Here is a 57,671-nt window from a genome sequence, read left to right on the forward strand (position 1 = left end):
TCATCCCGCGGATACGCTCCCCCGGCCCGGTGGACCGGGGGGCCGGGGGGCCGGGGGGGCCGGGGGGGCCGGGGGGCCGCCAGCCCGGTGGCCCGGGGGCGGCTCTCGGGGCCGCCCGACGGAGCCGGTCCGGCAAGGCTCCCGCACGCGCCGGCTCCGCCGGCACGTCAGCGGGCCGCCAGGGCGCTGCCGCTGATCATGTCGCGCCAGGCGAGGAAGTCGTCCAGGGTGCCGTCGCCGTGCAGTCGGCGCTCGGCCGCCACCGTCCAGTCGGCGGCCGTCGCCATGTCGACGCCCGCCAGCCGCAGCACCCCCCGGTGCGTGTGCTCCGGGACGTGCCCGCCGCGGCGCCGGGCCTCGGCGGCGAAGGCCGCGCCCTGGGCCAGCTCGCCGCGGTGGGGGCCGGCGTGCTCGCGCAGCCGCTCCAGTTCGGCGTCGTCGGCCCCGCCCGCGTAGGCGGCGGCCAGGCCCACGCCGCTCCACAGGTGGCCGCGGCGGTCGGCCGGGAAGGTCTCGATCACATCGGCGATCCGCTCCGGATCCGCCGACTCGACGAACCACAGGCTGCGCCCGAGCCCCTGGTGCCGCACGGCCCCCTGCGGCGTCGGCGGGCCGGAGGCCGCGAGGCGGGCCACGGTCCGGCGGCCGCCGAAGTAGCCGCGGGAGAAACCCTCGCCGTCCAGGGTCAGCCACTGCAGCAGCGGGTCGAGGCCCAGTCTGCGGCGGGCCCCGGGCAGCGGCACCCGGGCCAGGGCCCACCCGGCGCCCACGTGCACCAGATGCACGTACGGGCGGCCGGGCCCGGCGAGCAGGCCGGCCAGCCGGCGGCCCCGGGCGAGGCGGAGGCTGTCCAGCAGCGCGCAGGCCATGCCCGCGCCCTCGTAGGCGAAGCCCCGCTCACCGCCGTCCAGGGCGGACAGCCGCTCGTGGACGCGGTCGGTGCCCGTACTCTCGACGGCCGTGTTGAAGCCGGTGAGGAAGGAGCGGGCGTGGCGCTCCAGGACCCTGCGGCTCTCCGGTCTGCCGCAGTGGAAGCCGCGTACGGAGAAGTCGGCCATCTCCTCGGGCAATCGCAGGCGGCGGGCCCATCGCGGGGCGCCGTCGGCGGGATTTCCGGGCATGTGCGACCCCCGTCCTGTCCTCAAGGGTGCTGCGGCGCCGCGGAGTTCGACGGCGCGGGTCGTCGGCCGGACTCGAACACAGTGCGTATTGCTATCAGTTGCCGAAGTGACGGTCAACACACCCGGCGCGCTGTCATTGAAGTTGCTCGGTGGGGCGCAGCAGCACCTCCCCGATCGCCACGTGCCGCGGACGCGTCACCACGTGCACGATCGTCTCCGCCACGTCCTCCGGGCGCAGCGGCTCCCCCGGATCGAAGTCCCCCGCGAGGGCCTGCAGCACCTCGGGCCGGGAATGCGAGGCCAGCTCCGTCGCCACGAAACCGGGCTCGACGACGCACACCCGCACGTGCCGGCGGGCCACCTCCTGGCGCAGGGCCTCGCTGAACCCGTTCACGCCGAACTTGACCGCGTTGTAGACGGCGGTATTCGGCGTGGCGATGCGGCCGCCGACGGACGAGACGGTGACCACGTCCGCGACGCGGCGGGGGCCGTCGGCGGCGGCCCGCAGAAGATGCGGCAGGGCGGCGCGGGTCACGAACGCCGTACCCATCAGCCCCACGCGCACCATGCGGTGCCACTCCTCGGTGGGGGCGCCCTCGACGGGGCCGAGCAGCAGCACACCGGCGCAGTTGACGACGACGTCGAGGCGGCCGGTGGCCCCGACGGCCGCTTCGACGGCGGCCTGCGCGCCGGCCTCGTCACCGAGATCGCCCTCGGCGACCAGGCCGCCGGTCTCCTCGGCCAGCGTGCGCAGGCGGTCACCGCGGCGGGCGGCGAGCACGACGCTCGCCCCGGCGGCGGCCAGGGCCCGGGCGGTGGCCTCGCCGATGCCGCTGGAGGCGCCGGTGACGAGGGTGGTGGTGCCGGTGAGTGTGCTCACACTTGCCCCTTTCGGTGGTTACCGGGGGTGGTGCGGGCCGGTGGGCCGGTTGGTGCCCACCCGTTCCGCCCTGCGGAACGCCTGCCCACCAACAGGTGCGCCCAGCCGGGCGGAGCCCGGTTCGGGGCCTGGGGGCTTGCCCTCAGTTTCGGGAAGGGGCGGGGTGGGGAAGGGCCCGCCGCAGGCGCCCGCGTCACGTACCCACCAGCCCCATGAAGGCCACGCAGCGGCGTACCGCCTCCGGGTCGCCCTCGATGCGCAGGCGGCCCGACAGCAGGGCCTCGAACGGCGTGTGCATCTGCGCACCGATGCTCACGAACGTGTGCGCGTCCGTCGTGACGACCAGCGCCGCGTCCTGCGCGGGCCCGCGCCGCGTGACGGCGCGGCCGTCCGCCACCTCGATGTGGAACGTCTCGCCGTCCACCCGGAACTCGTACGCCTCCGCGACGTCCGGCACGGGTCGGCCGTGGATCATGGCCTGGACGGCCAGGATGCCCCACGACGCCCGTACCGTGCCGCCGGCCGCCTCGGCCTCGCCGAGGAAGCCCATGCCCCAGCGGGCGAGGGACAGCAGCGGCTCGCGGAGCTCCTCGCCGCGTGCCGTGAGCCGGTACTGCTTGCCGCGGCCGTCGCCGGGCACGGCGGCCGACTCGATCACTCCGCGCTCGGTGAGCGCCCGGAGCCGGTCGGAGAGCAGGTTGGGGCCGAGTCCGGGCAGGTTGCCGAGGATCTCGTTGAAGCGGGCGGGGCCGATGAGCAGCTCGCGCACGATGAGCAGCGCCCAGCGCTCGCCGACGACGTCGAGGCCGGCGGCGAGCCCGCAGAACTGTCCGTAATGGCGCTTGCTCTTCATGCCGAACCCTCAACTCCCCGCATGATTGCTTCACTTGATGGTAGCAACGGCTGTGAGCAACCTGGGAGAAGGCCGGTCGCCCGGCCGGTCACTACAGTCGGGCGGCATGGACGGATGCGACAGCACGGCCGCGCAATCGTTCGTCACCCGCTTCATGGCCGACGTCGGCGGCGGCATGGTCGCCGTCCTGTGCGCCCTCGGTGTCCGTCTCGGCCTCTTCCGCGTCCTCGCCGACGCCGGCCCCTTGCGCAGTACGGAACTCGCCGCCCGTACCGGCCTCGACGAGCGGTACGTCCGGGAATGGCTGCACGGCCTCGCGGCGGCGGAATACCTCCGCACGGACGGAACGGGAGAGGTGTTCTCGCTGCCGCCCGAGCACGCGGCGGTGCTCGCGCACGAGGAGTCGCCGTTCTTCATGGGCGGCGCGGCCCGGCTCGTGCCCGCCCTCGGCTCCATGCTCGGGCCCGTCGCCGCCGCCCTCCGCACCGGCGACGGCATCGCGCAGGACCGCTACCCCGGCGAGCTCTTCCACACCATGTGGCAGATGAGCGGCAGCTGGCTGGGCACGCTGCTGCTGCCCCAGTGGGTGCCGGCGGTCGAGGGCCTGGCCGAACGGCTCGCCGCCGGGGCTCCCGTGGCCCACATCAGCAGCGGCGGCGGCCGGGCCCTGGTCCTGCTGGCCGGCGCCTATCCGCGCTCCCGCTTCACCGGCTACGACGAGCTGCCGCTCAACGTCGAGCACGCACGGCAGGAGGCGGTGAGCGCCGGCGTCGCCGACCGCGTGGAGTTCGTCCACGGCCGGGCGGCGGACCTGCTGCCGGGCAAGGGCGACCATGCGCTGGTCCTCGCCCTGGACGTCCTGCACGACGCGCCCGACCCGGCGCAGACGCTGGCCGCGGTGCGCGCGGCCCTCGCGGACGACGGGGTGCTGCTGCTCCTGGAGAGCAACGGCGCCGACACCCCGGCCGGCAACCGCGGCCCGGCCGCGGCCCTGCTGTACGGGGCGAGCGTGCTGTACTCCCTCCCCACGGCACGGGCGGCGGGGGCGGCGGAGCCGGCGGGGATGCTGGGGCTGACGCAGGGGCGGCTGCGGGCGCTGTGCGCGGGGGCGGGGCTGGGCCGGGTACGCCGGCTGCCGGCACCGACACCGCTGAACGCGCTGTACGAGATCCGCCCGTGAGGCGGCGCCTGCGGCGGGCCGCTCCCCGGCCCCGCCCCGGAAGGAGGCTCCCGTGCTCGAACCGCTCACCGTCACCGTCCCCGTCGACCACGCGCGCCCCGACGGCCGCACCCTGGACCTCGCCCTCCTCCGCCACCCCGCCCGCTCCCCCGCGCAGCGGATCGGCACGCTTCTCGTCGCACCCGACGACCCCGGCAATCCCGGCACCGCACTCGTGCCCCAGCTCCTTGCGGCCTTGCCGCCCGAGGTGCTCGACGTCTTCGACCTCGTCGGCTTCGACCACCGATTCAGCGGCGGCAGCGCCCCGCTGACCTGCGGGCTGGCCCCCGACCAGTGGCTGTGGATCTTCCACACGCCCGCCGCGGACGCGGACGCGGAGGCCGCCTACCAACGCGCCGTCGTCGAGCGCTGCTTCGACGCCGCCGGCGACGTCCTGCCGTACCTCACCTCCCGCGACATCGCCCGCGACATCGACGCGATCCGCCTCGCCCTCGGCGAGGAGCGCCTGTCCTTCCTCGGCTACTCCTACGGCAGTTACCTCGGTGCCGTCTGGACGCAGATGTACGGCCGCACCGCCGACCGCGTCGTCCTGGACAGCGTCATCGACCCGGACTCCGTCTGGCGGCGGATGTTCCTGGACTACGCGGACAGCTGCGAGGCCACCCTGCACGACTGGGCGCGCTGGGCCGCCCGCCGGGACGAGCAGCTCGGCCTGGGGCGCACGCCCGGGGCCGTGCGGGCCGCCCTCGACGGGCTCGTGGCGCGCGCCGGCCGGGAGCCGGTGGCCGTGACCGCCGGGCTGCCGCCCGTGGACGGCACGATGCTGCGGCTGCTGACGATGGTGCTGCTCGGCAGCGACGGCGCCTGGGGTTTCCTCGGGGACCTGCTGCGGGCGGCCCTGCACGGCGACGACGCCCGCGAGGAGACCCGGCAGGCGCTCGGCGCGATGTTCGGGCGCGGCAAGGACGAGAGCGGGGCCGTGGCCCAGCTGGGCATCCTCGGCGGGGACGCACCCTGGCCGCGCGACATGAAGACCTACCGCCGCGACATGGCCGAGGCGGCCGCGCGGCGTCCGTTCATCGGCCCGGCGATGGCCGCGCCGAAGGCCGGCGCCTTCTGGCCGGTGGCCCCGCGCGAGCCCGTCACCGTCCTCGGCGCGGACAACCGGGCGGAGAGCGTGCTGCTGGTCCGTACGGAGCGCGGCATGTTCACCCCGCCCCGGGGCGCCGCGCGGCTGCACGCGCTGCTGCCGCACACCTCGCGGCTGATCACCGTGGCCGGTGCCGCGCACCACCGCGTCTTCCCGTTCCTCGGCGACGCCCCGACGAACGAGGCCGTCACCGCCTACCTCCTGAGCGGCAAACTCCCCGACGCGCAGCGGAGCACTCCATGACCCTGGACGACCCGGCCGACCTGGATGCCATTCGCCACTTCCAGTCCCAGTCACCACGCTGGTCCGCGCCCGACGAGGAGGCGCTGGCCGGCCTGGAGTGCGCCGAGGTGACGGTGCCGCTGGACTACCGCGCCCCCGGCGGGCGCACGCTCACCCTCGGCCTGGTCCGCTCGCAGGCCACCGCGCCCGAGCGGCGGCGCGGGGTGCTGCTGGTCGGCCCCGGCGACGACCTGGGCAACCGGGGGACGCTGCTGGGCGCCCAGTTGGTGCGCACCCTGCCGAAGGAGGTGCTCGCCCACTACGACGTGGTGGCCTTCGACCACCGCTTCATGGGCCGCAGCAGCCCGGTGGTATGCGGGCTGGAGCCGGAGGAGCGGTTCTGGGTCTTCCACCAGCCGCGCGACTTCGGCCACGAGGTCCGCTTCCAGGCGGAGGTGGCCGCGAAGGTCGCCGAGCACGCGCGCGACCTGCTGCCGTACGCCAGCTCCCGCACCATCGCCCGGGACATGGAGGTCGTCCGCGGGGCGCTGGGCGAGGAGCGGATCTCCTACCTGGGCTACTCCTACGGCACGTACCTGGGCGCGGTGTGGACGCAGATGTTCGGCGAGCACGCCGACCGCGTCGTACTCGACAGCATCTGCAGCCCCGACTGGGTCTGGCGCGGGCTGTTCACCGACTTCCCGCCCAACGGCGAGCGCTGCCTGGACCGCTGGACGCGCTGGGCCGCGCCCCGCCACGAGGAGCTGGGCCTGGGTGCCGCGCCCGGCGAGGTGCGGGCGGCCTACGACCGGCTGCTGGCGCGGGTCGACGCGGACGAGGAGGTGACCGTGGCGGGCTTCCCGCTGGACCGCACCCTCGCCCGGCTGATCGTCGTCGGCATGCTCAACAGCGAGCACAACTACGCCTTCCTCGGCGACATCCTGCGCTCCGCCGTCCACGGCGCGGCCCTGGAACCCGCGACCATGGCATTCCTCGCGGGGATGTTCGGGCAGCCCAAGGAGGAGAGCGGCACGGTGGCCCAGCTGGCGATCCTGGCCGGCGACTGGGCGTGGCCGCGCCGCCTGGGCCCGTACGAGCGGGACATGGCCCGGGCCGCCCGCGCGTACCCGTTCACCGGCGCCGCACTGTCGGGCATCAAGGCCCCGGCGTTCTGGCCGGTGCCGCCCGCCGAACCGGTGACGGCCCTGGGCGCGGGCAACCGGGCGCCCAGCATCCTGCTGGTGCAGGCCGCCGAGGACATGTCCACCCCGCATGCGGCGGCCGTGCGCATGCACCAGGTGCTGCGGCACAACTCGCGCCTGGTCACCGTAGCCGACACCGCGCACCACCGGGTCTTCCCCTTCTATGGCAACCCGGGCGCCGACGAGGTCGTCACCGCCTACCTGGTCGACGGCACACTGCCGACGGGCGACGTCGTCCTGCCCAACCCCCGGCCGCTGGTGTGAGGAGGCGTGCCGTGCCGCACGAGCTGTACGCGCCGGAGAACCGCACCGACCCCTACCCCCTGTACGCGCGCCTGCGCGCCGAGGCCCCCGTCCACCTGATCCGCGACCCCAACGGCATCGAGCACTACCTGATCACCCGCTACGAGGACGCGCGCGCCGCCCTCGCCGACCCCCGCCTCTCCCGCGACCCCAAGCACGCCTGGGAGGCCCTGCGCCGCTCCGGCCTCTACCCCGAGGGCGGCGAGGGCTCCGAACCGCACATGCTCAACAGCGACCCGCCCGACCACACGCGCCTGCGGCGGCTGGTGGCCAAGGCCTTCACGCCACGGCGGGTGGAGGCCATGCGGCCGCGCATCCAGCAGATCACCGACGAACTCGTCGACGCGTTCGCACCCGCCGGCACCGCCGATCTCATCCCGGCACTCGCCTTCCCCCTCCCCATCACCGTCATCTGCGAACTCCTCGGCGTGCCCGTGGCCGACCGGGCCGACTTCCGCCTGTGGAGCACCGCCGCGGTCACCCCCACCTACGTCAAGGGCTCCGCGATGACACCGCCCGAGGCCAACCGGCGCCTGCGCGCGTACTTCACCGCCCTCGTCGCCGAACGCCGCCGCGCCCTGCGCACCGCGGACGACGACACCGAGGCCCAGCCCGACCTGCTCAGCGCACTCGTCGTCGCCACGACCGAGGAGGGCCGGCTCACCGAAGCGGAACTGATCTCCACCGCCGGGCTGCTGCTCGTCGCCGGCCACGAGACCACCGTCAACCTCATCGGCAACGGCATGCTCGCGCTGCTGCGCAACCGCGACCAACTACGGCTCCTGCAACGGCGGCCGGAGCTGCTGCCACAGGCGGTGGAGGAATTCCTGCGCTACGACGGGCCCGTCGAGCGGGCCATGCTGCGGGTCGCGACGGAGGACGTCGAGATCGGCGGCGTCGTGATACCGGCGGGATCGCTGGTGACCGTGGGAATGGCGGCCGCCCACCGCGACCCCGGGCACTACCCCGACCCCGACCGGCTCGACATCACCCGCGGCGACCGCTCGCACCTCGGGTTCGGGCACGGCATCCACTTCTGCGTGGGGGCGCCCGTGTCGCGGATGGAGGGACGGGCGGCGGTGGGGACGCTGCTGCGGCGCGTGCCGGATGTGGTGCTGGACGAGGCGGTGCCGCTGCGGTGGCGGCCGACGGGGGTGCTGCGGGGGCTGGAGAACCTGCCGGTGCGCTTCAGCCCTGCGGGCGGCTGATCCCCCACCCCGCCCTCTCCCCGTCTCCCGGGGGCTCCGCCCCCGGCCCCCCGGACCGGGCTCCGCCCGGTGTCCTCAATCGCCGGACGGGCTGGAGGGTGGACCTGTCAGCCACGCACGTGCACGCTCAGGACCTCCGCCGGGGCGGTGCCCGTGCTGCCGAACCAGTGGGGCGTGCTCGTGTCGAACTGCGCCGCCTCCCGCTCCCCCAGCAGGACTTCGCGCTCGCCCAGCACCAGCCGCAGCCGCCCGCTGAGCACGTACAGCCACTCGGATCCCGCATGCGACCGCAGGTCGGGTTCGGAGCGCGTCGTCGGGATGAGCATCTTGAACGCCTGCAGGCCGCCGCCCCCTGCGTACGGCGTGAGCGGCACGATCGTCGCCCCCGAGCGCGCGTGCGGTTTGAGGCGTACGCGCGGGTCGCCGACCGGTGGGGCGCCGACGAGGTCGTCGAGGGGGACCTGGTGGGCGCGGGCCAGGGGCAGCAGGAGTTCGAGCGTGGGGCGGCGGTGGCCGGATTCGAGGCGGGAGAGGGTGCTGAGGGATATGCCGGTGGTGGCGGCGAGCGCGGTCAGAGTGATGCCGCGGCGGGTGCGCAGGGCCCGCAGGCGTGGGCCCACGGCGGCCAGGACGGCGGCATCGTCGTTTGCCATAGCGGCAAGACTACTGTTCTCGTCCGCTGCCGGGAATCGACGCTGGGGTCCATGTCAAGAGCTTCTTCGGTCCGGTGGGCGCTCACCGGTCTTTCGTTGTCCATGCTGGTGTCGTCGCTCGGGACGAGCGTCGCCAATGTGGCCCTGCCGACGCTGGCGGACGTCTTCACCGCCCCGTTCCGGGACGTGCAGTGGGTGGTGCTGGCGTACCTGCTGGCCGTGACCACGCTGGTCGTGGGCGCCGGGCGGCTGGGGGATCTGATCGGTCGCCGGCGGTTGCTGCTGGCGGGGATCGGGGTGTTCACGCTGGCGTCGGCGGTGTGCGGGGCGGCGCCGGAGCTGTGGGTGCTGGTCCTCGCCCGGGCGGCCCAGGGCGCGGGTGCGGCGGTGATGATGGCGCTGACGATGGCGTTCGTCGGTGAGACGGTGCCGCGCGAGCGGACGGGCGGCGCGATGGGGCTGCTGGGGACGATGTCGGCGGTGGGTACGGCTGCGGGCCCGTCGCTGGGCGGGTTGCTGATCTCGGGGTTCGGCTGGCGGGCGGTGTTCTGGGCCCAGGTGCCGCTGGGAGTGGCAGCGGTGCTGATCGCGCGGCGTCATCTGCCCGCAGGCGGGGGGAAGTCCGGCGCGGACGGGCGGCGGCCCGGGTTCGACCTTGCGGGCACGCTGCTGCTGGCGGTGACCCTGGGGGCGTACGCGCTCGCCATGACGACGGGGCGCATGGTGCTGCTGATGGTGGCCGGCTGCGGGGCGGTGGTGTTCGTCGTGGTGGAGAGGAGGGCGGCGTCGCCGCTGGTGCGGCCGGCGACGTTCCGTGATCCGGTGCTCGGTGCGGGCCTGGCGACGAGTGTGCTGGTCTCGACGGTGATGATGACGACGCTGGTGGTGGGCCCGTTCCATCTCGCGCGGGGGCTCGGGCTGGATGCGGCGCGGGTGGGGCTGGCGGTGGCGGTCGGACCGCTGGTGGCCGCGCTGACCGGGGTGCCGGCCGGCCGGATCGTGGACCGCCTGGGTGCGCGGCGCGTGACCGCGGCCGGGCTGGCGGCGACGGCGTCGGGGGCGTTCGGGCTGTCGGTGCTGCCCGTGTCGCTGGGGGTCGTGGGCTATCTGGCCCCGTTGGTGGTGATGACGGCCGGCTACGCGCTGTTCCAGACGGCGAACAACACCGCCGTCATGGCGGATGCGGGGCCGGAGCAGCGGGGTGTGGTCTCCGGCGTGCTCAACCTGTCGCGCAATATGGGGCTGGTGACGGGGACGTCGGTGATGGGCGCGGTGTTCGCGCTCGCGTCGTCGGCGTCCGACGTCGCCACGGCCCCGGCCGGGGCGGTGGCGAGGGGGATGCACGTGACCTTCGCGGTCGCTGCGGTCCTGGTCGTGCTGGCGCTGGGCATCGCGCTGGGGGCCGGTGCGTGGGCGCGGCGCGGGGCCCGGGTTCAGGCCGTGGCGGGGGCGCCGCGCGGGTAGCGGCGTACGTAGTGCAGGTAGCGGGCGAGCGTGCGGTCGCTGCGGGTGAGGCGGCCCACCCGGAACCGCATCGTCAGCAGCACGGGGGCGTCGTCCGCGAGCATGCCCGCCATCAGGCCCGCGGCCCGCTCCAGCAGGTCCTCGTCGCCCTTGCGCACGCCGAGGACGAAGTAGGGGCGCGAGACCCCCGGCCGTACGCACCGCAGGGCGGTGAGCCAGCAGAACCAGCGGCCGTCGAGGGTGCCGGTCTGGCGGAAGATGTTGGTGCCGTGGATCTCGACGCGGACCTCCAGGCGGCTGCCGTCGGGGGTGCGGAGGGCGAGCGGGTAGCCCATGGCGTACGGGCCGGTGGTCAGCGCGTCGTTGGGGTCGCCCCGGGCCGGGTCGAGGGCGAAGTCGTGCTGGAGCTGGAAGTGCTGGACGTCCATGGTCTGGGCGGCGATGAGCCAGGGGTCGACGGGGGCCTCGTCGAGGACGGTGTGCCGCAGCACGAGGTCGTCGTCGGCGTGCTCGAGCGTGGGGAGGTCGTAGAGCGGCTTGTCGCCGTGGAAGGCCCACACGATGCCGTGGCGTTCGGCGGACGGGTGGCGCACCAGCCGCGCGCCCGGCGGTACGGGGTCGCCGATGCCCGTCGCCGTGCACCGCCCCGAGCCGTCGTACTGCCAGCGGTGGTAGCGGCAGCGCAGCCGCTCCCCCACCACGTCGCCGACCGACAGGTCCGCGCCGACGTGGGCGCAATAGGCGCTCAGTACCCGGGCCGGTCCGCCCCGGGCGCCGCGGAAGACCACGGCCCGCTCGCCCAGGAGGTCCACGCCCCGCACCGCGCCGGGGCCGACCTCGTCCGACAGGCACAGCGGGTACCAGTTCCGGCTGAAGGTCCCGTCCTGGCCCTCGCCGGGTACGGATCGGCTCATCGTCGCCTCACGTGATGAAGTCGTGCGCGGGGTTGGCCCTGGGGTAGTCGCGGAGGTAGTCGAGGTAGCGCGCCAGGGCCCGGTCGCGGCGGGTGAGCAGGCCGGGGCGGAAGCGGATGGAGCCCAGGATGGGCGTGTCGTCGTGGTAGAGGCCGAGCATGGCCTTGTGGGCGTTGTCGAGGAACGCCCGGGTGCCGGCCGCGTCGCCCTCCCCGCGCCGGACGCCGTAGGCGAAGAAGGCGCGGGAGTGGCCGGGGCGCGGGACGGTCAGGCCGGTGAGCCAGTAGCACCAGCGGCCGTTCACGGTGCCGGTCTGCAGGAAGATGTTGGTGCCGTGGATGTCGACGGCGACGTCGAAGCGTTCGCCGCTGCGCATGGTGGCCTTGAGATGGAAACCCACGCCGTGCGCGTCGATGCGGACGCTGTCGTCGGGGTCGGCGTCCAGGGTGAAGTCGTGGGACTGCGAGAGGTGGTGCAGGTCCATGGTGTGGGCGTTGACCAGCCAGGGCTCGACCGGCATTTCCTCCAGGGACGCGTTCCGCTCGTCCAGTTCGTCGTCGGGGTACGGCAGCCGGGGGAGGTCGAAGAGGGGCTTCTCGCCGTTGAAGGCCCACACGATGCCGTGCCGCTCGGCGGACGGGAAGCGGAACAGCCGCGCGCCGCGCGGCACCGGGTCCCCGATGCCGGTGGCCGCGCAGATCCCCGACCCCTCGTACTCCCAGCGGTGGAACCGGCACCGCAGCCGCTCCCCCACCACGTCGCCGACCGACAGGTCCGCGCCGACGTGGGCGCAGTAGGCGCTCAGCACCCGGGCCGGGCCGCCGCCGGCACCCCGGTAGACGGCCACGCGGCCGCCGAGGAAGTCCACTCCCACGACGGATCCGGGGCCCACGTCGGCCGACAGGCACAGGGGGAACCAGCTCTGGCTGAAGACCCCGTTCTCGCCCTCGCGCAGCATGCCGGGAATTGTTTCCGCGGCCTTTTGCGAGCGTCAACAGCCGGGCGCGTACGGCGTATTGGATGCGCAACCTGGGAGAAGTCGGTCCCCGGCCGCCCACCTAGCCTTTCATCCATGGCCTCAACCGAGCAGGCGAACAAGGAAGTCGTCCGGCAATTGATCGACGCCTGGAACGGCGGCGACCTCGCGGCCATGACCCGCTTCTGGGCGCCGGAGATGGTCCACCACGGCCGCGACGGCGAGCGGCTGCCGGCCACCGACGTGGCCGCCGAGATGGGCCGGTTCATGCAGGCGTTCCCGGACCTCAGGCTCGTCGTGCACAGCCTGGTCGCCGAGGGCGACCTGGTCGCGACGCGGCTGACGGTCGAGGGCACCCACAAGGGCGAGTACCTGGGGCTCGCGCCCACCGGGCGCAGGGTGCGCTGCCCGCTGCTGGGGCAGCTGCGCCTGGCCGGCGGCAGGGTCGTCGAGCACTGGGGCGTGGCCGACGGCCTGTACCTGCTCGAACAGCTCGGGCTGCTGCCGCCGGAACTGCTGCGGGCGACGGCCTGACGCCATGACGGGCGAGCGCCGCAAGGCCGCGTACGAGGAGACGGTCCGCGCGTTCCGCGGCGCCGTGCTGTTCACCCGGGACTTCGCGGTGATCCGGGAGGTCCTCACCCCCGACTTCGTCGACCATTTCGCCCCGCCGTGGGACCCGCCGGGCCGGGACGGCGTGGCGCACCGCTTCGGCCAGGCGGCCGGGGCGCTGACCACGCGCCGGGTGGAGGTGCTCACCTCGGTGTGCGAGGGGGATCTGCTGGCGCAGGCGATCCTGCTGCACTTCGAGCACACCGGGGAGTTCATGGGGCTGCCGCCGACGGGCCGCAGGTTCGCCATCGGCGGCTCGAACACCTTCCGCTTCCGCGCCGGCCGGATCGCCGAGCACTGGGGCGTCTTCGACGTCGCCAAGATCCCGGACCTGCTGGCCGCGGAGCCCGGCGGCACGACGGGCGGCTGGGCGTCGATGTGGGACCAGGGGCCCGGGGACCGGGCGTGAGACGTCTGCGGGTGCTGGTCGTCGGGGCCGGCCCGGCGGGCCTGGCGGTGGCGGCGCTGCTGCGCCGCGCCGGGCTGGAGGTCCGTCTCGTCGAGCGCGACGACGGCGCCCGCTCCCCGGGGTCGGCGCTCACGTTGTGGCCCAACGCGTTCACCGCGCTGGAGGCGATCGGCGCCGCCGCTGCCGTACGGGCGGCCAGCGCGCCCGCCGACGGGCTGGCGATGCGCACCCCGCGCGGGGCGGTGCTGCAGTACGTGTCCGGGGCGGTGCTGCGCTCGCGGTGCGGGGGGACGGGCCGGGCGCTGCTGCGGGCCGATCTGCTGCGCGCGCTGTGGGCGCTGCAGCCGCCGGGTGCGGTGCGCTTCGGCGCCCGCTGCGTGGGGGTGCGGCAGGACGGTGCCGGGGTGGCGGCGGTGCTCGACGGGGGCGGCGAGGAGGAGGGGGACGTCCTGATCGGCGCGGACGGCGTCCGCTCGCGGGTGCGCGGTTCGCTGTTCGGCGGGGACGACCTGCGCCCGTGCGGGTACGCGGTGGCGCGCGGGGTGGCGCGGTGGTCCGATCCGGGGCATCCGGCGCTGCTGACGCTGGGGGCGGGGCGGCAGTTCGGGCTGTTCCCGCTGCCGGAGGGGCGGATGTACTGGTTCGCGGCGTTCGCGGCGGCCGCTTCCGCGGACGGGCGGCCGCCCACCGGGGCGCGGTGCCTGCCCGTGCTGGCGCGGGACTTCGGCCGCTGGCACGCGCCCGTGCCGCAGGTGCTGGCCGCAACCGCCCCCTCGGACGTCTCCGTGACCGCCATCGTCGACCGGCGGCCGCTGCGCCGCTGGGGCGTGGGGGCGGTGACGCTGGCCGGGGACGCGGCCCACCCGAGCGCCCCGGCGCTGGGACAGGGCACCTGCCAGGCGTTCGAGGACGCGGTGGTGCTGGCGCGCTGCCTGGCGTCCGCCACGGGCGCGGCGGGCGTTCCCGCGGCGCTGCGCGCGTACGCGCTGCGCCGCCGGCGGCGGGCGCACGGGGTGAGTGTCCAGTCGCACTGGATGGGCCGGCTCGGCCAGTGGCGCCATCCGGCGCTGTGTGCCGTGCGCGACGGGCTGATCCGGGCGACACCGACCGCGGCACAGGTGGGCGCGTTGCGCACCGCCTTCACCTTCGACGCCTGAGGTTCCTTCGAGGGGGGATTGCCATGGACCGTCTTCCCGCGCACCGGGTCCTCGCGCGCGGCTGCGCGCTGCTGGTGGCCGTGCTCGCGGAGGCGGCGCTGACGCTGCCGGCCTGGGCGGTGGTGCGCCTGACCGGGGGCCGGGCACGGGCCCGGCGCCTGGTGTACCGCAGGGCGACCCGCCGCCTGCAGGCGCTGGGGCCGACGTTCGTGAAGTTCGCGCAGATCGCGGGGTCCCGGCGGGACGTGCTGCCGGGGGCGCTGTGCGACGAGCTGGCGCGGCTGCACGACCGGGTGCGCCCGATCGCGCCGCGGGATGCCGAGCGGGCGTGGCGCACGGCCTACGGCCGGGCGGTGCCGCCGTTCCTGGCCTCGCTCGATCCGGTGCCGGTGGCGGGCGGCAGCATCGCGTGCGTCTACCGCGGGGTGCTGCCGGACGGGCGGGTGGTGGCGCTGAAGCTCAAGCGGCCGGGCATCGACGGCGTGATGCGGGCGGACCTGGCCCTGATCCGGGCCCTGGTGCGCTGCGCCGAGCGGCTGCGGCTGCCGCAGCTGCGCGGGATGCCGATGGCGGATCTGGTGGGGTACGTCGGCGAGGCGATCCTCGGTCAGCTGGACTTCGGCCGGGAGCGGGAGAACATCGCGACCCTGCGGGCGAACCTGGCCGGGATGCCGGACGTGGAGGTGCCCGCTCTGCACCCCGGGCTGTGCCGGCCGACGTGCCTGGTCTTCGACTTCGTGCCCGGGCTGGATGCGGACACGCCGCGGACGCTGCCGGACGGCGAGCGGGCGCGCCTGGCGGCGGCGGTGCTGGCGGCCGCGCACCGGATGCTGTTCGTGGACGGCTTCGTGCACTGCGATCCGCATCCGGGGAACGTGTACCTGCTGCCGCAGGGGCGGGCGGTGATCCTGGACGCGGGCTACAGCGTCCGGCTGCCGGACCGGGTGCGCAAGCTGATCGGCACCTTCTTCGCGGCGCTGGCCGCGGGCGACGGGCGCACCTGCGGCGAGGTGATGCTGGCGAGCACGGCCGGCGCGGGGGCACGCCCGTGCGGGCGGGCGGCGGAGGCGTTCGTCGCGGACGTGGCGGCGCTGGTGGGCCGCTGCGCGGGGCCGGGGAAGGTCTTCGACATGGCTTCCTTCGGCAATGGCGTCTTCGAGGTGCAAAGCGCCCACCGTCTCTACGCCGCCTCGGACTTCGCCTTCCCCATCATGGCGCTGATGATTCTGCAGAGCACGGTGCGGGGGCTGTGGCCGGGTGCGGACTTCCAGCAGGTGGGCGTCGCGGCGGGCATGTGAGCAGGCGGCTGCCGCCGCCCCGGGGGAAGGCGGCGGCAGCGTCCGGTGGTGGTGCTCAGCCGGCGGGCTGGACCAGGTTGAACCCGTTGCCGTCCGGGTCGGTGAAGCTCGCGATGGTGGCGCCGAAGGGCATCTGCTGGGGCTCGGCCGTGAAGTGCACGCCCTTGCGGGCGAGTTCCTCGTGCGTGGCCTTGATGTCCTCGGTGATCAGCTGGATGTCGGTGAACGCGCCGATGCGGCCTTCCTGGTAGACGGGGAAGTCCTTGGTGCACAGCACGATGCGGGTCTGGCCGCCGGCGGGGGCGACCTCCACCCAGCGCACCGGGCCCATGCGGTGGTCCGCGCGCAGCTCGAAGCCGAGGGTGTTGACGTAGAAGTCGATGGCCTTGTCCTGGTCGTTGACGAAGACGTCGACCGTACCGATGTGCGAGATCACGGGGGTTCTCTCCTCTGGTGGTCGTTTCTAGTGGGTGGTGGCGGCCTCGCCGGCGCGGGCCGCGGGGGCGGCTTCGAGCCGGGGGGCCAGCAGGGAGATCAGCGCGCCGGCCACGACGACGGCCAGGCCGGCGAGCATGGCCACGTGGAAGCCGTCCATGAAGGCGGCGTGGCCGGCGCGGGCGGCGGCCTCGGCGAGGGGGCGCGCGGTGCCGTCGGGGACGGGGACGACGCCCTGGGCGACGACCTCGGTGGCCCCGCGCAGCTTCGCCGCGAGGGGGTCGCCGACACCGGCGTCGGCGAGGTGGCCGGCGAGCACGCCGGAGACCTTGGCCGAGATGACGGAGCCGAGGGCGGCGGTGCCGAGGACGCCGCCGAGCATCAGGGCGGTCTGCTGCAGGCCGGAGGCGACGCCGGCGAGGTGGCCGGGGGCGCTGCCGACGATCATCTCGATGGCGGTGGGCGCCACCATGCCCATGCCGACGCCGAGCGGCAGCAGGAACGGCCACAGGGCGTGGTACGAGGAGCCCTCGGTCATCCGGGACAGCCCGAGCAGGGCCACGGCGATCAGGGTCAGGCCCGCGGCGAGCGGCACCCGGGGGCCGAAGCGCTGGTTCAGGGCCGCGCCGGTGGGGGCGCCGACGCCGAAGAGCACGGTGAAGGGCAGCAGTCCGAGGCCGGCCCGCATGGGGCTGAAGCCGTGCACCTGCTGCAGGTACAGCGCGAGGTAGAAGGAGGCGCCGAAGGTGGCGAAGCCGCCGATGAGCAGGGCGGCCGTGCCGGTGGAGACGGCGCGCAGCCGGAAGAGCGACAGGGGCAGCAGCGCCTGGGCCGCCTTGTGCTCGCGCAGGACGAACGCGGCGGCGAGCAGGAGCGCCGCGGCGAAGGACAGCAGCGGGTGGGGGTGCGTCCAGCCGTGGCCGGGCACGTGGATGATGCCCCAGACGAAGGCGAACAGCGCCCCGGTCAGCAGGGCCACGCCGGGGGCGTCGAAGGAGCGGCCGGCGCCCTCGGGGCGTACGCCGCTGATCGCCCAGGCGCCGAGGGCGAGGGCCGCGGCGCACACCACGACGTTGACGAAGAAGACCCAGCGCCAGCCGAGCAGGTCGACGGTGACGCCGCCGATGAAGGGGCCGGCGGCCATGGCGAGGGCGCCGACGCCGCTCCACACGCCGATGGCGACCTTCAGCTTGTCCTTCGGGAAGGCCGTCTTGAGCACGGCGAGCCCGCTGGGGGCGAGCAGGGCGCCGCTGATGCCCTGCAGCACGCGCCAGAAGACGAGCAGGCCGATGCCGTCCGAGAGCCCCGCGAGGACGGAGCTGGTGGCGAAGCCGGCCATGCCGACGAGGAAGGTCTTCTTGTGCCCGTAGCGGTCGCCGAGTTTGCCGGCGGTGATCAGGGCGCTGGCGACGGCGAGCATGTAGCCGTTGGTGACCCACTGCAGGCTGGTGAGCTCGGTGTCGAGGTCGACGGCGATGACGGGGTTGGCCACCGCGACGACCGTGCCGTCGAGGGCCTCCATCATGGTGCCCAGGGCGACGGCGACGAGCACCACCCAGGGGGTGCCCCGGCCGGGCCGGGCCGTGGGGGCGGGGTGCGGATCGTGAGCCATGGCGGAGCGTGCCCCTCTCCTCGGTTCTCCTCGGTTCGCCTCGGATTGCTCGCGTGCCGCGCGGTCAGCCGCGGGCGTCGGTGAGGCTGAACCAGTTGCCGGAGTCGTCGCGGAAGACGGCCTCGGTGCCGTGCGGTCGCTTGACGGGTTCCTGCACGAACGTCACGCCCGCGGCGGCGAGCCGCCGGTGCAGCGCGCGGACGTCGTCGACGTGCAGGACGCCCACCCCGATGACGCCCTTGGCGACGAGGTCGCGCAGCTGGGCGGCGCTCTCCTCGTCGTACTCGGGCGGGCCGACCTTGCGCAGCACCAGCACGACGTCGGGCTGGTCCTTGGGGCCGACGGTGAGCCAGCGCAGGTCGCCCAGCGTCATGTCGTCGCGGACCTCGAAGCCGAGCTTCTCGGTGTAGAAGACCTTCGCGGACTCCTGGTCCAGGACGGGGACGGTGACGTGCGACAGGCGCGTGCTCATGGCGTTCCTTCCGGGGGTGAGCTGTGATCAGACGCTATCGACGGGCTCCCCGCGGTGACATCTCCTGGATTGCGGACCTCGGCCGGGCCGGACGCGGCGCGGCGGCCGCACATGAACAGGTAACAGCCGGGGATCGGCGGGGGGCCGCCGCGGCGCACCATTTGTTCGCGGTAGCGGGTCGGGGCGACGCCCATGAGTTCGGAGAAGCGGGAGCTGAAGGAGCCGACGCTGGAGTAGCCGACGAGGTGGCAGATCTCGGCGACGGTCAGGTTGGTGGCCCGCAGCAGGTCACGGGCGCGTTCGATGCGGCGCTGGGTGAGATAGCGGCCGGGCGTCTCGCCGAAGGCGGCCTGGAAGGAGCGCAGGAAGTGGAAGCGCGAGCAGCCGGCCTCGGCGGCCAGGGTGGCCAGGTCCAGCGGTTCGGCGTACGAGCGGTCGATGAGGTCCTTGGCCCGTAACAGGTACGGCAGCAGGGCCGAGGACAGCGGTTCCCTCTCCGGCATGGGCCCAGTATCGGGCGGGTGCCGGCGGCGGGGGCGCGGCCGGTCAGGCACGGGCGGGCGCCGCCTCGGGGACGACCTCGTCCAGGCGCCGGCCGCGGGTCTCCGGCCCGAACGCGGCGAAGGCGACGGCGGCCAGGGCCAGCGGCACGGCGCCGAGCAGCGCGGTGACGCCGAGCGGGGGCACGGTGACGGCGGCGACGGACAGGGCGAGGATGAGCACGCCGCCGGCCTTGCTGGTGCCCGCGGACCAGCTGGAGCCCAGGGCGCGCAGCGGGGTGGGGTACGCCTCGGAGCTGTAGGCGGCCATGACGGCCGCGGTGGCGCTGATGCCCCACAGCGGCACGAGCAGCAACAGCCGCAGCCCCAGGCCGTGTCCGGCGACGCTGGGGCCGAGGGCGGCGAGCGCCACCAGGGCGCCGGCGGTCAGCGCGGACAGGGCGATGACGGTGCGCCTGCTGCTCCACAGCCCGTACAGCAGGGCGGTCAGCACGTTCAGGGGCAGGCTGATCAGGGCGCTGTCGCGCAGGACGCGGTCGGAGGAGACCTCGGTGATGCCGAGCCGGCCGAGGTTGGTGGGCAGCCACATCTGGAAGCCGTACGCCATCAGGCCGGCGCCCAGGGCGAGGACGGTCAGGGCCAGCGTCGGGCCGCGGAAGGCGGCGGCGAACAGCCGGCGGTAGCCGCGGGCGGCGCCGGGCGCGGCCGCCTCGGGAGCGGCCACCGCTTCTTGGGGGCTCGTCCCCGCCGTGGCGCCGTAGCGGGCCAGGACCTGCCGGGCCTGCTCGGTGCGCCCGGTGGCCAGCAGGTAGCGGGGGGACTCGGGGATCCAGCGGTTGAGGACGATGAGCAGCAGGCCGGTGGGCAGCCCGACCAGCCACAGGATGCGCCAGCTGTAGGTGGGGGTCAGGGTGGCGGCGAGCCAGCTGGTCAGGACGTAGGCGACGGTGACGTTGCCGCCGATGAGGACCATGAGCCAGCCGCGGTGGCGCTGCGGGACGGTCTCGGCGAGGAGGGTGAAGGCGATGGGGATCAGGCCGCCCGCGGCCGTGCCCATCACGAAGCACATGGCGACGTTCCAGGCGAAGCCGGGCATGGCGCCGCACACGGAGGTCGTCGCGAACAGCACCCCGGCCAGCAGGATGGAGCCGCGCCGGCCGATGCGGTCGCCGAGCGGGCCCCACAGGAACGAGCCGGTCATGGTGCCGGTGATGCCGGCCAGCGGCAGCCAGGCGACGGGGACGTCGCCGCCGGGGTGCAGCGGCGAGGCCAGGCCGTACTCGGCGGCCACACCGGGGGCGACGAAGGACAGCGTCATCGGCTTCATCACGTCGATGGTCACCGCCAGGGACAGCACGGCGAGCAGCGCGGCGTGGGCGGGGCGCAGCGGGGCGTCGTCCAGGGCCCGGACGCGGACGGAGACGACGCGGCGGCGCAGGGCGCCGGCCTGCCGGGGCAGCAGCCCGGCGGTGACGGCGGCGAGGCCGGCCGGGATCAGGCCCATGCCGGTGAGCATGGCGGCGTCCATGGGCATGCCGGCCATGCGGTAGCCCATGTGCCGGGCGTGCAGGTACATGGGCAGGTGGAGCAGGGCGCCGGTGGTGCAGGCGGCGGCGCCGGCCCAGAAGAGCACGGGCCGCGGGAAACCGCCGCCCGTGCCGCTGCCGTACGAACGCTCTCCTCGCGCGTCGGCCATGCGTTCTGCCTACCAGCGGTCCAGGACGACGACAAGGGGTGGCGCCCCGTAGGGGCGCGGGGAACTGCGCGACAAGCCACGACGCGCCCGCAGATGTCGGCTGCGGGCCGCCGGTCCGTTCCCCGCGCCCCTACGGGGCGCTCTCGTTGAGGGCGAGGACGTTGCCGTCGGGGTCGGCGAACGTGGCCTGGCGTCCCCAGGGGGTGGCCTTGGGGCCGTCGACCTCGACGCCGCGCTCGCGCAGCCGGGCGCAGTCGGCGTCGATGTCGGTGGTGCGCAGCAGCAGGCCGCGCAGGCTGCCGGGGAGCATGCTCGGGAACCAGTCGACCAGCACCAGGGACGTGTCGGCGCCCTTGGGCGCGACCTGCAGCCAGCGGCCGTGCACGCCCGGCTGGTCGGCCAGCACCTCCAGGCCGACGGTGGAGGTGTAGAAGTCCTTGGCGCGGTCCTGGTCGGCGACGGGGACGGAGAAGAGCTGTACGTGGGTGATCGTCATGGGGCGGGAGGTTAGGAGCCGGGGGCGGTCTCCTCGCGCAGCCACGCCAGATAGTCAGCACTGCCGGTGACGACCTCGATGGCGACGACCTCCGGGACGTCGTAGGAGTGTTCGGCCTTGATGTGTGCTTCCAGTGCCCGGTAGCGGGCGGCGGTGGTCTTGTAGAGCACGCGCCATTCGGTGGCGGTCTCGATCGCGCCCTGCCAGCGGTAGACGCTGGTGAGGGGGCCGTCGATCTGGGCGCAGGCGGCCAGGCGGGCCGCGACGGCGCTCGCGGCCAGGGCCCGGGCCCGCTCGGCGCTGTCGGTGGTGGTGGCGACGAGGAGGCAGGACTCTTCGGACATGGCGCCGACCGTACCGGCCGCCGGGCGCTGTCGGTGGTGCCGCGTAGGCTCGCGGGCATGGGTTACGCAGAGCTGCGCGAATTGCAGAACGCGCTGAGCACCGCCTCGGACATCGCCTTCTCCCTGGGCGCCGAGCCGGCTCCCCATGAGACGGAGCCGCTCATGGAGGCGCTGCGCCGGGCCGTGGCCGCGGCCGGGTCCCTGGGGGGCGGCGCGGGGCTCACGGGCTGCCCGGAGCACCCCCGCGGGCCGGTGGACCCGCTCCACGGGGACAAGGAGGATCCGCTGCCGCCGGGCTGGGGCAAGTGCCTGCTGTGCAACGACCGGCGCCGGCGGGCCGGCGGCCGGCGCCGCGGCGGCAGGCTCTGACCCGCCCGGCGCCGGCGCGGGGGCTTTCAGTGGGCGAGGCCGGCCCAGAACTCCTCGAAGGACAGCACGCCGTCGCCGTTGGCGTCGCGCTTGTTGATCAGCGCCTGGGCGACGGTCTCGGTGACGTTGAAGTCGCCGAGCTCGGCCATGACGTGCTTGTACTCGGCGGCGGTGATGAAGCCGTCGCCGTCCACGTCGAAGCGGTCGAACGCCTTGCGCGCCTCGGCCTTGCGGGTCTCTTCGGTGATGTCGGCCATGTGGAGCCTCCCCTTGGATGTGCGAGTGACCGGCACAGAGTACTCACGCCGCCCGCTCAGCTCCGCACCAGGCGCAGGTAGCGGTCCCAGTCCCAGTGCGGACCGGGGTCGGTGTGGGTGGCGCCGGGCACCTCGCTGTGGCCGATGATGTGCTCGCGGGTCGCGGGGATGCCGTAGCGGGCGCAGACCGCGGCGGTGAGCCGGGCGGAGGCCCGGTAGAGGGCGTCGGTGAAGTACTCGGGGCGGTCGGTCCAGCCTTCGTGCTCGATGCCGATGCTGCGGGTGTTGTAGTCCCAGTTGCCGGCGTGCCAGGCGATGTCCTTCTCGCGCACGAACTGCCCGATGTAGCCGTCGGCGGAGGCGACCATGTAGTGGGCGGAGACCTTGGCGCGGGGGTCGCGGAAGATCCGCATGGCGTCGCCGAAGGTCTCCTCGGTGACGTGGACGACGACGAAGTCGATCGGGTGGGCCGAGGGCCGTGAGGAGACGGTGTAGTTGGCGCTGCTGGCCGGGATCCAGTGGGTCGTGGGGTAGCCGGTCGCCTCGGTGAGGGGGCCCGGGGTCTGGTCCATGGCGATGCCCTTTCGCTGGCTCCTGCATAAACATAAGACCTACCGGTCGTTAATTCATGGAATGCAAGGTCCGTGGCGCACCTCACCTTGGAATGCGGAGGTCTCGCTTTGGTCCCGGCGTATTCCTCATGACATAGTCGACGCCAGCGACCCCCATTGACCCGGGCCAGGTCGTGATCGTCGCCGCGCGGGCACACCCCTATTCCCGTGCGGCACACCGAAGGAGCCCCGTCCCGCTGCGCCGGCGGACGGGGCCCTTTCGTATGCGTACGCTTTTCGGCTTCGCACCGCTCAGCGGTCGGCCACCCGCATCTCGAACCACGTCGTCTTGCCGCGCGCCAGCAGGTCCACGCCCCACCGGTCGGAGAGGGTGTCGACGAGGAAGAGCCCGCGCCCGCTGGTGTCCAGCTCGCGCACCGGCAGCAGGCAGGGCAGCCCCCGGGAGGGGTCGCGCACCTCGATGCGCAGCCAGCCGCGCCGGCGCAGCATCCGCAGCCCGAAGAAGCGCGCCCCGGTGTGCCGTACGGCGTTGCCGACGAGCTCGGAGACGAGCAGCACGGCGTGCTCGGCGGTCCGCTCGGGCAGGCCCCAGTGGCGCTGGACGACCAGCCGGGTCAGCCGGCGGGCGCCGGCGGCGGACCGCGGGCGCGAGGGCAGCCGGATCTCGCCCAGCGCAGGATTGCCGTAGAGCTCGAACATCTTGAGCACCGGTTCGTCCGCGACGATCGGCATCGAGCCCGCGGGGTCGGCCGTGCCGACACCCCGACGTGGCTGTTCCGTTCCCTCCAGGCCCGCCATGCCCCCCATCATGGCCGTCCACGTCGCCCGCGGGAGGGGAACACCGGGATTCGATTCCACGGAGGTGACCCTTCCGGGACCCCTCGGTGACATATGCCAGTGGCCCTGGACCACCCGGCACATCCGCGCTGACCTGCACGCGAAGGCGCCCCGGAAAAGATCCACAGGGCGCCCGGTCACAGTCGTTCACAGGGTGGTGCGCCGTGGACGGAATTCCCCCACAAGTGGCACCTTCCCGGGGGACATCCGGTCCGGGCACACCACCCAACAGTCAGCAGTTCAGCCGAAGTCAGACGAATTTTGCCTTCCCCGGACCGTCCTCGACAAAGCTGCGCATTCCGATCTCCCGATCCTCGGTGGCGAACAGCCCCGCGAACCAGTTGCGCTCGATGGCCAGTCCGGTGTCGATGTCGGTCTCGAGCCCGGAGTCCACCGCCTCCTTGGCCGCGCGCAGCGCGATGGCCGGACCGGCGGCGAGCCGGGCCGCCCAGGCGTGGGCGGCCGCGTGGACCTCCGCCGCGGGCACCACGCGGTCGACGAGGCCGATGGCCAGCGCCTCGTCCGCCTTGACCTGACGGCCGGTGAAGATGAGGTCCTTGGCCTTGGACGGGCCCACCAGGCGCGCCAGCCGCTGGGTGCCGCCCGCCCCGGGGATCAGGCCGAGCAGGATCTCGGGCTGGCCGAGCTTGGCGTCCTCGGCGGCGATCCGGTAGTCGGCGCACAGGGCCAGCTCGCAGCCGCCACCGAGCGCATAGCCGGTGACGGCGGCCACCACGGGCTTGGGGATGCGGGCGACGGCCGTGAAGGAGTCCTGGAGCCCGCGCGACCGCGCCACCATGCCGGCGTGGTCCATGTGCTGCATCTCCTTGATGTCCGCGCCGGCGGCGAAGACCTTCTCGCCGCCCCACAGCACCACGGCCCGCACGTCCTCGCGGCGCGTGACCTCCTCGGCCAGCTCGCGCAACCGGTCCTGGGTGGCGATGTCCAGCGCGTTCATCGGCGGGCGGTCCAGGCGGATGGTGCCGACGCCCTCGGCTACCTCAAGGTGCACAGTCATGACGCAAGGTTAGCCACGGTTAACGCCGAGCGGCCCGGTGCGTTCGGTCACAGCACCGGGCCGCTCGGCGGCGAAGACGATTCGACGGGTCGCGTCAGGCGGCGTCCTTGACCCAGTCCGCCCAGGGCATGTTCCAGCCGTTGAGGCCGTTGTCGGGGTCGATCGTCTTGTCCTTGGAGTTCTTGACGACCACGACGTCACCGATGAGGGAGTTGTTGAAGAACCACGCGGCGGGCGTGGAGGGGTCGCCGCCGCCGCGCTCGTCGTACAGGCCGACGCAGCCGTGGCTGACGTTCTCCGAGCCGAACGTGGACTCGCCCGACCAGTAGTTGCCGTGCAGGAAGGTGCCGGAGTTCGACAGGCGCATCGCGTGCGGCACGTCCGGGATGTCGTACTCGCCGCCGAAGCCGACGGTGCGGCCGTCCATGCGCGTCACTTCGTACTTCTCGCTGATGACCATCTGACCGTTGTAGGTCGAGTGGCCGGGGGCGCCGGCGGATATCGGCACCGTCTTCAGGGGCTTGCCGTCGCGCTCGACCACCATCTGGTGGGCGGCCGCGTCGACCGTGCTGACCTGGGAGCGGCCGATGGTGAAGTGCACCGTCTTGTTCTGGGTGCCGTAGACGCCCTCGCGGCCCTGCACGCCGTTGAGGTTCATCTGCAGCGTGACCTTGGTGCCCGGCTTCCAGTAGTGCTCGGGGCGGAAGTCCAGGCGGTCGTTGCCGAACCAGTGGCCCTTGACCTCCACCGCCGGCTCGGCCGTCACCTTGATGGCGCGCATGACGGCCTTGGGGTCGGTGATGCCGCGGCTGAAAGTGAGCGACACCGGCATGCCGACGCCGACCGTGCTGCCGTCCTCCGGCGTGAAGTAGCCGACGAAGGTGTTCTCGGGGGTGAGGGTCGTGAACGTCGCGTGCTTCGCGGACGTTCGTCCCTTCTTGTCCTTGGCAATCGCGTCCACCGTGTACTTGGTGGAGGCGCCCAGGTGGCTGGTCGGCTCCCACGAGGCGCCGCCGCCGGCGATCTTGCCGTCGACGACGTTGCCCTTGCCGTCGGCGACCTTCACGGACGTCAGGCTGCCCTGCTGGGCCGTCACCTTCAGCGCCCCGCTGGTCGCCACGTCGGTGGCGCCGTCCTTCGGAGCGATGGTCACCACCGCCTGGGACGGGCCGTCGGCGGCCTTGTCGTCCCCGCCCTTGTCGTCGCCGCTGCAGCCGCTGACCAGCGTCAGCACGGCTCCCAGCAGCAGGGCGGGCAGCGCACCCCGGCGCACCCGGCGCCCCGATATGGGCTGCACCTTCATGTACGGATCGTCTCCCCTCGCACGGCCCGCAACTGCGCGGCGCCGGAGCGCGGCACACGCGCTTCATCGATAGATAACCACACGCCACCGACCGCGCTGACCGTGCGATTGTCACCGTTCGGTCCCAATGGGACAGGGTGCTGCGAACCGTGCGTCCGCGGTGAAGGCAGTGACCGAAGTGAAGCGTTAGTTTCCGGCCAGGTCAAACTCGCGTTCGCCCCTGTCGTACCGGGCCTGTCCCGGCGTCAGTCCCCGGCGGCCCGGGGGCCCAGCGCGGATCCGGCCCGCCACTGCTCCCAGGTCAGATTCCAGCCACCGAGGCCGTTGTCCGGCGCGACCACCCGCTCCGGCGAGCCGACGACCTCCACGACGTCCCCGACCAGCGAGGATGCATAGAACCAGCCCGCCGGGGTGTCCGCGCCGCCGCCCTGGACGTCGCGCAGGCCGATGCAGCCGTGGCTGGTGTTGCGGGCGCCGAAGGCGTCGGGCGGGGCCCAGTAGTTGCCGTGCAGGAAGGTGCCCGAGCCGGTCAGCCGCAGGGCGTGCGGTACGTCCGAGATGTCGTACTCGCCGCCGAACCCGACGGTGTCCCCGTTCATCCGCGTCACCGGGAACTTGTCGGTGACGACCATCCGCCCGCTGTACGTGTCGGTGCCCGCGGCGCCCGTCGTGACCGGCACCGTGGCCACCGTCCGGCCGTCGCGCACCACCTGCATCGTGTGCGCGGTCGCATCCACCCGGCTCACCTGCGAGCGCCCGATGGTGAACGCGACGGTCTTGCGCTGGATCCCGTACACCCCACGCGCGGCGCGCACGTCGCGCAGCCGCAGGTCGAGGGTGACCTGCGTGCCGGGCCGCCAGTAGGTGCGCGGACGGAAGTCCAGCCGCGAGGGGCCGAACCAGTGCCCCACCACCTCCACCGGCGGCCGGGAGGTGACGCGGATGGCGCGCTCGACGGCCGCCCGGTCGGTGACGGGCCGGCTGAACCCGAAGGAGACGATCATGCCGGTGCCGACCGTACTGCCCGGCTCGGGCGCGAAGTAGCCGACGAAGCGGTGCTCGGGCACGTAGGTGGTGAAGGTGGTGTGCCGCGCGGTGCGCCGGCCGGTGGCGTCGACGGCCACCGCGTCGACGGTGTAGCGGGCGGCGAGGTCGAGCCGCGGCGCGGCGGGCCGCCAGGTGTGCCCGTCGGCCGACACCGCCCCGGCCACCGGCCGGCTGACGCCGTCGCGCACCTCGGTGACGGTCACCTGCGTCAGCCGGCCGTGCGGCGCCCGCACCTCGAAGGGGTCGGCGGCCAGCACGCCGCGCGCCCGGTCGTGGGGGCTGATGCGCAGGATCTCGCGCGTCGCCGGGCGGGCGTCGTCCATGAGGGCGGTCTTCGGCGTCACGGTGGCGCACCCGGCGAGCGCGGCCAGCAACGCCGGCAGGGCCAGTCGCCGTGCCGCGCGCGTGAGGGCAAGTGTCACACCGGGCCCAACGACGCGCTCCCCCTGGGGAAACGTCCCTGCACTCGCTTGCTGCGGCCGATCACACGTGTGAGCGCATGGGCGGATCCGGGAAGAACAGGGGGAAGGACCCGATCGCCAGACACCCGGCCCAGGGGCCGGCCGGGTGCCCGGCGCGCTATTCGAGAGCCGCCGGAGGCGACAACGTGTCGAGCGCAGCCGAACGAGTGCCGTCCGCCGTCTGGCCGGGCGGCCCCGAGCCGCTGGGCGCCCGCTTCACCACGGGCGCCGAGTCCCCGGGCGGCGTGCCGGGCACCAACTTCGCGCTGTGGGCCGGCGGGGCCGAGGCGGTGGAGCTGTGCCTGTTCGACGACGACGGCCACGAGACGCGGCACCTGCTGACCGAACTGACCCACGAGATCTGGCACGGCTTCGTGCCCGGCGTCCTTCCGGGCACCCGCTACGGCTACCGCGTCCACGGCCGCTGGGACCCGTGGACCGGGGCCCGCTGGAACCCCGCCAAGCTGCTGCTCGACCCCTACGCCCGGGCCGTCGACGGCGAGTTCGCCGGCACCACGGCCGGCGGCAGCCGCGGCGGGCTGCCGGCCGAGGTGTACGGACACGTGCGCGACTGGCCCCAGCAGCACGTCGCCGACACCGTCCGCGACGAGCGGGACTCCGCCCCGTACGTGCCCAAGGGCGTGGTCGTCGGCCCCACCGGGCAGGACCCGGGGGCCTCGCGGCCCGGCACGCCCTGGCCCGACACGGTCATCTACGAACTGCACGTGCGCGGCTTCACCATGCGTCACCCGGGCGTGCCCGAGCCGCTGCGCGGCACCTACGCGGGCCTGGCCCACCCGGCCGCGATCGAGCACCTGACGCGGCTGGGCGTGACGGCCGTCGAGCTGCTGCCGGTGCATCAGTTCGCCAGCGAGGACCACCTGCTGCGCCGCGGCCTGCGCAACTACTGGGGGTACAACTCCATCGGCTACTTCGCCCCGCACGCCGGCTACGCGGCCTGCGGCACCCGGGGCCGGCAGGTCGCCGAGTTCCAGCGGATGGTGCGGGCCCTGCACGAGGCCGGCATCGAGGTCGTCCTCGACGTCGTCTACAACCACACCGCCGAGAGCGGCGAGCGCGGCCCCACCCTCTCGCTGCGCGGCATCGACAACCGCCGCTACTACCGGCTGCAGTCCGACCCCCGCCGCTACGCCGACTACACCGGCTGCGGCAACACCCTGCACGTCGTCCAGCCGGGCGTGCTGCGCCTGATCACCGACTCGCTGCGCTACTGGGTGACGGAGATGGGCGTCGACGGCTTCCGCTTCGACCTGGCCGCGGCCCTGGCCCGGGCCATGCACGACGTCGACATGCTCTCGCCCTTCCTCGCCGTCATCGCCCAGGACCCGGTGCTGCGGCGCGTGAAGCTGATAGCCGAGCCCTGGGACGTGGGCTCCGGCGGCTACCAGGTCGGCGCCTTCCCCCCGCTGTGGGCGGAGTGGAACGACCGCTACCGGGACGCGGTGCGCGACTTCTGGCGCGGCGCCCTGCCGGACGTACGGGATCTGGGCTACCGCCTGTCCGGCTCCTCCGACCTGTACGCCTGGGGCGGGCGGCGGCCGTACGCCTCCGTCAACTTCGTCACCGCGCACGACGGGTTCACCGTGCGCGACCTGGTGAGCTACGAACGCAAGCACAACGAGGCCAACGGCGAGGGCAACCGCGACGGCAGCGGCGACAACCGCTCCTGGAACTGCGGCGCCGAGGGCGAGACGAACGACGGGCGCGTCAAGGCGCTGCGCCGCCGGCAGATACGCAACCTGCTCACCACGCTGCTGCTGTCCACGGGCGTGCCCATGCTGGTGGCGGGCGACGAGATGGGCCGCACCCAGGGCGGCAACAACAACGCCTACTGCCAGGACAACGAGACCGGCTGGATCGACTGGTCCCTTGCCGCCGACCCCGCCTGGCGGGCCGTCACCGACCTGTGCTCCCGGCTGCTGGCCCTGCGCCGCGCCCACCCGGTGCTGCGCAGCCGCTCCTTCTTCTCGGGCCTGCCACGGGACGCGGACGGGCTGCGCGACCTGGCCTGGTTCACGCCGGAGGGCACCGAGATGACGGAGGCCGACTGGTACGCGCCGACCGCCACGCTCGGGATGTACCTCTCCGGACGGGACATCCCCCAGCGCGGCCCGATGGGCGCACCGGTGGTGGACGACAGCTTCCTCGTCGTGCTGCACGCCGGTGCGCGCCCCCTGCGCTTCACCCTGCCGGGGCCGCCCTGGGCGGATGCGTACGAACTGCTCGTCAACACCGCGCTGGAGGACCAGAGCGGCGCTCCGGGCCTGCTCCGGGAGGCGGGCACCCGCCTCTCGCTGCGCCCCCGCTCGGTGCTGCTGTGGCGGGTGGTGCACACAGCGGACGACCGTGCGGAACCGGACGGAAAACAGGAGTCGGAAAACGGGTGAGCGCACCGGTGGTCGGTCGTACTCTCCCCACTGATGACCGCGACCAGTGAACCGACGGGTGCACCATCGCGCAGGCAGGGACATCGCTCCACCGTGCGCTCGCTGCTGCGGCTGTGGCCGTACGTGCGCCCGGTGCGCGGCGCCCTGGCCCTCGCCGCGGGCGTCACGGTCCTCGCCTCGTGCCTGGTGCTGGTCATCCCGCTGACGCTGAAGTGGATCGTGGACGGGCCGGTGGCCGCCCGCGACCCCTCCGGCGTGTGGCTCGGCGGGCTGGCGCTGCTGGTGCTGGGCTTCACCGAGGCCGCCCTGTTCGGCGTGCGCCGGGTGGTGGTGGCCCGGCCGCTGGCCCGGGTGGAGGCGGACATGCGGGCCGCGCTCTACGCCCACCTGCAGCGGCTGCCGGTGGCCTTCCACGACCGCTGGCCCTCGGGGCAGTTGCTCTCCCGGGCCACCACCGACCTGATGCTGCTGCGCATCTTCCTCGCCTTCCCGCTGACCTTCCTGCTGGTCAACAGCGTGACCATCGTGGTGGGCTTCGCGATCCTGCTGCAGCAGGACTTCCGGCTGGGCCTGGTGCTGCTGGCGCCGGTGGCCCCGCTGGTGGTGCTGTGCTCGCTCTTCGAGCACCGCTACTCGCGCGCCGCCCGCTCGGCACAGGACCTGATCGGCGACCTGACGACGCTGGTGGAGGAGAGCATCCTCGGCATCCGCGTGGTCAAGGGCTTCGGCCGGCACCGCAGCAAGCAGCAGGCGTTCACCGCGCTGGCCGAGCGCCTGCGCGGCACCGAACTGCGCAAGGCGGCCCTGCTGGGCGGCCTGTGGGCCGTCATCGTCGTCCTGCCGGAACTGGCCATCGGGGCCACCTTGCTGCTGGGCGTGGTGCGGGTCGGCGAGGGCGACCTGTCGGCCGGCACGCTGGTGGCGTTCCTGTCGACGGCGCTGGCCCTGCGCTGGCCGGTGGAGTCCATCGGCTTCCTGCTGGCCGTCACCAACGACGCGGCCAGCGCCACCGACCGCTACTTCGAGGTGATGGACGCCCCCGTACCGGCCGACGCGCCCGCGCCGGTGCCCGCGGCCCGCCGGGCGCAGCCGCGCCGGCCGGACGGGCTGCGTCTGGAGGGCGTCACCTTCCGCTACCCCGACGCGCCGCCGGCGGCCCCGCCCGTGCTGCGCGGGGTGGACCTGCACGTACGGCCCGGCGAGACCATGGCCCTGGTGGGCGGCACCGGCAGCGGCAAGACCACGCTCACCGCGCTCGTCCCCCGGCTCTACGAGCCCACCGCCGGCCGGATCACGCTCGACGGCCGCGACACCGCGGGCATGCCCCGCGAGCAGCTGCGCGCCCTGGTCGCCGTGGCCTTCGAGGACCCGACGCTGTTCTCCGCCACCGCCGCCGAGAACGTCCTGATGGGCGCCCGCGGCGCCACCGAGGACGACCTGCTGCGCGCCCTGGAGGTGGCCCGGGCCGGCTTCGTCCACGAGCTGCCGCAGGGGCGCCGCACCCAGGTCGGGGAGCAGGGGCTGAGCCTGTCCGGCGGCCAGCGCCAGCGCCTCGCCCTGGCCCGGGCCATCGTCGGCCGGCCCCGCTTCCTGGTCCTCGACGACCCGCTCTCCGCGCTCGACGTGCACACCGAGGCGCTGGTGGAGGCGGCCCTGCGGGAGGTGCTGGCGACGACGACCGCGCTCGTCGTCGCCCACCGGCCCTCGACCGTCCTGCTCGCCGACCGGGTCGCCCTGCTGTCGCGGGGCCGCATCGCGGCCGTGGGCACCCACCAGGAACTGCTGCACACCAACGAGGAGTACGCCCGGCTGATGTCCGGGCCCGCGCCCGGTACCGACGGCTCGGAGGTGCCATGACCGACCCCGCCGAACGGCACCTGCCGCCCGCCCCCGCGGGTGCCTCCCGCGCCCTGCTGCGCTCGCTCCTGGCGCCCCGGCGCGGCCGGGTCCGCCTCGCGGCGGTGCTGCTGCTCGTCCAGCAGGCCGCGGTGCAGGCCGGCCCGCTGCTGGTGGCGTACGCCATCGACCGCGGCGTGCCCGCGGTGCGCCGGGGCGAGCACGGCCCGCTCGTCGCCGTCGCCGCCGGCTACCTGGCCTGCGCGCTGGCGTCGGGGCTGCTGCAACTGGCCTTCGTACGGCTGGTCGCGCGCATCGGCCAGGACGCGCTGCTGGCCCTGCGCGGCCGGCTCTTCCGCCACGGGCAGGCGCTGAGCATCGACTTCCACGAGCACTACACCTCGGGGCGGCTGATCTCGCGCGCCACCACCGACGTCGAGTCGATCCGCGAGCTGCTGGTCGACGGGCTGCAGGAGCTGATCGGCGTCGCCCTGTCGGTGCTGTACGTCTCGGCGATGCTGCTCTACCTGGACGTGCCCACCGGCATCGCGGCCCTGCTGTCCTTCGCCCCGCTGTCCGTGCTCGTGCAGTCCTACCGGCGCCGCTCGATCGTCGTCCACCGGCGCCGTTCCACGGCGATCGCGGCGGTCATCGTGAAGTTCACCGAGACCATGAACGGCATCCGGCCCGTGCAGGCCTTCCGCCGGGAGGCCGTCAACGACGCCCACTTCGAGGAGCTCAACCGCACCCACCAGCGGGCCAACACCGCCACCTCGCTGGCCATGGCCCGCTACGTCGTCTCCTCGCGCCTGGTGGCCAACGCCGCGGTGGCCGCCATCGTCGTATGGGGCGCCCACCGGGTCGCCGGCGGCTCACTGGCCCTGGGCGTCCTGGCCGCCTCCGTGCTCTACCTGCGGCGACTGTACGACCCCATCGACCGACTGGGGATGTTCCTGAACTCCTACCAGTCCGCGGCCGCCTCCCTGGAGAAGATCGCCGGGCTGCTCGCGCAGCGCCCGTCGGTGCCCGAGCCGGCCGCAGCGCTGCCGCTGCCGCCCCGCCCGGCCGGCCGGCCCGGGCGCGAGGTGGTCTTCGAGGGCGTGGCCTTCGGCTACCGCACCGGCGGCGAGGTGCTGCCCCGCTTCGACCTCACCCTGCGGGCCGGGCAGACCGTGGCTCTGGTCGGCGAGACGGGGGCCGGCAAGTCCACGCTGGCCAAGCTCCTCGCCCGGTTCTACGACCCCACGAGCGGCCGCGTGCTGCTGGACGGGGTGCCGCTGGACCGGTTGACGGGCGCCGAGCTGCGGCGCGGGGTGGTGATGGTGACGCAGGAGGCGTTCCTGTTCTCGGGCACGGTCGCCGACAACATCGCCCTGGGCCGGCCGGACGCCGACCGGGCCGAGGTGGAGCGGGCGGCCCGGGCGATCGGCGCCCACGACTTCATCAGCGCGCTGCCCGAGGGCTACGACACCGACGTCCGCAAGCGCGGCGGCCGCATCTCCGCCGGTCAGCGGCAGCTCGTCTCCTTCGCGCGGGCCCTGCTCGCCGATCCGGGGGTGCTCGTCCTGGACGAGGCGACGTCCTCGCTGGACATCCCCGGGGAGCGGGCGGTGCAGCAGGCCATGCACACCGTGCTGCGCGGGCGCACGGCACTGGTCATCGCGCACCGGCTGTCCACCGTGCAGATCGCCGACCGGGTCCTGGTGATGGCCGGCGGCCGGATCGTCGAGGACGGCAATCCGGCCGAACTGGCTGCGGCGGGCGGGCACTTCGCCGGACTGCACCGTGCCTGGCGGGACAGCCTGGTCTGAGCGCCCGCTATACGAACACCGATCTTTCGCCAACGGACATTTTCCGGCCAAGTTCTTGACGCGCTCCTGACATCGGACATGCGGCAGTGGCACTCTTCAGCTCACCTGACGCGGGGTCCCCCACATTCCCCACCTCCCCGCGGCGGACAGCTCTACCCACTTTCCCCTGGTGAATTTCCCCCCTCCTTTGTTCTGCCGTGTTCTGCCCGGCCGGTCCTCGCCGTCCGGTCACCCACCGGCCACGCCCACCGACGTGGCCACCGCAGAAGGAGTCAGAGTGAGACCCACCCCCCATCGCCGCGCCACCGCGACCGGCGCGCTCGTCGCAGCCGCCGCCCTGCTCGCCGTGGGCGTCCAGACCGGCAGCGCCACCGCCGGCACGCCCGCGGCATCCGCCGACACGGGCCGCCAGCTCGTCGCGAAGGCCGACAACGGCGCCCTGCCCGCCAAGCTGACGCCGTCCCAGCGCGCGGAGCTCATACGCCAGGCCAACGGCACCACCGCGCAGACCGCGAAGAAGCTGGGCCTGGGTGCCAAGGAGAAGCTGGTCGTCCGCGACGTCAGCAAGGACGCCAACGGCACCCTGCACACGCGCTACGAGCGCACCTACGACGGGCTGCCCGTCCTCGGCGGCGACCTGGTCGTCGACTCCGCCCCGTCGGGCAACGTCAAGACGGTCGCCAAGGCCAACAAGGCCCGCCTCGCCGTGGCCACCACCGCGCCCTCGTTCGCCGCCGCGGCCGCCGAGAAGGACGCCGTGAAGTCCGCGCAGGCGCAGGGCTCGAAGGAGACCAGGGCCGACCGCGCCCGCAAGGTGATCTGGGCCGCGAACGGCACCCCGGTCCTCGCGTACGAGACCGTCGTCGGCGGCCTGCAGGAGGACGGCACGCCCAACGAGCTGCACGTCATCACCGACGCCAAGAGCGGCAAGAAGCTCTTCGAGTACCAGGGTGTCAAGGAAGGCGTCGGCAACAGCCAGTACAGCGGCCGTGTCACCATCGGCACCTCCGGCTCCAGCGGCAGCTACCAGATGACCGACACCACGCGCGGCGGTCACAAGACGTACAACCTCAACGGCGGCTCCTCCGGCACCGGCACCCTCTTCACCGACGCCGACGACGTCTGGGGCAACGGCACCACCAGCGACAAGGCCACGGCCGGCGTGGACGCCGCCTACGGCGCCCAGCTCACCTGGGACTACTACAAGAACGTGCACGGCCGCTCCGGCATCCGCGGCGACGGCCAGGGCGCGTACAGCCGGGTGCACTACGGCAACGCCTACGTCAACGCCTTCTGGTCCGACGACTGCTTCTGCATGACCTACGGCGACGGGCAGAACAACGCCAAGCCGCTGACCTCCATCGACGTGGCCGCGCACGAGATGACGCACGGCGTCACCTCCGCCACCGCCAACCTCACCTACAGCGGCGAGTCCGGCGGCCTGAACGAGGCCACCTCCGACATCATGGCCGCCGCCGTCGAGTTCTGGGCCAACAACCCCTCCGACCCGGGCGACTACCTGGTCGGCGAGAAGATCGACATCAACGGCAACGGCACCCCGCTGCGCTACATGGACAAGCCCAGCAAGGACGGCCGCTCCAAGGACGCCTGGTACTCCGGCCTCGGCGGCATCGACGTGCACTACTCCTCGGGCCCGGCCAACCACTGGTTCTACCTGGCCTCCGAGGGCAGCGGCCCCAAGGACGTCAATGGCGTGCACTACGACTCGCCGACCTCCGACGGCCAGCCCGTCACCGGCATCGGCCGCGACAACGCCGCGAAGGTCTGGTTCAAGGCGCTGACCCAGCGCATGCAGTCCAACACCAACTACGCGGGCGCCCGCGACGCCACGCTGTGGGCCGCCGGCGAGCTGTTCGGCGTCGGCAGCGAGACGTACAACAACGTCGCCAACGCCTGGGCCGCCATCAACGTCGGCAGCCGCCTGTCGACCGGCGTCTCGGTCACCAGCCCCGGCGACCAGACCTCGATCGTCAACACCGCCGTCTCCCTGCAGATCAAGGCGAGCAGCTCCAGCACCGGCGCCCTGACCTACACGGCCACCGGCCTGCCCGCCGGCCTGTCGATCAACTCCTCGACCGGCCTGATCTCCGGCACCCCGACCACCACCGGCACCTCCAGCGTGACCGTGACGGTCAAGGACTCCGCCGGCAAGACCGGCAGCACCTCCTTCAAGTGGACGGTCAACGCCACCAGCGGCGGCAACGTCTTCGAGAACACCACCCCCGTCGCCATCCCGGACGCCGGCTCGGCCGTCACCTCGCCGATCACCGTCACCCGCAGCGGCAACGGCTCCGCCGCCCTGAAGGTGGACGTCAACATCAGCCACACCTACCGCGGTGACCTGCAGATCGACCTGGTCGCCCCGAACGGCAAGACGTGGCGGCTGAAGAACGCGGACTCCTGGGACTCCGCCGAGGACGTCAAGGAGACCTACACGGTCGACGCCTCCGCCGTCTCCGCCCCCGGCACCTGGAAGCTCCAGGTCCAGGACCTCTACGCCCAGGACGAGGGCACGATCAACAGCTGGAAGCTGACCTTCTGATCCTCTGATCGTCCGGCCTTCCGGCTCCTGTGGTCCGGGCGCCGCCCGGGGTGAGCACCGACTCCCCCGGGCGGCGCCTTCTTCATGCCCCAGGTCACCCGGGCCCCGTGGGGGCGCTTCGTCACCGCATCAGCACACCCGCCGCCTCGCCCGTCGCGTGGGACGGCACCGCCACCAGGCCGAGCTCCGCGCCGGAGGCGAGGAGGCGGTGCGAGGGCAGGATGCGCACCGTGTAGCCGAAGGGGCCGGTGCGGTCCAGGGTCAGCGGGCCCTCGTACAGCCGGCGGCCGTCCAGGCCGGGGGCGCCGGTGGCCTTCAGCGGGAAGGTGACCGTGTGGGCCAGCCTGTCGGCCTCGTCCACCCGGCCCGCGACCGCCTGCACCTCCACGTCGGCCGGGTCCAGCTCGCCGAGGGTGACGCTCACCCGCAGCGAGAGCGTCGCGCCCAGCTCGGCCGTGCCGCCCAGCGGGCCCTCCGAGACGGCTTCGACGTGGTCGACGGCCACCGCCGGCCATGCCGCGCGCACCCGGGCCTTCCAGGCGGCCAGCTCCCGCGAGGCGGCCTCGTCCAGCGCCCGGTGCGCCTCGGCGGCGGGGGCGTAGAGCCGCTCGACGTAGTCGCGCACCATGCGCCCGGCGAGCACCTTGGGGCCGAGGCCCGCGAGGGTGTGCCGGACCATCTCGATCCAGCGGCCGGGCAGCCCGTCGGCGCCGCGGTCGTAGAAGCGCGGCGCCACCCGCTGGGCCAGCAGGTCGTACAGCGCGGTCGCCTCCAGGTCGTCGCGGCGCGCGTCGTCCACGGCGGCGCCGTCGGCGGTGGGGATGGCCCAGCCGAAGTCCGGCTCGTACCACTCGTCCCACCAGCCGTCCAGGACGGAGAGGTTCAGACAGCCGTTGAGGGCGGCCTTCATGCCGGAGGTGCCGCACGCCTCCAGCGGCCGCAGCGGGTTGTTGAGCCATACGTCGCAGCCGGGGTAGAGCTTCTGGGCCATCGCCATGCCGTAGTCGGGCAGGAAGACGATGCGGTGGCGCACCCGGGGGTCGTCGGCGAAGCGGACGAGCTCCTGCACCAGGCGCTTGCCGCTGTCGTCCGCCGGGTGGGCCTTGCCCGCCACGACGATCTGCACCGGGCGCTCGGGGTGCAGCAGCAGCTCGGTCAGGCGTTCGCGGTCGCGCAGCATCAGGGTCAGGCGCTTGTACGACGGGACGCGCCGGGCGAAGCCGATGGTCAGCACATCCGGGTCGAGCACCCCGTCGATCCAGCCAAGCTCGGCGCTGCCGGCGCCGCGCTCGCGCCAGGCGGCGCGCAGCCGCTCCCGCACCTCCTCCACCAGCTGCTCGCGCAGGGTGCGGCGCAGCTCCCAGATGTCGGCGGCGGGGATGTCCGCGACGGTGTCCCAGCGCTGGGAGCCGCCCACGGACAGGGCGTCCTCGGCGCGCCCGGCGCCGATGCACCGGGCGCCGAGGCGGAAGACCTCGGGCGCCACCCAGGTGGGGGCGTGCACGCCGTTGGTGACGGAGGTGATCGGCACCTCCTCGGCGTCGAAGCCCGGCCACAGGCCGGCGAACATCTCCCTGCTGACCTGCCCGTGCAGGACGGAGACGCCGTTGGCGCGCTGGGCGAGCCGCAGGCCCATGACGGCCATGTTGAACAGGGCGGCGTCGCCGCCGGGGTAGTCCTCGCGGCCCAGGGCGAGCACCCGCTCGGCGTCGATGCCCGGCAGCTCGCCGTCCTCGCCGAAGTGCCGGGCCACCAGGTCGGCCTCGAAGCGGTCGATGCCGGCCGGCACGGGGGTGTGGGTGGTGAAGACGGCGCCGGAGCGAACGCGTTCGAGCGCGGCGTCGAAGTCGGCGCCTTGGACGACCAGTTCGCGGATGCGTTCGAGGCCGAGGAAGCCGGCGTGCCCCTCGTTGGTGTGGAAGACCTCGGGTTCGGCGTGCCCGGTCAGCCGGCAGTACGCCCGGACGGCGCGCACACCGCCGATGCCCAGCAGCATCTCCTGCAGCAGGCGGTGCTCGCTGCCGCCGCCGTAGAGCCGGTCGGTGACGTCCCGCTCGCCGGGCCCGTTCTCCTCGGTGTCCGAGTCGAGCAGCAGCAGCGGCACCCGGCCGACCTGCGCCTTCCAGATGTGCGCATGCACCGAGCGGCCCCCGGGCAGCGCGAGGGTGACCCGGGCGGGCGTGCCGTCCGCCTCGCGGAGCATGGTCAGCGGCAGCTCGTTGGGGTCGAGCAGGGGGTAGTGCTCCTGCTGCCAGCCCTCGCGGGAGAGGGACTGGCGGAAGTAGCCGTGCCGGTAGAGCAGGCCGACGCCGACCAGGGGCACGCCCAGGTCGCTGGCCGCCTTCAGGTGGTCGCCGGCCAGGATGCCCAGGCCGCCGCTGTACTGCGGCAGGGCGGCGGTGATGCCGAACTCCGGCGAGAAGTAGGCGACGGCGGCCGGCAGCCCGGGCGGCTGCTCCTGGTACCACCGGCGGCCGGTCAGGTAGTCCTGCAGGTCGTCCGCGGCGGCGGCGAGGCGGCGCAGGAAGCGGCGGTCCTCGGCCAGGGCGGCCAGCCGCTCGGCGGGCACCGACCCCAGCAGCCGCAGCGGGTCGCCAGCGGTGGCCCGCCAGCCCTCGGGATCGACGGACTGGAACAGCTCACGGGTCTCGGGGTGCCAGGACCAGCGCAGGTTGCGCGCGAGGTCGCTGAGCGGTCGGAGGGGCTCGGGAAGGACGGGACGCACGCTGAATCGACGAATGGCCTTCACGGGTCGAAGGTAGCGGTGCGCGCGCCTTTGGCGGTGGACCTTTCCCCAACCCCGCCCTTTCGCCGTTTCCGAGGGGGGTGCGCAACCGGACCGCCGGGCCGCACAATCGGCTTGTGTTGCAGGCGGATTGGCGGCGCCCGTAACTACGCGCGAGTAGTTCACGCCACCGCCGCATGCCCGGCCGGGGGCCGTGGAAGGCTCATCCGGTATACCGAGCCGACCGTCCGTCACCCAGCTGATCGCGTCATATTCCTTTCCTTCCCGCCGCCCGAGTGAACGCGGACAGGAGCCCTCGTGCCCGCACCGTCGCGACCGCCGAGACAGCCGGAACAGCCGATAGAAAGTACCGAACGCGCCAGAGTCGTCCACGGTCCCCTAGTTCCTCCAGGTGATCCCATGATCGGTCGCATTCCCGTCCTCGATCCCGGCCCGCTCGTCGACTGCGGCAGGCGCCCCGTGAAGGCGGTGGTGGGCGAGACCTTCGAAGTGACCGCGACGGTGTTCCGGGAGGGGCACGACGCGGTGGGCGCCAATGTGGTGCTGCGCGGCCCGGCGGGCCGCGGCGGCCCGTGGATGCCGATGCGGGAGCTGGCCCCGGGCACGGACCGCTGGGGGGCGGAGGTGACCCCGGACGCGGCCGGCCGCTGGACGTACACGGTGGAGGCCTGGGCGGACCCGCTGGCCACCTGGCGGGATCACGCGCGCATCAAGATCCCGGCCGGTATCGACACCGAGCTGGTGCTGGAGGAGGGTGCGCGGCTGCTGGAGCGGGCGGCGGCGGGCGTGCCGAAGAACGAGGGCCGGCAGGCGGTGCTGGGCGCCGTCGACGCGCTGCGGGATGCCGCCCGGCCGGCCGCGGCGCGGCTCGCCGCGGCTCTCGCGCCGCAGGTCACCGGGGTTCTCGCCCGGTATCCGCTGCGCGAGCTGGTCAGTGCCTCGCGTCCGGTGCCGGTGCTGGTGGAGCGGGAGCGGGCGCTGTTCGGGTCGTGGTACGAGTTCTTCCCGCGTTCGGAGGGCGCCCAGGTGCGCCCGGACCGGCCGCCGCAGAGCGGTACGTTCCGTACGGCCGCCCGGCGGTTGCCGGAGATCGCGGCGATGGGCTTCGACGTGGTCTACCTGCCGCCGATCCATCCCATCGGCACCACCCACCGCAAGGGCCCCAACAACGCGCTGACCGCGGGGCCTTACGACGTGGGCAGCCCGTGGGCGATCGGCTCCGCGGACGGCGGGCACGACGCCGTCCACCCCGACCTCGGCACCCTGGAGGACTTCGACCGCTTCGTGCGCCGGGCCCGGGAGCTGCGCCTGGAGGTGGCGCTGGACTTCGCGCTGCAGTGCTCGCCGGACCACCCGTGGGTGGACAAGCACCCGGAGTGGTTCCACCACCGCGCGGACGGCAGCATCGCGTACGCGGAGAACCCGCCGAAGAAGTACCAGGACATCTACCCGCTGGCCTTCGACGAGGACTTCGAGGGGCTGCTCGCCGAGAGCCTGCGGGTGCTGCGCTTCTGGATGGCCCGGGGCGTGCGGATCTTCCGGGTGGACAATCCGCACACCAAGCCGGTGGTGTTCTGGGAGAAGGTGCTCGCCGACATCGGCCGCACCGATCCGGACGTGGTGTTCCTGGCGGAGGCCTTCACCCGGCCGGCGATGATGCGCACCCTGGGCGCGATCGGTTTCCAGCAGTCGTACACGTACTTCACCTGGCGCAATGGAAAGCACGAGCTGACGGAGTACCTCACGGAGCTGTCGCGGGAGACGGCCGCGGCGATGCGTCCGAACTTCTTCGTCAACACCCCCGACATCCTGCACGCCTATCTGCAGGAGGGGGGCCGGGCCGCCTTCGAGGTGCGGGCCGTGCTGGCCGCGACGTTGTCGCCGTCCTGGGGGGTATACGCCGGTTATGAGCTGTGCGAGAACACCCCGGTGCGGCCGGGGAGCGAGGAGTACCTGGATTCGGAGAAGTACCAACTGCGGCCGCGCGACTGGGCGTCGGCCGAGCGTGCCGGGCAGAGCCTGGCGCCGCTGATCACGACGCTCAACCGGTTGCGGCGGCGGCACCCGGCCCTGCGCCGACTGCGGAATCTGCGTTTCCACCACGTGGACAACGACGCGGTCATCGCCTATTCCAAGCGCGCCGGTTCCTCGTGCGTGCTCACGGTCGTCAACCTCGACCCCCACCACACCCAGGAGGCGACGGTCTCGTTGGACATGCCGGAGCTCGGCCTGGACTGGCACGACTCCGTGCCGGTGCGCGACGAGCTCACCGGAGAGACCTACCACTGGGGCAGGGACAACTATGTGCGCCTCGTGCCGGGCCGTTCCCCGGCGCCTGCGCACGTGTTCTCGCTGCGACCGTCCTCACAGATCGGAGGGTCACCCACACCATGATCGTCAATGAACCCGTCCCCGACACCTTCGAGGACACGCCCGCCAAGGACCTGGATCCGGACTGGTTCAAGCGGGCCGTGTTCTACGAGGTCCTCGTGCGCTCCTTCCAGGACAGCAACGGCGACGGCATCGGCGACCTCAAGGGCCTCACCGCCAAGCTCGACTATCTGCAGTGGCTGGGCGTCGACTGCCTGTGGCTGCCGCCGTTCTTCCAGTCGCCGCTGCGCGACGGCGGCTACGACGTCTCGGACTACACCTCGGTGCTGCCGGAATTCGGCGACCTCGCCGACTTCGTGGAGTTCGTCGACGCCGCCCACCAGCGCGGCATGCGCGTCATCATCGACTTTGTCATGAACCATACGAGCGACCAGCACGAGTGGTTCCAGCAGTCGCGCACCGACCCCGACGGCCCCTACGGCGACTACTACGTCTGGGCCGACGACGACAAGCAGTACCAGGACGCGCGCATCATCTTCGTCGACACCGAGACCTCGAACTGGACGTTCGACCCGGTGCGCAAGCAGTACTACTGGCACCGCTTCTTCTCCCACCAGCCGGACCTGAACTACGACAACCCGGCCGTGCAGGAGGAGATCCTGGCCGCCCTGCGGTTCTGGCTGGACCTGGGCATCGACGGCTTCCGGCTGGACGCGGTGCCGTACCTGTTCGCCGAGGAGGGCACCAACTGCGAGAACCTCCCGCAGTCGCACGCCTTCCTCAAGCGGGTGCGCGCCGAGATCGACGCCCACTACCCCGACACCGTGCTGCTGGCGGAGGCCAACCAGTGGCCGGAGGACGTCGTCGACTACTTCGGCGACTTCGAGGGCGGCGGGGACGAGTGCCACATGGCCTTCCACTTCCCCGTCATGCCGCGCATCTTCATGGCCGTGCGCCGCGAGTCGCGCTACCCGGTCTCGGAGATCCTCGCCAAGACCCCGGCCATCCCCGCGCGCTGCCAGTGGGGCATCTTCCTGCGCAACCACGACGAGCTGACGCTGGAGATGGTCACCGACGAGGAGCGCGACTACATGTGGGCGGAGTACGCCAAGGACCCCCGCATGCGCGCCAACATCGGCATCCGCCGGCGGCTGGCCCCCCTGCTGGACAACGACCGCAACCAGATCGAGCTGTTCACCGCCCTGCTGCTGTCGCTGCCGGGCTCGCCGATCCTGTACTACGGGGACGAGATCGGCATGGGCGACAACATCTGGCTCGGCGACCGCGACGCGGTGCGCACCCCCATGCAGTGGACGCCGGACCGCAACGCCGGCTTCTCCTCCTGCGACCCGGGCCGGCTGTACCTGCCGACCATCATGGACCCGGTCTACGGCTACCAGGTCACCAACGTGGAGGCGGCGATGAGCTCGCCCGCCTCACTGCTGCAGTGGACCCGCCGGATGATCGAGATCCGTAAGCAGAACCCGGCCTTCGGCCTGGGTTCGTACACCGAACTGCAGTCCAGCAACCCCGCGGTGCTGGCCTTCCTCCGCGAACACGGCGACGACCTCGTCCTGTGCGTGAACAACTTCTCGCGCTTCGCACAGCCGACCGAGCTGGACCTGCGCGCATTCAACGGCCGGCACCCGGTCGAACTCATCGGCGGGGTGCGCTTCCCCGCCATCGGCGAGCTGCCGTACCTGCTCACCCTCGCCGGTCACGGCTTCTACTGGTTCCGGCTCCGGCACACCACGCCCCCCGCCGCCACCCCGTGACCGCCGCCTCGTGCGCGACGGGCCGACGCGTCCGGCGCGCACGGCGGTTTCCGCCCGCCACCCGTGGGCACTCGTACTACTCGTACCGCCGCTCACCGCACCACGTCGCACCGCACCGCCAGAGGGCCGTGGGCGCTGACCGTACGGACGATCCTCGCCCGACACGTCCTCATCCGCACACCGGCAAAACCCGCAATCCGGGACACTTTGCCCCATCCGTCGTGTGCCCCGGGGAAAGGACGCGACGCATGTCGGACGCATCACCCCTGCACCGCCCGGCGCCCGCGCGACCCGCGGGCAGCGGCGCCGGCGAGGCGCGCTCACTGATCGCCTCGCTCGCCCCGCTGCTCGAGGAGTGGCTGCCGCGACAGCGCTGGTTCGCCGGCAAGGGCCGCCCCCTGACCGGCTTCACCCCCGTCGCCGTCACCGAGCTGCTGCCGCCCGGCCGCGCGGACAGCCCCGCCTCGCCGGGCCTGCTCCACCTGCTCGTCCGGGCCCGCCAGGGCGCCCCGGGCCGGCCCGCCGGCCCCGGCGACGACTGCTACCAGCTGCTGCTGGGCGTCCAGGAGGCGCTGCCCCCGCACCTGGCCCCGGCCCGCATCGGCCGCCCCGAGCACGGCCCGCTGCGCGGGCTGACCGTCTACGAGGGCCTGGCCGACCCCCGGCTGGCCGCCCTCCTCCTCGAACGGCTGCGCGTGCCCGGCCGGCTCGGTCCGCTGACCTTCTCCCGCGAGGCGGACGCGGCCGTCCCCACCGGCCTCGCGCCCCGGCTGATCGGCGCCGAGCAGTCCAACTCCTCCGCCGTCTACGGGGAGCGCTTCATCCTCAAGCTCTTCCGCCGCGTCGGCCCCGGCGTCAATCCCGACCTCGAACTGCCCCGCGCCCTGGCCCGGGCGGGCTGCGCCCGCGTCCCGGCACCGGTGGCCTGGTTCGAGGCGACAGTCGGCGAGGAGGGCGCCGACGCCGCCGAGCCGATGACGCTCGGGGTCCTGCAGCCCTACCTGGCCGGCTCCACCGACGGCTGGCGCCTGGCGCTGGACTCCCTCGCCGGCACCGCGCTCGCGGGCCCCGCCGGTTTCGCCGCCGAGTCCCGCGCGCTCGGCGCGGCCGTCGGCGAGGTGCACCTGGCCCTGGCCGAGGCGCTGCCCACGGTCGTGCTGCGCCGCCCCCAGCTGGAGCACCTGGCCGCCGCGATGAGCCAGCGTCTGGACGCCGCCGCGGAGGCCGTCCCCGCCCTGCGCCCGTACCACGCGGTACTGCGCGAGACGTACGAGCTGCTGCCGGACCTCGGCCGGGCCGGGCGCACCTGGCGCGCCCAGCGCATCCACGGCGACCTGCACCTGGGCCAGGTGCTGCGCACGGCCGACGGCCGCTGGTCCCTGATCGACTTCGAGGGCGAGCCCGCCCGGCCGCTGGCCGAGCGGCGCCGGCCGCAGCCGGTGGCGCGGGACGTCGCGGGCATGCTGCGCTCCTTCGACTACGCGGCCGCGGTCGGCGGCGCGGACGGCGGCGACTGGGCGACGCGTGCGCGCACGGCCTTCTGCGAGGGCTATGCCGCCGTCCACCACGACCCCGGCGAGGACGCCGGGCTGCTGCGCGCCCACGAGATCGACAAGGCCGTCTACGAGGTGCTGTACGAGGCCCGGCACCGCCCCGACTGGCTGCCCGTGCCGCTGGCCGCCGTCCGCCGCCTCGCCGCCGGGCCCCGCGTCACGGGCGCGGCACCGGCGTGAGGCGCGATCGTCCGAACCGCATGAGCTCCACGGAACACCGGAGGGACCGCCCGTGACCGCACGACCGTCGTCCAGCACCCCGCCGCCCGGCCGGCGCGACGGGGTACCCGCGACCTTTCTGCCCGCCCCGCAACGCCGGGCCGCCCGGCCCCGGCGGGTGCCGTCCGGCGAGGCCACCGTGCGCCGCCCCGATCCGCTGGACGACGGTACGCGCGAGAAGCTGCTGCAGGGCGCCCACCACGACCCGCACGGCGTGCTGGGCGCCCACCCGGTGCCCGGCGGCGTGCTCTTCCGCGCCCTGCGGCCCTTCGCCCGCTCGGTCTCGGTGGTCGCCAAGGGACTGCGGGCCGAGCTGTTCGACGAGGGGAACGGCCTGTTCGCGGCCGTGCTGCCGCTGATCGCCGTCCCGCAGGACTACCGGCTGCACGTCGTGTACGACGACAACGAGCTGGAGGTGCACGACCCCTACCGCTTCCTGCCCGCCGTCGGCGAGCTGGACCTGCACCTCATCGCGGAGGGGCGGCACGAGCAGCTGTGGCGGGCGCTGGGCGCCGAGCCGATGCGGCACCAGGGCGTGCCCGGCACCCGCTTCACCGTATGGGCGCCCAACGCCCGCGGCGTGCGCGTGGCCGGCGACTTCAACTACTGGGACGGCACCGGCCACCCGATGCGCTCGCTCGGCGGGACGGGCGTGTGGGAGCTGTTCCTGCCCGGCGTCGGCGAGGGGGCGCTGTACAAGTTCGACATCACCCGGCCCGACGGCACGCACACCCTGCGCGCCGACCCGCTGGCCCGCCGCACCGAGGCGCCGCCGGCCACCGCCTCCATCGTGCACGCCTCCCACCACGTGTGGAGCGACGCCGCCTGGATGGAACGGCGGGGCCGGCGGCCGGTGCACCGGGCGCCCTTCTCGGTGTACGAGGTGCACCTGCCGTCCTGGCGGCCCGGGCTGACCTACCGGCAGCTGGCCGAGCAGCTCCCCGCGTACGTCAAGGACCTCGGCTTCACCCACGTGGAGCTGATGCCGGTCGCCGAACACCCCTACGGCGGCTCGTGGGGCTACCAGGTCACCGGCTTCTACGCGCCCACCGCCCGGCTGGGCACGCCCGACGACTTCAAGCACCTCGTGGACGCCCTGCACCGGGCCGGCATCGGGGTGCTCATGGACTGGGTGCCGGCGCACTTCCCGCGCGACGACTGGGCACTGGCCGAGTTCGACGGCCGCCCCCTGTACGAGCACCAGGACCCGCTGCGGGCCGCCCACCCCGACTGGGGCACGCTCGAGTTCGACTACGGGCGCAAGGAGGTGCGCAACTTCCTCGTCGCCAACGCCGTCTACTGGTGCGAGGAGTTCCACATCGACGGCCTGCGCGTCGACGCCGTCGCCTCCATGCTCTACCTCGACTACTCGCGCGAAGCCGGCCAGTGGACGCCCAACGAGCACGGCGGCCGCGAGAACCTCGACGCCGTGGCCTTCCTGCAGGAGATGAACGCCACCGTCTACCGCCGCTGCCCCGGCATCGTCACCGTCGCCGAGGAATCCACCGCCTGGGACGGCGTCACCCGCGCCACCCACCACACCGGCCCCGGCGGCTTCGGCGGCCTCGGCTTCGGCCTGAAGTGGAACATGGGCTGGATGCACGACTCGCTGGAGTACATGACCAAGGAGCCGGTGCACCGCAAGTACCACCACGGCGACATGACCTTCGCCATGGTCTACGCCTACAGCGAGAACTACGTTCTGCCCATCTCCCACGACGAGGTCGTGCACGGCAAACGCTCCCTCGTGTCGAAGATGCCCGGCGACTGGTGGCAGCAGCGCGCCAACCACCGCGCCTACCTCGGCTTCATGTGGGCCCACCCCGGCAAACAGCTGCTCTTCATGGGCCAGGAATTCGCCCAGGGCGCCGAATGGTCCGAGGCCCACGGCCCCGACTGGTGGCTCCTCGACCCCTCCTACTCCGCCGAACCCGACCACCGCGGCGTACGCGACCTCGTCCGCGACCTCAACGCGGGCTACCGCGCCATGCCGGCCCTGTGGGAACAGGACACCGTGCCCGACGGCTTCCAATGGGTGGCGGGCGACGCGGCCGAGGACAACGTCCTGGCGTTCCTGCGCTTCGCGACGGACGGCGCCCCGCTGCTGGCCGTGTGCAACTTCTCCCCGGTCGTCCGGCACGCGTACCGGGTGGGGGTGCCGGTGGAGTACGGGGTGTGGGAGGAGTGCCTCAACACGGATGCGGCGCGGTACGGAGGCAGTGGCGTGACGAACCCGGACCCGCTCAAGGCGGACCGTGCCCCGTCCCACGGCCGCCCGGCAAGCATCGCGCTGACGCTCCCACCCCTGGCAACGGTATGGCTGCGGCCGGCGTAGCCGCCTGCGGCGGGGTGGTCCCCGGCCACCCGTTGGTGGGCAATCGTGCCGCAGGGCGGCACGGGTGGGCACCAACCCGCCCACCGGGCAGTACCACCCCGCGGCAGCGCTACGGCGCGAGCCGTGCCACCAAGGCGGCGGCGTCGGGCGCCGCAACGCCCGCCGCCGTCAGCGCCGTGACGGCGGCGCTGCGCCCGGCCTCGGCCGGGGCGAGCACGCCGTCGTTCACGGCCTGCATCAGCCCGAAGAGCACCTGCTCGCGCACGTACGCGAGCGCCACCGCCGGCAGCGGTGAGGTGAAGAGGCCCTCGTCCAGCCCCCGCTGCAGCATCGCCGCGCATTCGCGCCGCACGGGTTCCAGCCGCCGGTGGATGCCTTCGACGGTGACGCTGCGCTGGGCCAGGGAGATCAGCAGGCGGTAGCCGTCGGCGATCTCCCATGCCGCGAGCATGGAGCGGGCGAGCGCTTCGGCCGGGTCGGCGGCGGCGCGCAGCGCGTCGGCCTGGGCCACCGCGACGGCCTCCGCCGCGTCGTCGACGAGCGCGCCGATGAGCGCCTCGCGGCTGGGGAAGTGCCCGTAGACGGTGCGCCGCACGACGCCGGCCGCGCGTGCGATCTGGTCCATGCTCGCGTCCGCGTCGCGCAGGAGCTCGGCGAGTGCGACGTCCATGATGCGTCGGCGATTGGCGTCCGCCCTGCCGGGCCTGGTCTTCATGCCCCTCATTTTGCACACTGCCGTGCAGTCCCGTAATTTGCACACCAGTGTGTAATTGCACAGCCGTGTGCAAGTTCCGAAAGGGGTGGCCGATGGGCCTCGGGTTGTCGACTCCGGTCGACGAGATGGACGGTCCGTACAAGCGGCGCTGGGCGGCGCTCGGTGTCCTGTGCATCAGCCTGCTGATCATCGTCATGGCGAACACGTCGCTGACGGTGGCGGCCCCGGACATGGTCCAGGACCTGGGTCTGGGCAGTTCCGACCTGCAGTGGGTCATCGACGGCTACACCGTGCCGTACGCGGCCCTGATGCTGATCCTCGGCGCGGTGGGCGACAAGTACAGCCGCCGGGGCGCGCTCGTCCTGGGTCTGCTGGTCTTCGGCGCGGCCTCCGTGGCCGGTTCGCTGGTGGACAGCGGCAACGGCGTCATCGCGGCGCGCGCCGCGATGGGCATCGGCGCGGCGATGATCATGCCGGCCACGCTGTCGCTGCTGGCGGCGACGTTCCCGCGCGCGGAGCGGGCGAAGGCGATCACCATCTGGACGGCGACCGCGGGCCTGGCGATCGCGGTGGGTCCGCTGGTGGCCGGTGCGCTGCTGGAGGACCACGGCTGGGCCTCGACGTTCCTGATCAACGTGCCGATCGCCGCCCTCGGCATCATCGGTGCGCTGCTGCTGGTGCCGCCGTCCCGGGCGGCCGGCGAGAAGAAGATCGACTACGTCGGTGGTCTGCTGTCCGTGCTGTGGGTGGGCTCGCTCATCTACATGATCATCGAGGGTCCGCACTTCGGCTGGGGCGCCAAGGCGATCACCGCCGCGGTCGTGGCCGGCGTGGGCTTCGTCTGCTTCGTGCTGTGGGAGCTGCGTCACCCGAGCCCCGTGCTGGACGTGCGCCGCTTCACCCAGCGGGCCTTCGCCGGGTCGACGTCGGCCGTGGCGCTGTTCTTCCTCGCCGTCTTCGGTGCCTTCTACTACCTGACGCAGCACCTGCAGTTCGTCCTCGGCTACTCGCCGCTGGACACCGGTGTGCGCATGCTGCCGCTGGCGGGCGCGGTGTTCGTCGGCGGTGCGCTGACGGCACTGCTGACGCCGAAGGTGGGCATGAAGGTCACGGTCGCCTGCGGCATGACCGTCGGTACGGTCGCCATCGCCCTGCTGGCCCGGGTCGACGAGCACTCGACGTACAACGACTTCGTGCTGCCGCTGATCATCCTGGGCCTGGCCATCGGCCTGTCCCTGTCGCCCTGCACCAACGCCATCATGGGCTCCTTCCCGGAGGACCAGCTGGGCGTGGGCGGCGCGGTCAACAGCACGTCCATCGAGATGGGCGGTTCGCTGGGCATCGCGATCCTGGGCACCGTGCTGGCCAAGACCTACTCCTCCAACCTCGGTGACGCCGCCGCGAAGGCCGCGGCCGCGGGAGGCCCGAAGCTGCCGGAGAAGGCGCTGTCGGCCGCACAGGACTCGGTGGGCGCGGGCCTGTACGTCGCCAAGGAGGTCGGCAAGCAGGTCGCGACGCAGGCCGCGCCGAAGCTCGGCCCCGAGAAGGCCGCGGCGCTGGGCGCCCAGCAGGCGCACACCGTCGTCGAGGCCGTGCACAAGGCGTTCGCGGACGCGGTGGCGCACACCAGCGTCGTCGGCGCGGTGATCCTGGGCGTCGGCACGGTCGTGGTGGCGCTCCTGCTGCCGGGCCGCAAGGCCGCGGCGGCGGCCGCCGCCACCGCCACCGGCGAGGCGGCGGCGTCCGAGCGCGAGCCGGAGCCGGCCGCCCGCTCCTGACCCGCACGCACCTCCGAACCCGGCGCGCCCCCTGACAAAGCCCCGACCGTCAGGGGGCGCGTCGCATGCCCGGCGCCTGGCCGGCGTGGGCCGTGTCCGACGGCAGCGCCCCGCAAGGAGCGCGGGGCCGTGCCGATGCGGCTGCCGCCGCGTGGGCGCGACACGGCGCCCCGTCTGCGGGCACGCAGTGGCTTGTCGCGCAGTTCCTCGCGCCCCTGCGGGGCACTGCACCAGCCCACGGCGCCCCGTAGGGGCGCGGGGAACTGCGCGATCGGCCACCGACGGCCCGCAGTCGAACGCGCTGCCCCGAGGCCCGGCCGAAGCACGGCACCTCGCCTGCGGGCACGTCGTGGCTTGTCACGCAGTTCCCCGCGCCCCTGCGGCGCACTCGCACAACGGAAAACCCCCACGGCGGGGGCCCGGCGGTGCCTTACCGGGTCCCGAAGGGCCGCCGTGGGGGCGTCGGCCCTCGCCGTGGGGGTGGTCTCGGTGCGCCTCAGTGCGCGTCCGCCCCCAGCGTCGTCTCGTCGAACGGGAGGCGGCCGGACAGCACGTCCTCCACCCGCTTCGCGTCGATCTCCTTCACCCACGTGCCCACGAGCACCGTGGCCACCGCGTTGCCGGCGAAGTTCGTCAGGGCGCGGGCCTCGCTCATGAAGCGGTCGATGCCGACGATGAGGCCGACGCCGTCGACCAGCTCCGGGCGGTGGGACTGCAGGCCGCCGGCGAGGGTGGCGAGGCCGGCGCCGGTGACGCCTGCCGCGCCCTTGGAGGCGACGATCATGAAGAGCAGGAGCGAGACCTGCTGGCCGATCGACAGCGGCTGTCCCATCGCCTCGGCGATGAAGAGCGAGGACATGGTCAGGTAGATGGCGGTGCCGTCGAGGTTGAAGGAGTAGCCCGTGGGCACGGTGATGCCGACGACCGGCTTGCTGACTCCGAGGTGTTCCATCTTGGCGATGAGCCGGGGCAGGGCGGATTCGGACGAGGACGTCGAGAGGATCAGCAGGAATTCCCGGCCCAGGTACTTCAGCAGCGCGAAGATGTTCACGCCGGCCACCACCCGCAGCAGGGTGCCGAGGACGACCACGACGAACAGCAGGCAGGTCGTGTAGAAGCCGATCATGATCACGGCGAGGGACTTGAGTGCATCGACGCCCGTGGCGCCGACCACTGCGGCCATCGCGCCGAACGCACCGACCGGCGCCACCCACATGATCATCGCCAGCACCTTGAACACCAGCCGCTGCAGGTGCCCGATGCCGCGCAGCACGGGTTGCCCGCTCTCGCCCAGGGCCTGCAGGGCGAAGCCGACGAGCAGGGCGACGAGCAGGGTCTGCAGCACCTGGCCGCCGGTCAGGGCGGAGACGAGCGTGGTGGGGATGACGCCGAGCAGGAAGTCGGTGGTCGAGGCGTGGGCGCCCTTGGCCTGGGCCTCGCCGGCGTGGCGGAGGCTGTCGGTCAGGTGGAGCCCGCTGCCGGGTTCGAGGATGTTGCCGACGAGCAGTCCGATCGCCAGGGCGACGGTGGACATCAGGACGAAGTAGCCGAGGGCCAGTCCACCCACGGCACCAACCTTGGCCGCCCGGCGTACGGAACCGATCCCGAGCACGATCGTGCAGAAGATGACCGGCGAGATCATCATCTTGATCAGGTTCACGAAGCCGGTGCCGAGCGGCTTGAGCTCGACCGCGACACCGGGCGCCAGCAGGCCGACGGCGATGCCGGCGAGCACGGCGGCGATCACGGCGAGGTACAGGTAGTGCGTGCGGTCCGGCCGGCGGGTGCCGGCCGCTGTCGCCGGGGGTGACTGCGTTGTCACTTCGGTCTCCGTCCGGTCCGGATGCGGTGGGGGGTCGCGGAGACTATGCACGGCCGTTGTGACGGCGGTCACCGTTGCGTGCATTACGTTCACAAACAGGCCACCCGGCACACTGTCGGCCATGACCCCCCGCATACGCCTCCCCCGCAGCCTGGCCGGCCGGCTCTTCGCCGTGCAGATCGTGCTGGTCACCGCCGTGGTGGCCGGCTGTGCGGGGCTCGCGTACCTCTCGGACCGCGCCGAGGCGAAGGAGACGGCCCGGCGCCAGGTGACGGCGACGGCCACCGCCGTCGCCGCGTCCCCGGCCGTGGGGGCCGCGGCCCTGGCGCCGGATCCCTCCGGCGCCCTGCAGGCGTACGCCGAGCGGGTCCGGCGCGACACCGGCGTGGACTTCGTGACGATCATGTCGCCGGGCGGTGTCCGCTGGACGCACCCGGACCCGGCCCGCATCGGCGAGCGCTTCCTCGGCCACACCGCGCCCGCGCTGGAGGGCCGCACGTTCTCCGAGACGTACACCGGCACGCTCGGCCCCTCGGTACGGGCCGTGGCGCCGGTGCGGGAGGCGGGCAGCGGGCGGGTGGTCGCGCTCGTCAGCGCCGGCATCACGGTGGACGCCATCAGCGCGCAGGTGCGCCGCCAGGTGGTCGTGCTGCTCGCAGTGGCGCTGGCGGTGCTGACGGTGGGCGGCGTGGGCACGTACCTGCTGGGCGCGCGGATGCGCCGGCACACCCACGGGATGAACGCCGCCGAGCTGGGCCGGATGCACGACTACCACGAGGCCGCGCTGCACGCGGTGCGCGAGGGGCTGTTGCTGCTGGACGGGCAGCGCCGGCTGGCGCTCGCCAACGACGCCGGACGGGAGCTGCTCGACCTGCCGGCCGACGCGGTCGGGCGCCACGTGACCGCGCTCGGGCTGCCGGACGGCCTCACCGAGGCCCTGCTGGCCCCCGGCCCGGGCATGGACGAGGTGCATCTGACCGCCGAACGGATCGTGGTCGTCAACACCTCGCCGGTCTCCAGCGGCCAGCAACGCGGCACGGTCGTCACCCTCCGGGACCACACCGAACTCCTGGCGCTCTCCGGCGAGCTGGACTCGGTACGCGGCTTCGCCGAGGCCCTGCGCTCGCAGGCGCACGAGGCCGCCAACCGGCTGCACGCGGTGGTCTCGCTGATCGAACTCGGGCGCGCCGCGGAGGCGGTGGAGTTCGCCACCGCCGAGCTCGAACTCGCCCAGGCCCTCACCGACCGGGTCGTGGCGGCCGTCGCCGAGCCCGTCCTGGCCGCGCTGCTCCTCGGCAAGGCCGCCTGGGCCAACGAGCACGGCGTCGCACTGGAGCTGACCGACGACACCCGCGTCGACGACGGCCTGCTCCCGCCCGGCCTGCCCGCCCGCGACCTGGTCACCGTCCTCGGCAACCTCGTCGACAACGCCGTCGAGGCCGCCACCGGCAGCGGCGCCCACCGGGCCGGGCGCGTCACCGTGACGGTGCGCACGGACGCCGGCGCCGGCGAACTGCTGCTGCGCGTCGGCGACAACGGCCCCGGCATCGCCCCCGAGGCGGTGGCGGAGGTCTTCCGCCGCGGCTGGTCGACGAAGGAGCCGCCGCCCGGGGCGGCACCGGGGCCGTACGGGCGCGGGCTCGGCCTGGCGCTGGTGCGGCAGGCCGCCCGGCGCCACGGCGGGACGGTCGCCGTCGGCAGCTCCCCGTGGGGCGGTGCGGAGTTCACCGTCCGCCTGCCGCTGCGGTCCGCGGCGGGCGTCGTGCGCGAGGAGGTGGGGGCGTGAGCACGATCCGGGTCCTCGTCGTCGAGGACGATCCGGTGGCCGCCGCCGCGCACGCGCTGTACGTGGGGCGGGTGAGCGGCTTCACGGTCGCGGGCACGGCCTATACGCTGGCGGACGCCGCGCAGTTCCTCAAGCGCTCGGCGGTCGACCTGCTGCTGCTCGACCTCTTCCTGCCCGACGGGCACGGCCTGCACCTGCTGCGCTCACTGCGCGCCGCCGGCCACGGCGCGGACGTGATCGCGGTGACCTCCGCCCGCGACCTGGCGGTCGTGCGCGAGGGCGTCTCGCTGGGCGTCGTGCAGTACGTGCTCAAGCCCTTCACCTTCGCGACGCTGCGCGACCGCCTCGTGCGCTACGCGGAGTTCCGGGCGGCGGCCGGCGAGGCCAGCAGCCAGGACGAGGTCGACCGGGCGCTGGCCGCGCTGCGCGCGCCGCAGCCGGCGGCCCTGCCCAAGGGGCTGGCCGGGGACACCCTGCAGTCGGTCATCGCCACGCTGCGCGACGCCGGCGAGGAGGGCGTGACCGCGACGGGCGCGGCCGCCGCCCTGGGCATCTCCCGTATCACCGCCCGCCGTTACCTCGAACACCTCGTGAGCACCGGCTGTGCCGTGCGCGCCCCGCAGTACGGCCAGATAGGCCGCCCCGAGCTGCGCTACCGCCGGCTGCCCGGGCGCTGAGCGCGTGCCGTGCGGCCGCAAGGGGAACGTACGACTCGACGCCCCGTACGTCCCGGGGCCCCGTACGTGCAGGAGGTCGTGCCGTGCGTACCACCGCCCCCGTGCTCCTCGTCGCCCTCGGTGCCCTCGCCGCCGTCACGTCGTGCGGGAGCGGGGGCGCGGGGGGCGACCCGGACACCGTCAAGGTCGCCTACCAGCGCAGTACGGACAACAAGGTCCGGCACATGGACGACTTCCTCGCCACGGTCAAGCAGCAGTTCGAGAAGGAGCATCCGGGCAAGAAGCTGCGGCTGCTGCCGATCCAGGCGTCGGAGAACGACTACGCGGCCAAGATCCAGCAGATGATGCGCTCGCCGCGGACCGCCCCCGACGTGGTGCGCGAGGACACCTTCCGCATCGACTCCGACGCCACCAGCGGCTACTTGAGACCGCTGGACGACAAGCTCGCCGCCTGGCCGACCTGGGCCCGCTTCCTGCCGGCCGCCAAGGACTCCGCCCGCGCCCAGGACGGCAGGACCTACGGGGTGCCGGACGGCACCGACACCCGCGGCCTGTGGTTCGACAAGGCGCTCTTCGCGAAGGCCGGGCTGCCCGCCGACTGGGCCCCGCACACCTGGAAGGACGTCCTCGACGCCGCCCGCACCCTCAAGGCCAAGGTCCCCGGCGTCGTCCCGCTGAACGTCTACACCGGCAAGGCGGCCGGCGAGGCCGCCACCATGCAGGGCTTCGAGATGCTGCTCTACGGCACCGGCCCCGACCCGCTGTACGACCCGAAGGCGAAGAAGTGGGTCGCCGGCAGCAAGGGCTTCCGGGACTCCCTGGACTTCGTGCGCACCGTCTTCGCCGAGAAGCTCGGCCCCGCGCCCTCCGACGCCCTCGACCCCAACGTCTCCACCGTGGTCGCCGGCGACTGGCTGCCCCACGGGCGGCTCGCCATCGCCCTGGACGGCTCCTGGCTCGGCAAGACCTGGCAGCCGCAGGGCGCAGCCCCCTGGCCGCAGTGGCCGCAGGTCATGGGCCGGGCCGCCTTCCCCACCCGGGACGGCGCGGCCCCCGGCCGGGTGAGCATGTCCGGCGGCTGGTCCTGGGCGATCGGCGCCAGGTCGGCCAGGGCGGACCTCGCCTGGCAGGTGATCGAGACCCTGCAGACCACCGCCAACGCCACCGCCTGGACGGTCCGGGACGCCCAGATCGCCGTACGCGACGACGTGGCGGCCTCCCCCGCGTACCGCACCGCCCTGCCCGGCACGGACTTCTTCACCGACCTCGTGCGCGACACCCACCACCGGCCGGCGCTGCCCGTCTACCCGCAGGTCTCGGCCGCGATCCAGGAGGCCATGGAGGCCGTCACCACCGGCGACGCGGACGCGGCGACCGCCGCACGGCGCTACGACGCACGCCTGAAGGAGATCGTCGGTGCGGCGGGCGTGATCACGCGATGAGGCGCTGGCTGCCCCTGGCCCCGGCGACCGCACTGCTGCTGCTCTTCCTCGCCGGCCCCGTCGGCTACTGCGTCTACCTCGCCTTCACCGACACCCAGCTCACCGGCCAGGCCAGCGCCTCCTTCACGGGTCTGGCCAACTTCCGGCGCGCCTTCGGCGATGCGGACTTCCGCAACGCGGTGCTGCTCACCCTCGTCTTCACCCTGCTGTCGTCGGTCGTCGGCCAGAACTCCCTCGGCTTCGCCCTCGCCGCCCTGATGCGCCGCGCCTCGAAGCCCGTACGGACGGCCACCGGCACCGTCGTCGTCGCGGCGTGGGTGGTGCCGGAGATCGTCGCCGGCTTCCTGCTGTACACGTTCTTCGCCCGCCAAGGCACGCTCAACGCGATCCTGGACCGGCTCCATCTGCCCGAGCAGAACTGGCTGTTCACCCTGCCGATCCTCGTGGTCTCCTTCGCCAACGTCTGGCGCGGCACGGCCTTCTCCATGCTCGTCTACTCCGCCGCGCTCGCGGAGATCCCCACGGAGGTCACCGAGGCGGCCGAGGTCGACGGCGCCCGCGGCCTGCGCCGCTTCTGGCACATCACCCTGCCGATGCTGCGCCGCTCCATCGGCACCAACCTCATGCTCAACACCCTGCAGACCCTCTCGGTCTTCGGCCTGATCTGGGCCATGACCCGCGGCGGCCCGGGCAACCGCAGCCAGACCCTGCCGGTCTTCATGTACGACCAGGCGTTCCTGAAGTCGCTGATCGGCTACGGCACGGCGGTGGCCCTCCTGCTCCTCCTGGTCGGCGCCCTGTTCTCGGCCGTCTACGTACGCCTGCTGCGGGAGGACGTGTGAAGGACACCCCCCTGGTCCCGCGCTGCCGGCTCGGCGAACTCACCGTGATCCGCCACGGCCAGAGCACCGCCAACGCCGCCTTCGCGGCCGCCGGCGAGGACGGCCGGGCGCCGCGCGCGCTGCGCGAGACAGGCGACGCCGCGGTGCCCCTGTCGCCGCTCGGCGTGCTGCAGGCCGAGCGCTGCGGCGCCCTGCTCGCGAGCCGGCTGCCGGGACCGGACCTCGTCCTGTGCTCCCCCTACCGGCGGGCCCGGGAGACCTGGCAGATCATGGCCGCGGAGGCGGCACGCCTGGGCCGCGGCCTGCCGCCGGTCCTGGTCGACGAGCGCGTCCGCGACCGCGAGACGGGCGTCCTGGAGCTGATGACCCCGGCGGACGTGCGGGCCGAGGCGCCCGAGGAGGCGCGGCGGCGCGCCCGCACCGACGCGTGGTGCTACCGCCCGCCCGGCGGCGAGTCCCTCGCCGACGTGGCGCTGCGCGTACGGGACCTGCTCGCCGAGCTGGGCGCCGCCGTCCCCGGCGCCCACGTGCTCGTCGTGGGCCACGACGGCATCGCGGTGACGGCGCGTCACATCCTGGCCGGGATCGGCTCGCCGACCGATCTGCAACGGGTGGGCAACGCCTCGGTGTCCTCATGGGAGGGCGACGGCCGGCGGCTGCGACTGGTGGCCTACGGCGCGACGGACCACCTGGAGGGACTGCCCGTTGCGTAGATCACAGCTGCGCTTGTGGTGATCGGCTGTTAGTGTCACGGCCATGAAGCGCGCCGCCATGTTCATGGCCTCCACGACGACGCCGGAGAGTGTCCCGGCGCGCTGACAGCTGTTCTTGTCGAAAGCCCCGGGGCGAGTGCCCCGGGGCTTCGCCGTGTGGTCACTCGCTCCCCCACCCGAGGAGACCACGATGCACGACCACCGCAAGCTCGGCCGCGAACTCGACCTGTTCGACACCGACCCGCTCATGGGCGCAGGTCTGCCGTACTGGCTGCCCGACGGTGCCGCCGTACGGCACGCGCTCGAAAGCTACGTCCGCGAGAGCGAACGCCGCGCCGGCTACCGGCACGTCCACTCCCCCGTCCTCGGCAAACGGGAGCTGTACGAGATCTCCGGACACTGGGAGCACTACAGCGAGGACATGTTCCCGCCCATGGACCTCGGCGGGGAACAGGTCGTCCTGCGCCCCAGCCTGTGCCCGCACCACGCGCTGATCTACCGCTCCCGCGCCCGCAGCTACCGCGAACTGCCCCTGCGCCTCGCCGAGCTGGGCGGCATGTACCGCGCCGAGCTGTCCGGCGTGCTCGGCGGCCTCACCCGCGTACGGTCCATCCAGCTCAACGACGCGCACATCTTCTGCTCCCTGGAGCAGGTCGCAGAGGAGGCGCGGGGCGCGCTCGCCCTCATCCGCCGCGCCTACGAGGCGATGGGCATCGAGGCGGCCCGCTACCGCCTGTCACTGCCCGGGGCGGGCGGCAAGTACGTCACCGACCCGGCCATGTGGCAGCGGGCCGGCGCGCTGCTCGTCGAGGTGCTCGAGGCCGAGGGCATCGCGTACGAGGCGCAGGAGGGCGAGGCCGCGTTCTACGGGCCCAAGATCGACGTGCAGATCGCCGACGGCGCGGGCCGCGAGGCCACCCTGTCGACCGTCCAGGTCGACTTCCACCAGCCCGCGCGCTTCGACCTGAGCTACATCGGCCCCGACGGCGCGAAGCACCGGCCGGTCATGGTGCACCGCGCCGTCATCGGCAGCGTGGAGCGGGCGGTCGCCCACCTCATCGAGGTGCACGGCGGCGCGTTCCCCGCCTGGCTGGCCCCCGTCCAGGTGGCGGTGCTGCCGGTCTCGGACGCCGAACTGCCGCAGGCCGAGGCCCTGGTGCGGCGCTGCGTGGAGGCGGGCCTGCGGGCCGAGGTGGCCGCACCCGTCCAGGGCACCCTCGGCGCCCGGATCCGCGCGGCCCGGCTCGTGCCCTACCAGGCCGTGATCGGCCCCGCCGAGGCCGCCGGCGACCAGGTGT

General features: G+C 73.6%; 47 protein-coding genes (1 of these 47 running past the window's edge). 25 read left to right on the forward strand and 22 right to left on the reverse strand.

The features are described from left to right. Positions 1-167 precede the first annotated feature (167 nt). The 3 genes from AC27L3_RS26640 to AC27L3_RS26650 form a co-directional block, all read right to left on the reverse strand. A complete protein-coding gene (locus AC27L3_RS26640) occupies positions 168-1,121 on the reverse strand; it encodes a DUF1702 family protein (RefSeq protein WP_487236608.1) in 954 nt (317 codons plus the stop codon). 133 nt (positions 1,122-1,254) lie between these two features. Continuing rightward, the gene (locus AC27L3_RS26645) at positions 1,255-2,001 is read right to left on the reverse strand and encodes an SDR family NAD(P)-dependent oxidoreductase (protein ID WP_487236609.1); all 747 of its coding nucleotides are present in this window, start codon (positions 1,999-2,001) and stop codon (positions 1,255-1,257) included. A 193-nt stretch (positions 2,002-2,194) separates the two neighbouring features. Further along, positions 2,195-2,854, reverse strand: a complete 660-nt coding sequence (locus AC27L3_RS26650; RefSeq protein ID WP_487236610.1) for a winged helix-turn-helix transcriptional regulator — start codon at positions 2,852-2,854, stop codon at positions 2,195-2,197. A gap of 106 nt (positions 2,855-2,960) precedes the next feature. Here AC27L3_RS26650 and AC27L3_RS26655 point away from each other — a divergent pair, with 106 nt between their 5' ends. The 4 genes from AC27L3_RS26655 to AC27L3_RS26670 are packed head-to-tail and all read left to right on the forward strand — an operon-like array spanning position 2,961 to position 8,119. Next, positions 2,961-4,034, forward strand: coding sequence for a class I SAM-dependent methyltransferase (locus tag AC27L3_RS26655; protein WP_487236611.1), 1,074 nt, complete (start codon positions 2,961-2,963; stop codon positions 4,032-4,034). A 52-nt stretch (positions 4,035-4,086) separates the two neighbouring features. Continuing rightward, the gene (locus tag AC27L3_RS26660; RefSeq protein ID WP_487236612.1) at positions 4,087-5,427 is read left to right on the forward strand and encodes an alpha/beta fold hydrolase; all 1,341 of its coding nucleotides are present in this window, start codon (positions 4,087-4,089) and stop codon (positions 5,425-5,427) included. Continuing rightward, the gene (locus tag AC27L3_RS26665) at positions 5,424-6,872 is read left to right on the forward strand and encodes an alpha/beta fold hydrolase (RefSeq protein WP_487236613.1); all 1,449 of its coding nucleotides are present in this window, start codon (positions 5,424-5,426) and stop codon (positions 6,870-6,872) included. Before AC27L3_RS26660 ends, AC27L3_RS26665 begins: the two co-directional genes overlap by 4 nt. Positions 6,873-6,883: 11 nt before the next feature. After that, positions 6,884-8,119: a cytochrome P450 family protein gene (locus tag AC27L3_RS26670; protein ID WP_487236614.1), complete on the forward strand. Its 1,236-nt coding sequence runs from the start codon at positions 6,884-6,886 to the stop codon at positions 8,117-8,119. A 107-nt stretch (positions 8,120-8,226) separates the two neighbouring features. Here AC27L3_RS26670 and AC27L3_RS26675 read toward each other — a convergent pair whose 3' ends face one another. After that, the gene (locus tag AC27L3_RS26675; RefSeq protein ID WP_487236615.1) at positions 8,227-8,772 is read right to left on the reverse strand and encodes a helix-turn-helix domain-containing protein; all 546 of its coding nucleotides are present in this window, start codon (positions 8,770-8,772) and stop codon (positions 8,227-8,229) included. A gap of 102 nt (positions 8,773-8,874) precedes the next feature. Between AC27L3_RS26675 and AC27L3_RS26680 the strand changes: the two genes are divergently transcribed. Beyond that, positions 8,875-10,236, forward strand: coding sequence for an MFS transporter (locus AC27L3_RS26680; protein ID WP_487236668.1), 1,362 nt, complete (start codon positions 8,875-8,877; stop codon positions 10,234-10,236). On the opposite strand, the gene AC27L3_RS26685 is transcribed toward AC27L3_RS26680, so the two are convergent. Continuing rightward, a complete protein-coding gene (locus tag AC27L3_RS26685) occupies positions 10,206-11,150 on the reverse strand; it encodes an aromatic ring-hydroxylating oxygenase subunit alpha (protein WP_487236616.1) in 945 nt (314 codons plus the stop codon). The two genes, AC27L3_RS26680 and AC27L3_RS26685, sit on opposite strands and share 31 nt — an antisense overlap. Positions 11,151-11,157: 7 nt before the next feature. Beyond that, positions 11,158-12,108: a Rieske 2Fe-2S domain-containing protein gene (locus tag AC27L3_RS26690; RefSeq protein ID WP_487236617.1), complete on the reverse strand. Its 951-nt coding sequence runs from the start codon at positions 12,106-12,108 to the stop codon at positions 11,158-11,160. Between the two features lie 114 nt (positions 12,109-12,222). Here AC27L3_RS26690 and AC27L3_RS26695 point away from each other — a divergent pair, with 114 nt between their 5' ends. The 4 genes from AC27L3_RS26695 to AC27L3_RS26710 are packed head-to-tail and all read left to right on the forward strand — an operon-like array spanning position 12,223 to position 15,602. Continuing rightward, positions 12,223-12,660, forward strand: coding sequence for an ester cyclase (locus tag AC27L3_RS26695; protein ID WP_487236618.1), 438 nt, complete (start codon positions 12,223-12,225; stop codon positions 12,658-12,660). 4 nt (positions 12,661-12,664) lie between these two features. Next, positions 12,665-13,147 carry an ester cyclase gene (locus AC27L3_RS26700; RefSeq protein WP_487236619.1) on the forward strand — a complete coding sequence of 161 codons (483 nt, stop codon included), beginning with the start codon at positions 12,665-12,667 and terminating at the stop codon, positions 13,145-13,147. Beyond that, entirely contained in the window at positions 13,144-14,304 is a 1,161-nt protein-coding gene (locus AC27L3_RS26705) for an FAD-dependent monooxygenase (RefSeq protein ID WP_487236620.1), read from the forward strand. The genes AC27L3_RS26700 and AC27L3_RS26705 overlap by 4 nt, the downstream gene beginning before the upstream one ends. Before the next feature lie 23 nt (positions 14,305-14,327). Next, complete coding sequence (locus tag AC27L3_RS26710; protein ID WP_487236621.1) at positions 14,328-15,602, forward strand: ABC1 kinase family protein; 1,275 nt, start codon at positions 14,328-14,330, stop codon at positions 15,600-15,602. Positions 15,603-15,657: 55 nt separating this feature from the next. Here the strand turns inward: AC27L3_RS26710 and AC27L3_RS26715 are convergent, their stop codons facing one another. The 7 genes from AC27L3_RS26715 to cutA form a co-directional block, all read right to left on the reverse strand. Then, positions 15,658-16,038 carry a VOC family protein gene (locus tag AC27L3_RS26715; protein ID WP_487236622.1) on the reverse strand — a complete coding sequence of 127 codons (381 nt, stop codon included), beginning with the start codon at positions 16,036-16,038 and terminating at the stop codon, positions 15,658-15,660. Positions 16,039-16,065: 27 nt separating this feature from the next. Further along, entirely contained in the window at positions 16,066-17,649 is a 1,584-nt protein-coding gene (locus AC27L3_RS26720; RefSeq protein ID WP_487236623.1) for an MFS transporter, read from the reverse strand. Between the two features lie 64 nt (positions 17,650-17,713). After that, the gene (locus AC27L3_RS26725; RefSeq protein ID WP_487236624.1) at positions 17,714-18,121 is read right to left on the reverse strand and encodes a VOC family protein; all 408 of its coding nucleotides are present in this window, start codon (positions 18,119-18,121) and stop codon (positions 17,714-17,716) included. Beyond that, positions 18,118-18,624, reverse strand: coding sequence for a helix-turn-helix domain-containing protein (locus tag AC27L3_RS26730; protein WP_487236625.1), 507 nt, complete (start codon positions 18,622-18,624; stop codon positions 18,118-18,120). Before AC27L3_RS26730 ends, AC27L3_RS26725 begins: the two co-directional genes overlap by 4 nt. Positions 18,625-18,667: 43 nt before the next feature. Beyond that, positions 18,668-20,317, reverse strand: a complete 1,650-nt coding sequence (locus AC27L3_RS26735; RefSeq protein WP_487236626.1) for an MFS transporter — start codon at positions 20,315-20,317, stop codon at positions 18,668-18,670. Positions 20,318-20,447: 130 nt separating this feature from the next. Next, a complete protein-coding gene (locus tag AC27L3_RS26740) occupies positions 20,448-20,813 on the reverse strand; it encodes a VOC family protein (RefSeq protein ID WP_487236627.1) in 366 nt (121 codons plus the stop codon). 11 nt (positions 20,814-20,824) lie between these two features. Continuing rightward, positions 20,825-21,157, reverse strand: coding sequence for a divalent-cation tolerance protein CutA (gene cutA / locus AC27L3_RS26745; RefSeq protein ID WP_487236628.1), 333 nt, complete (start codon positions 21,155-21,157; stop codon positions 20,825-20,827). Between the two features lie 57 nt (positions 21,158-21,214). Here cutA and AC27L3_RS26750 point away from each other — a divergent pair, with 57 nt between their 5' ends. Beyond that, positions 21,215-21,526 (forward strand): hypothetical protein, encoded by a 312-nt coding sequence (locus tag AC27L3_RS26750; protein WP_487236629.1) that lies wholly within the window; start codon positions 21,215-21,217, stop codon positions 21,524-21,526. Between the two features lie 26 nt (positions 21,527-21,552). Here the strand turns inward: AC27L3_RS26750 and AC27L3_RS26755 are convergent, their stop codons facing one another. The 6 genes from AC27L3_RS26755 to AC27L3_RS26780 all read right to left on the reverse strand — a co-directional run bounded on the left by AC27L3_RS26755 (position 21,553) and on the right by AC27L3_RS26780 (position 26,982). Next, positions 21,553-21,783 (reverse strand): EF-hand domain-containing protein, encoded by a 231-nt coding sequence (locus tag AC27L3_RS26755; RefSeq protein ID WP_487236630.1) that lies wholly within the window; start codon positions 21,781-21,783, stop codon positions 21,553-21,555. A gap of 56 nt (positions 21,784-21,839) precedes the next feature. Continuing rightward, entirely contained in the window at positions 21,840-22,355 is a 516-nt protein-coding gene (locus AC27L3_RS26760) for an N-acetylmuramoyl-L-alanine amidase (RefSeq protein WP_487236631.1), read from the reverse strand. A 291-nt stretch (positions 22,356-22,646) separates the two neighbouring features. Then, entirely contained in the window at positions 22,647-23,153 is a 507-nt protein-coding gene (locus AC27L3_RS26765) for an ATP-binding protein (protein ID WP_487236632.1), read from the reverse strand. 289 nt (positions 23,154-23,442) lie between these two features. After that, positions 23,443-24,210, reverse strand: a complete 768-nt coding sequence (locus AC27L3_RS26770; protein ID WP_487236633.1) for an enoyl-CoA hydratase/isomerase family protein — start codon at positions 24,208-24,210, stop codon at positions 23,443-23,445. A gap of 94 nt (positions 24,211-24,304) precedes the next feature. Next, positions 24,305-25,513: a L,D-transpeptidase gene (locus tag AC27L3_RS26775; RefSeq protein WP_487236634.1), complete on the reverse strand. Its 1,209-nt coding sequence runs from the start codon at positions 25,511-25,513 to the stop codon at positions 24,305-24,307. A gap of 245 nt (positions 25,514-25,758) precedes the next feature. Then, complete coding sequence (locus AC27L3_RS26780) at positions 25,759-26,982, reverse strand: L,D-transpeptidase (protein WP_487236635.1); 1,224 nt, start codon at positions 26,980-26,982, stop codon at positions 25,759-25,761. 77 nt (positions 26,983-27,059) lie between these two features. Here AC27L3_RS26780 and glgX point away from each other — a divergent pair, with 77 nt between their 5' ends. The 4 genes from glgX (at position 27,060) to AC27L3_RS26800 (ending at position 35,639) form a co-directional block, all read left to right on the forward strand. Then, positions 27,060-29,429: a glycogen debranching protein GlgX gene (glgX, locus tag AC27L3_RS26785; protein ID WP_487236636.1), complete on the forward strand. Its 2,370-nt coding sequence runs from the start codon at positions 27,060-27,062 to the stop codon at positions 29,427-29,429. 33 nt (positions 29,430-29,462) lie between these two features. Beyond that, positions 29,463-31,286: an ABC transporter ATP-binding protein gene (locus tag AC27L3_RS26790; protein ID WP_487236637.1), complete on the forward strand. Its 1,824-nt coding sequence runs from the start codon at positions 29,463-29,465 to the stop codon at positions 31,284-31,286. Continuing rightward, positions 31,283-33,076 carry an ABC transporter ATP-binding protein gene (locus tag AC27L3_RS26795; RefSeq protein ID WP_487236638.1) on the forward strand — a complete coding sequence of 598 codons (1,794 nt, stop codon included), beginning with the start codon at positions 31,283-31,285 and terminating at the stop codon, positions 33,074-33,076. The genes AC27L3_RS26790 and AC27L3_RS26795 overlap by 4 nt, the downstream gene beginning before the upstream one ends. A gap of 277 nt (positions 33,077-33,353) precedes the next feature. After that, positions 33,354-35,639, forward strand: a complete 2,286-nt coding sequence (locus tag AC27L3_RS26800) for a M4 family metallopeptidase (RefSeq protein WP_487236639.1) — start codon at positions 33,354-33,356, stop codon at positions 35,637-35,639. Between the two features lie 121 nt (positions 35,640-35,760). Here the strand turns inward: AC27L3_RS26800 and AC27L3_RS26805 are convergent, their stop codons facing one another. Further along, entirely contained in the window at positions 35,761-38,388 is a 2,628-nt protein-coding gene (locus AC27L3_RS26805) for a glycosyltransferase family 1 protein (RefSeq protein WP_487236640.1), read from the reverse strand. Positions 38,389-38,784: 396 nt separating this feature from the next. On the opposite strand from AC27L3_RS26805, the gene AC27L3_RS26810 reads away from it, so the two are divergent. From AC27L3_RS26810 to glgB, 4 genes are all read left to right on the forward strand, one after another. Next, positions 38,785-40,779, forward strand: a complete 1,995-nt coding sequence (locus tag AC27L3_RS26810) for an alpha-1,4-glucan--maltose-1-phosphate maltosyltransferase (protein ID WP_487236641.1) — start codon at positions 38,785-38,787, stop codon at positions 40,777-40,779. After that, the gene (treS, locus tag AC27L3_RS26815) at positions 40,776-42,491 is read left to right on the forward strand and encodes a maltose alpha-D-glucosyltransferase (RefSeq protein WP_487236642.1); all 1,716 of its coding nucleotides are present in this window, start codon (positions 40,776-40,778) and stop codon (positions 42,489-42,491) included. The genes AC27L3_RS26810 and treS overlap by 4 nt, the downstream gene beginning before the upstream one ends. A gap of 248 nt (positions 42,492-42,739) precedes the next feature. Next, positions 42,740-44,224 (forward strand): maltokinase N-terminal cap-like domain-containing protein, encoded by a 1,485-nt coding sequence (locus tag AC27L3_RS26820; RefSeq protein WP_487236643.1) that lies wholly within the window; start codon positions 42,740-42,742, stop codon positions 44,222-44,224. A 52-nt stretch (positions 44,225-44,276) separates the two neighbouring features. Next, on the forward strand, positions 44,277-46,598 hold the full coding sequence (gene glgB, locus AC27L3_RS26825) for a 1,4-alpha-glucan branching enzyme (protein ID WP_487236644.1): 2,322 nt from the start codon (positions 44,277-44,279) through the stop codon (positions 46,596-46,598). 109 nt (positions 46,599-46,707) lie between these two features. On the opposite strand, the gene AC27L3_RS26830 is transcribed toward glgB, so the two are convergent. After that, a complete protein-coding gene (locus tag AC27L3_RS26830; RefSeq protein WP_487236645.1) occupies positions 46,708-47,322 on the reverse strand; it encodes a TetR/AcrR family transcriptional regulator in 615 nt (204 codons plus the stop codon). A gap of 83 nt (positions 47,323-47,405) precedes the next feature. Between AC27L3_RS26830 and AC27L3_RS26835 the strand changes: the two genes are divergently transcribed. After that, positions 47,406-49,091 carry an MFS transporter gene (locus tag AC27L3_RS26835; RefSeq protein WP_487236646.1) on the forward strand — a complete coding sequence of 562 codons (1,686 nt, stop codon included), beginning with the start codon at positions 47,406-47,408 and terminating at the stop codon, positions 49,089-49,091. Between the two features lie 496 nt (positions 49,092-49,587). Here AC27L3_RS26835 and AC27L3_RS26840 read toward each other — a convergent pair whose 3' ends face one another. Then, positions 49,588-50,913 (reverse strand): cation:dicarboxylate symporter family transporter, encoded by a 1,326-nt coding sequence (locus AC27L3_RS26840; RefSeq protein WP_487236647.1) that lies wholly within the window; start codon positions 50,911-50,913, stop codon positions 49,588-49,590. 121 nt (positions 50,914-51,034) lie between these two features. Here AC27L3_RS26840 and AC27L3_RS26845 point away from each other — a divergent pair, with 121 nt between their 5' ends. The 6 genes from AC27L3_RS26845 to thrS form a co-directional block, all read left to right on the forward strand. Further along, positions 51,035-52,699 carry a sensor histidine kinase gene (locus tag AC27L3_RS26845; RefSeq protein ID WP_487236648.1) on the forward strand — a complete coding sequence of 555 codons (1,665 nt, stop codon included), beginning with the start codon at positions 51,035-51,037 and terminating at the stop codon, positions 52,697-52,699. Further along, entirely contained in the window at positions 52,696-53,376 is a 681-nt protein-coding gene (locus tag AC27L3_RS26850; protein WP_487236649.1) for a response regulator, read from the forward strand. The genes AC27L3_RS26845 and AC27L3_RS26850 overlap by 4 nt, the downstream gene beginning before the upstream one ends. Before the next feature lie 83 nt (positions 53,377-53,459). After that, positions 53,460-54,818, forward strand: a complete 1,359-nt coding sequence (locus tag AC27L3_RS26855; protein WP_487236650.1) for an extracellular solute-binding protein — start codon at positions 53,460-53,462, stop codon at positions 54,816-54,818. Next, positions 54,815-55,660 carry a carbohydrate ABC transporter permease gene (locus tag AC27L3_RS26860; RefSeq protein WP_487236651.1) on the forward strand — a complete coding sequence of 282 codons (846 nt, stop codon included), beginning with the start codon at positions 54,815-54,817 and terminating at the stop codon, positions 55,658-55,660. The genes AC27L3_RS26855 and AC27L3_RS26860 overlap by 4 nt, the downstream gene beginning before the upstream one ends. Continuing rightward, complete coding sequence (locus tag AC27L3_RS26865; protein ID WP_487236652.1) at positions 55,657-56,373, forward strand: histidine phosphatase family protein; 717 nt, start codon at positions 55,657-55,659, stop codon at positions 56,371-56,373. Before AC27L3_RS26860 ends, AC27L3_RS26865 begins: the two co-directional genes overlap by 4 nt. Positions 56,374-56,563: 190 nt before the next feature. Further along, on the forward strand, positions 56,564-57,671 hold the 5' portion of the coding sequence (gene thrS / locus AC27L3_RS26870) for a threonine--tRNA ligase (RefSeq protein ID WP_487236653.1). The gene runs 107 nt beyond the window's last position; only the first 1,108 of its 1,215 coding nucleotides appear in the window; it begins with the start codon at positions 56,564-56,566; its stop codon lies beyond the right edge, outside the window.

The sequence above is a fragment of the Streptomyces sp. PKA51 genome (assembly GCF_057552455.1).

Bases quoted from the DNA above. Each gene is read 5' to 3' on its own strand.
- AC27L3_RS26700 (WP_487236619.1), top strand. From the start codon at position 12,665: ATGACGGGCGAGCGCCGCAAGGCCGCGTACGAGGAGACGGTCCGCGCG.
- AC27L3_RS26665 (WP_487236613.1), top strand. From the start codon at position 5,424: ATGACCCTGGACGACCCGGCCGACCTGGATGCCATTCGCCACTTCCAG.
- AC27L3_RS26790 (WP_487236637.1), top strand. From the start codon at position 29,463: ATGACCGCGACCAGTGAACCGACGGGTGCACCATCGCGCAGGCAGGGA.
- treS (WP_487236642.1), top strand. From the start codon at position 40,776: ATGATCGTCAATGAACCCGTCCCCGACACCTTCGAGGACACGCCCGCC.
- cutA (WP_487236628.1), bottom strand. From the start codon at position 21,157: ATGTCCGAAGAGTCCTGCCTCCTCGTCGCCACCACCACCGACAGCGCC.
- AC27L3_RS26820 (WP_487236643.1), top strand. From the start codon at position 42,740: ATGTCGGACGCATCACCCCTGCACCGCCCGGCGCCCGCGCGACCCGCG.
- AC27L3_RS26690 (WP_487236617.1), bottom strand. From the start codon at position 12,108: ATGCTGCGCGAGGGCGAGAACGGGGTCTTCAGCCAGAGCTGGTTCCCC.
- AC27L3_RS26655 (WP_487236611.1), top strand. From the start codon at position 2,961: ATGGACGGATGCGACAGCACGGCCGCGCAATCGTTCGTCACCCGCTTC.
- AC27L3_RS26775 (WP_487236634.1), bottom strand. From the start codon at position 25,513: ATGAAGGTGCAGCCCATATCGGGGCGCCGGGTGCGCCGGGGTGCGCTG.
- AC27L3_RS26845 (WP_487236648.1), top strand. From the start codon at position 51,035: ATGACCCCCCGCATACGCCTCCCCCGCAGCCTGGCCGGCCGGCTCTTC.
- AC27L3_RS26685 (WP_487236616.1), bottom strand. From the start codon at position 11,150: ATGAGCCGATCCGTACCCGGCGAGGGCCAGGACGGGACCTTCAGCCGG.
- AC27L3_RS26650 (WP_487236610.1), bottom strand. From the start codon at position 2,854: ATGAAGAGCAAGCGCCATTACGGACAGTTCTGCGGGCTCGCCGCCGGC.
- AC27L3_RS26735 (WP_487236626.1), bottom strand. From the start codon at position 20,317: ATGGCCGACGCGCGAGGAGAGCGTTCGTACGGCAGCGGCACGGGCGGC.
- AC27L3_RS26740 (WP_487236627.1), bottom strand. From the start codon at position 20,813: ATGACGATCACCCACGTACAGCTCTTCTCCGTCCCCGTCGCCGACCAG.
- AC27L3_RS26795 (WP_487236638.1), top strand. From the start codon at position 31,283: ATGACCGACCCCGCCGAACGGCACCTGCCGCCCGCCCCCGCGGGTGCC.
- AC27L3_RS26725 (WP_487236624.1), bottom strand. From the start codon at position 18,121: ATGAGCACGCGCCTGTCGCACGTCACCGTCCCCGTCCTGGACCAGGAG.
- AC27L3_RS26695 (WP_487236618.1), top strand. From the start codon at position 12,223: ATGGCCTCAACCGAGCAGGCGAACAAGGAAGTCGTCCGGCAATTGATC.
- AC27L3_RS26765 (WP_487236632.1), bottom strand. From the start codon at position 23,153: ATGGCGGGCCTGGAGGGAACGGAACAGCCACGTCGGGGTGTCGGCACG.
- AC27L3_RS26770 (WP_487236633.1), bottom strand. From the start codon at position 24,210: ATGACTGTGCACCTTGAGGTAGCCGAGGGCGTCGGCACCATCCGCCTG.
- AC27L3_RS26640 (WP_487236608.1), bottom strand. From the start codon at position 1,121: ATGCCCGGAAATCCCGCCGACGGCGCCCCGCGATGGGCCCGCCGCCTG.
- AC27L3_RS26675 (WP_487236615.1), bottom strand. From the start codon at position 8,772: ATGGCAAACGACGATGCCGCCGTCCTGGCCGCCGTGGGCCCACGCCTG.
- AC27L3_RS26835 (WP_487236646.1), top strand. From the start codon at position 47,406: ATGGGCCTCGGGTTGTCGACTCCGGTCGACGAGATGGACGGTCCGTAC.
- AC27L3_RS26830 (WP_487236645.1), bottom strand. From the start codon at position 47,322: ATGAGGGGCATGAAGACCAGGCCCGGCAGGGCGGACGCCAATCGCCGA.
- AC27L3_RS26680 (WP_487236668.1), top strand. From the start codon at position 8,875: ATGCTGGTGTCGTCGCTCGGGACGAGCGTCGCCAATGTGGCCCTGCCG.
- AC27L3_RS26755 (WP_487236630.1), bottom strand. From the start codon at position 21,783: ATGGCCGACATCACCGAAGAGACCCGCAAGGCCGAGGCGCGCAAGGCG.
- AC27L3_RS26720 (WP_487236623.1), bottom strand. From the start codon at position 17,649: ATGGCTCACGATCCGCACCCCGCCCCCACGGCCCGGCCCGGCCGGGGC.
- AC27L3_RS26860 (WP_487236651.1), top strand. From the start codon at position 54,815: ATGAGGCGCTGGCTGCCCCTGGCCCCGGCGACCGCACTGCTGCTGCTC.
- AC27L3_RS26760 (WP_487236631.1), bottom strand. From the start codon at position 22,355: ATGGACCAGACCCCGGGCCCCCTCACCGAGGCGACCGGCTACCCCACG.
- AC27L3_RS26710 (WP_487236621.1), top strand. From the start codon at position 14,328: ATGGACCGTCTTCCCGCGCACCGGGTCCTCGCGCGCGGCTGCGCGCTG.
- glgX (WP_487236636.1), top strand. From the start codon at position 27,060: ATGGGCGGATCCGGGAAGAACAGGGGGAAGGACCCGATCGCCAGACAC.
- AC27L3_RS26750 (WP_487236629.1), top strand. From the start codon at position 21,215: ATGGGTTACGCAGAGCTGCGCGAATTGCAGAACGCGCTGAGCACCGCC.
- AC27L3_RS26730 (WP_487236625.1), bottom strand. From the start codon at position 18,624: ATGCCGGAGAGGGAACCGCTGTCCTCGGCCCTGCTGCCGTACCTGTTA.
- AC27L3_RS26810 (WP_487236641.1), top strand. From the start codon at position 38,785: ATGATCGGTCGCATTCCCGTCCTCGATCCCGGCCCGCTCGTCGACTGC.